We start from the raw sequence: 47,103 nt of genomic DNA on the forward strand, positions 1-47,103 counted from the left end.
TCTGAGCGGTCTTGCCATACCGGTGCGATTATAAGATTTTTAAATTCAAAAGGTCAAGACTTGACCCCCTTGAAAACTCTATTTTTCAGGGGGTTTAGAGCGCGGCGGGCGTTTCGTGTCTCTCTGCTTTTGCGCCCCGGCGATGACGGATTGAATCTCTATCACCGTCATATTCATCTTATACCAGCCCGGTTCGTAACTGCCCTCTTTGTTTTTCTCTATCTCTTCGGCGGAAATTCTCATCAGCACATGGACGTAGCCGCTTGCATCAACAAGCGGGTTTCCCGTGAGCAGGTTGGGGAACTCTTCAAGCCCGCACTCTTTCTGCCGCGGCCTCAAGTCAAAAATCTGAACACAGTCTTTGAAAGGAATTTGAAACATCCGTTTGTCTTCGGACGCCTCTTTGTCCTCAACTGAAAAGTAGAAAATATCAGCCATTTTTCAAATCTCCCTGCGCATTAGCTCCGGGTAGCGCGGCTCCCGATGTCTTTTCTATAAACAAGCACGCCGGAACCGGTTTCCCCGTCAATCCGTTTCACCGTCTCATAAGCGCGCGCTGTCGCATCTTTTATTGTATCTCCAAGTGCCGTAACTCCCAAAACTCTTCCGCCGCCGGTAACTGTTTTGCCGTCTTTTTCCGCCGTTCCGGCGTGAAAAACCACCGACTCCTCCGTGTCATTCGGAATCCCTTTCAATTCCGCGCCTTTTTCGTATTCTCCGGGGTAGCCGTTTGAAGCCATTACCACGCACACCGCCGCGCTTTTTTTCCATTCGGGCGGATTTTGGCTCGCCAGCGTTCCGTCCGCCGCCGCGGTAAGAAGCGGCACGATGTCAGACTTCATTCTCATCATAAGCGGCTGGGTTTCAGGGTCTCCGAAGCGGCAGTTGAATTCAAGCGTTTTTATGTCCGCGCCATCTATCATAAGCCCCGCATACAAAACACCTTTGTAGTGCCTGTTTTCCTCCGCCATTCCCTCAACGGCGGGTTTTATAACTTTGTTCATTATTTTTTCCCTGATTTCGTCGGTCGCGATTGGTGCGGGAGTATAAGCGCCCATGCCGCCGGTGTTAGGTCCGCCGTCGCCGTCAAAAAGCCGTTTGTGATCCTGGGACGGCTCAAGCGGAATAACGGTTTGCCCGTCCGATATGGCAAAAAATGAAAGCTCCGCGCCGGGCAGAAACTGTTCCATCACGATGCGGTTTCCGGACTCCCCGAACAGTTTGTCGCTCATGATTGAGCGTAGCGCGTTTTCAGCGTCCTCCCGTTTGGAGCATACAAAAACCCCTTTTCCCGCCGCGAGTCCGTCCGCTTTTATGACAACCGGGAAATCCGTTTTTCCAAGCGCGCGCGTCGCGTCATCAATGTTTTCAAAAACATCAAAATTAGCGGTTTGAATGGAGTGTCTTTGCATAAACTGTTTTGAGAAAACCTTGCTTCCTTCAATTTCCGCCGCCGCTTTTGAGGGGCCGAAAACCCTGATTTTTTTCGCTTCAAGCGCATCGGTAAGCCCGAGCGACAGAGGAACTTCCGGACCTATGACCACGAGACCCGGTTTCTCTTCAAGCGCGAGCGCGACCGTAGCTTCAATGTCCGACACCGAAACGGCCGCGCACCGGGCGCGTTTTGCCATTCCCGCGTTTCCCGGAGTGCAGACAATTTCCGAAACCAGCGGGCTGCGCGCGATTTTCCAGCACAGCGCGTCTTCCCTGCCTCCTGCGCCGACCACCATCACTTTCATTCAACAGTTACCACTTTGGCGAGATTTCGCGGCTGGTCAACATCCTTGCCGAGCGAGCGCGCCACATGATAGGCGAAAAGTTGTAGTGGAATGACGGAAACAAGCGGGTTCGCAATCAGCCCGCATTCGGGCACGCGTATTATTCTGTCTTCTTCGTCCAGATTCGGCGCTTCGCAATCCGGCATAACCGCTATCACTCTGCCGCGCCGCGCCTTCACTTCCGCCATATTGGAAAGGAGCCTCTCAAAAGACGGCTCCTCGCGGGATGGAAACACGAAAACCACGGGTGTTTTCCTGTCAATAAGCGCAATGGGCCCGTGCTTCATCTCTCCCGCCGCCGCGCCCTCGGCGTGAATGTAGGAGGTTTCCTTCAACTTCAAAGCGCCCTCAAGCGCGACCGGATAGCCGAGCCCCCGCCCCAGGAAAAGAAAGTTTGAGTACTCCGCAAACTCCACCGCGATTTTGGCGATTTCATCATCAAGAGCGAGGCATTCGGACTGAAGCGCCGAGATTGAGCGCAACTCTTTTTCAATTTCCACCGCGCGGTCTCGCGGGAGTGTTCCACGCACTCTGCCGATAAACATCGCGAGCGCCGCCAAAGCCGCGACCTGAGTGGTGAATGTTTTTGTTGATGCGACCGAAACCTCCCTTCCGGCTTTGGTCAAAATGACATTCTGCCACTCGTCAACCATTTTTCCGAACGGGTTGTTTGTTACGGCAACCGTTTTAGCCCCTCTTTCCGTTGCTTTGGACAAAGCAAGCAGGGTGTCCGCCGTTTCGCCCGATTGCGACACGGCTATCACAAGAGTTTCGGGGCCCACACCGGTGCGGCGGTAATAGAACTCCGAGGCGATTTCCGAGTCAGTCGGTATCTGTGCGAGGGATTCAATCAGATAGCGCCCCGCTATGGACGCGTAATGAGATGTGCCGCAACCCACAAAAACGACCCTTTCAACGGAGCGGACAAGTTCGGGGTTCAAGTCGTCAAAAACCGGCTCGCCGCCGGTGTGAATTCTGCCCCTGAGTGTGTCCGCGACCGCGCGCGGCTGCTCGTAAATCTCTTTGAGCATATAGTGAGGGAAGCCGTTTTTATCCGAGTCAATGGCGTAACCGTCGCCGTCAATTTTTTTAGAGGCGCGTTTTACCGTGTTACCGTCCGAATCCGTTATTGTGATGCCGCCGGGTTTTATGACGGCAAATTCGCCCTCTCCGAGCACCGTAACCTCGCCGCACCACTGTGCCAGAGCCGGCGCATCGGAAGAAACAAACTTTTCATCTCCCGCATCTCCAAGCACAATGGGCGAAAACCGTTTGGCGGCTACGATGGTGTCCGGCTCTTTTTCCGAAACTGCCGCAATTGCCGAGTAGCCGGTTATTTCGGCAAAGGTTTTCTTCACCGCTTCAAGCAGGGTGTCTCCCGCGCCGTGAAACTCGTCAATAAGGTGTGCGATGACTTCGGTGTCGGTGTCGGACCGGAAAACCCTTCCCGAGGATTCAAGACGCTCGCGCAGAGGTTTCCAGTTTTCAACAACGCCGTTGTGAACCACGCTTACCACGCCTGCGGTGTGCGGATGAGCATTTTCGCGGCTTTCGGGGTCGCCCTGAGTTGCCCAGCGCGTGTGTCCTATTCCAACTTTTCCTTTGGGAGGGTTTGAGCCGATTTTCTCCACAAGCCGGTTGATTTTGCCCGGAGTTTTGAAAACTGACGCGCCGTTTTCCCCGATAATGCAGATGCCGGCGGAGTCGTAGCCGCGGGTGTCAAGTTTTTCAAGCCCGCCGCACAGAACATCGCAGGTTCGTTCGGCAAAACCCACATAGCCCACTATTCCGCACATCAGTCTTTCGCCGCCTTGCCGCCGGGCTTGCGCCACCCGGGAACTTCCTTCTGTTTGCTTCTGCTAATCGCGAGCGAGTGCGGGGAAACGTCTTTTGTTATGACCGAGCCCGCCGCGGTCGTTGCGCCTTTGCCCACTTTCACGGGTGCGACAAACATCGTGTTGCTACCGATAAATACTTCATCGCTGATTGTTGTGCGGTGTTTTTTGTTGCCGTCGTAGTTGCAGGTGATTGTTCCCGCTCCCACATTCACGCGTGCGCCGATCTCGGAATCTCCCACATATGAAAGGTGAGGGATTTTTGAGTTTTTGCCGACCGATGATTTTTTAATTTCAACAAAAGAACCCGCCCGCGCGCCCTCCATCAGAACTGTTTCAGGGCGAATTCTCGCAAACGGACCCACAGTTGAGCCCGCGCGCATGTCGCATCCGTCAAGAATTGAGGAGAACTCCACTCTACAATCCGCGCCGAGTTTGCTGTTTGTGATTTGCGAACAGGGTTCTATTACGCAGTCCGCCCCGATGACACTGCGGTTGATAAAACAGCACGGCTGTATGAGTGCGCCTTTTCCGATTTTTGTTTCGGGGCAGATATACGCGGTTGACGGGTCGGTTATTATGACTCCCGCGCGCATGAGGCGGGCGTTTGTTCTTTCTCTCATATATTTTTGAGCGGCGGCGAGTTCCGAAGGCGTGTTCACGCCGGTGATTTCACCAAAATCCGCCGTTTTAACCGTTCCCGTTTTTTCGCCCGTCCGCAGGGCGATTTCAACAAGGTCGGTTATGTAGTATTCGCCTTTAACGTTTTTTTTGTTCAACAACGCGACCGCACGGCGCAGGAACGGAATTTTGAAACAGTAAACGCCCGCGTTTATCTCATGTATCCGTCTTTCCTCACGGGACGCATCCCGATGCTCCACTATTCTTTCCGGTTCCCCGTTGTTTTTTGAGCGAACCACGCGCCCGTATCCACTGGGATTGTCTGCAATCGCGGTTACAAACGACAGAGCCGCGCCGCTTTTTTTGCGGTTCGCGACAAGTTTTTTGATAAGCGCTCCGGTAACGCCGGGTATGTCGCCGTTTACAACAACAACCTCGCCGTGCCGCGCGGAAATCTCTTTCATCGCGCTTGACAGCGCATGTCCCGTGCCGCGCTGTCCGTGTTGGCGTGCGAACTCAAAGTTTCCGGCTCCGTTATTTGACAGGTATTGGACCACCGAGTCTGAGTCAAACCCGACTACGGCGAAAGTTTTTTTCGGCTTGACGGTGTCCGTTGCGAGAGCGATATGCCGGATAATAGGTGTTCCCAGAACCGGAAGAAGCGCCTTCTGGCGTTTGCCTCCCATTCTGGAGCTTTTTCCCGCGCAGAGAATTACGGCATACAAAGGCACAGTTTCAGGTCCGGTCAGGTAATGCTAAAACGGAATGTCGTCATCCATGTTGTTTTCGGGTATTTCAAGAGGGGCGCTGCTTTCGGGTTGCAATTGCTCGCCGCTCGCGCTCTCGCCGCCCGCGCTCGCGGCGCTGTCTCCTTTTGAGTCAAGAAACTGCATATCTCTGGCGCGTATTTCAGTTGTGTAACGGGTATTTCCTTCCTTGTCTTCCCATTTTCTTGTCTGTATTGAACCCTCGATGTAAACGGGTTTGCCTTTGGAGAGATATTGTCCGCAAATCTCCGCGAGCCGTCCCCACGCGACAATTTTATGCCATTCGGTTCTCTCCTGTTTTTCCCCTTCTTTCGTAGTCCATGATTCGTTTGTGGCGACCGAAAAATTCGCGACCGCCTGTCCGGAACCGGTGTATTTCATTTCGGGATCGCTTCCTACATTTCCGATTATGGTTGCCTTATTTACTCCTCTCATAATACCTCCGGTGTTTTCTTCCGCTCTCCAAAATTCTATACGCATAACAAGTCCTTTCCAAATGGCTCATCACGCTTGCGGCGGTATGCATTCCAACAGTTTGTCAACAATTCTTCCCGTCATTCCCCATATTCTTCGCTTGCGGTGAAAAAACTCCGGTTTTTCGGGGTTTTCACCGCGCCGCAACTCGCTCACGGGTATCCAGAAAATTTCCTCAACCTCATCGTCGCTTATCCACGTCTCAGGGTCCGGAACCTCAAGGTCTGAAAAGAGAGCGCACACGAAAACGCTCACCAGATACTCCCTCCGGTTTTTGTCCGCATCGCCGAGCGGGCGCGGGGTTTCGTCATCAAGACGCCCGAGAATTTTCCCGTAATTCTCAATGTCCATGCCGGTTTCTTCGCGCGTTTCCCTTATTGCGGTCGCAAGAATGTCCGGGTCATTCTTCTCTCTGGCTCCGCCCGGAAAAGCGATATGCCCTGAAAATCTGTCAAGTGGACGCCGGGATCTTTTTATGAAGCAGACCTCCGCGCCGCCGGTTGCGCGCCTGACAATCGCCATAACCGCCGCGCGCGCCATGCCGTTCGCAAGACTGAGTTTGCGCAAGGGACGCCGCGCCAGATTTTTCTCAAAAGTTTTTATGAAAAGTTCGTCAAACATTTTATTTCACAACCGCGATTATGTTTCCCCATTTGTCAATTTCGCAAGTGAACTCCGGCGTTATCATCACAACGGAACTGTCTTCCAGAACCAGCGCGGGCCCCTTGAATTTGAAGCCCGCGCCCATTTCCGCGCGATTATACAGTTTGAATTTTTTTGGCGCGCCGCCGAGCCATATCTTTTTTTCGTGCGCAACCGGTTTTTTCCCGCGCGGGATTTCCGGCAGACGGACGCCGCTTTTTTCGCCGCAAAGGCGGACTCTCACCGCCGTTGTTTCAACCGGCTTGCCCCGCATTACATATCCAAACCTCTTGAAATGCTCACGATGAAAGTCTGAAACAAATCGCCGCGAAAAAGAGACCGTGATTTCATGAGACTGCCCTTCGTATCTTGCGTCAACAAAGCGCTTAATGCCGTGGATGTTTTTTTCCTCTGCGCGAGCGCTTTCTTCAAGTTTCGCGAGCGCGTCCGAAACAACGCTTATCTGCGCGGGCGCGACCGCGAAACAGCTCTTTACATAGTCTTTGAAAACATCTGAAAGAAGCATTCCCAGAGCGGAAAGCGCGGCGGGATGGACGGGAAAAACAACCTTTTTCATTCCGACCGCGACCGCGAGTTCGCAACAGTGAATCCCCGCCGCGCCGCCAAATCCGAACAGCGCGAACTCTCTGGGGTCAACCCCTCTGTCCGCCGAAATGACCCGTATGAGGCGCTCCATCGATGAATTGACAACCTTGATAACCGACTCCGCTTTTTGGCGGGCGCTCTTTGACTCCATCTCCAGAGTCTCAATCGCCTCGCGCGCTTTTTTCGGAAAAATCTTTTTTCTTCCGCCGAGAAAACGCGCGGGTTCAATCCTGCCAAGCGTGAGGTTGGCGTCCGTAACGGTCGGGAGTTTTCCCTTGCCGTAGCAGGCGGGTCCGGGGTCGGCTCCGGCGCTTTGGGGACCGGTTTTCAAAATCCCTCCCGAATCTATGCGCGCTATGGAACCGCCGCCCGCGCCGATGGTTGAAATGTCCACACAGGGAACGCGCAGAGGGATTCCGCCCACGTTGTTCTGAGACGCGAATGCCACGGCGCCGTCGCAAAGCGAGACATCTGTTGAAGTGCCTCCCATATCAAGAGTTATGATTTTTTTCGCGCCCATGAGTTCGGAGATTTTGAAAGCGCCCACAACTCCGGCCGCGGGACCCGATGTTGCGATTCTTACGGGCTCCTCCGCGACTTTTCCGGGCGATGTAATACCGCCGCTTGACTGAACTACGGAAACCTTGCTCACGACAGCCGATGATGACAGCGCCTTTATGTAGTCTGCCACTTTGGGAATCAGGTAGGCGTTGGCGACCGTTGTGGAAGCCCTTTCAAACTCCCGGAATTCAGGCGACACCTTTGATGAAAGCGAGACGGGTATGCCGAGTTTTTTCAGTTTTTCCCCCACCGCTTCCTCGTGCGCGGGGTTTATGTATGAGTGAAGGAAACAGACCGCGGCGGTTTGTGCTCCGGTTTTGCGCGCGGCGGCGGCGAGTTTTTCCGCCTCTTTTTCTGAAAGCGCGACAAGCACCTCGCCGCCCGAGTCAATTCTCTCTTTCGCGCCTATCCTCATTTGGCGCGGCGCGAGCCCCTCGCTTTTTTCCCAGAAAAGGTCGTAAAGTTTTTCGCGGTTTTGCCTTCCTATTTCAATTACATCTTCAAACCCCCGAGTTGTGATTAAAACGGTTTTTGCGCCTTTTCTTTCAAGAAGCGCGTTTGTCGCCACCGTTGTTCCGTGAATGATTTCAACGGGGCCGCGGCGTTTTTTTGAAAAATACTCAACGCCCGCGATTACGGCGAGCACCGGAGAGAGGGGAGTGGAGGGAACTTTATGAATTTGCGCTTCATCGCCGTCAAACAGAACCAGGTCGGTGAATGTGCCTCCGACATCAACTCCTATTTTGAGCGCGGCGCTCATTGTCGGTTAGTTCCTGAAGTTTCAGCTTTTTCCGTCGTTGGGGCTGGAAAACTTAATTTTCCCGTCCGCTATCTCTCTGAGAGCGCTGATGACAGGTTTGTGCTCGTCCTGAACACGCGAACTCTTGTCCAGATTTCTTTCAACGACTTCGGGAGACGGAATTTCCTCATCGGGCGATGATGATGAGTCGGTCTCGGCTGCCATGAGTTTCTTTTCCTTTTCAATGGCCTCAACCTTTTTCATCACAATCTGCTTGGCTCTTTCCATTGCGACAACAGACAGAGTGAATCTGTTTTCCACGATTTTCATGCAGTCTTCTATGGTAACTCTTGCCATTTTTGCCTCCGGAGGGCGGTTTCAATTTCAATCCGCCGTTTGTGCGTGTAATATAGCACAAATCAGGTTATTGGAAAGGCGGCGATGGATACCGGGAAAATAAAATTCGGAAAGGACGGGCTTGTGCCCGTAATAATTCAGGACTGCGAAAACGGAAAAGTGCTTATGATGGCCTGGGCGAACGAGGAAGCGTTGCTCAAAACCGAGCAGACCGGGCAGACTCATTTCTGGAGCCGTTCACGCGGAAAATTGTGGAAAAAGGGCGAAGATTCCGGCAACTGGCAGAAGGTTCGCGAAATTTTTGTTGATTGCGACCGCGACTGCGTTCTTGTTCTTGTTGAGCCGCAGGGCCCCTCGTGCCACACCGGAGAGCAGACCTGTTTTCACACCGGCGCGGACGGGGAAAGGGCGTTTTCTCCCGCTTTTGGCTCTCCGGAGTCTGGAAGGGGCGCGATGGCGGCGATGGACAAGGTTTTTCAAACTGTAAAAGACAGAAAAGCCAACCCTAAAAAGGGCTCTTACACGAGCGCTCTTTTTGAGGGCGGAACGGACAGAATCGCGCGGAAAATAACGGAAGAAGCCGGCGAAACAGTTATTGCCGCCAAAAACGAAGATCCGGATGAGATTGTTTCTGAAATGGCGGACTTGTGGTTTCACTGCCTCATTATGCTTGCCGAGCGCGGACTCAGCCCCGCCGACATAGACAGGGAGATTGAAAACCGCATCGGCATTTCGGGCTTGGAGAAAAAAAGCAAAAAGCCGTAAGAGGCGATTATTCACAATGACTAATCACAATGACTGATTGGAAAAGAACAGACAGTTGCGGGGATTTGCGCGCGTCCGATGAGGGGCGCGAGATTACGGTTATGGGCTGGGTTCAGTCAAGCCGCGACCACGGCGGGGTTATTTTCATAGACATACGCGACCACAATGGCATTGTTCAGGTGGTTTTTGACCCCTCACGCGGAAGCCCTCACTCAACCGCGGACGCTTTCAGAAGCGAATGGGTTGTCGCCGTCAGAGGGAAGGTTGTCAAAAGGGACGCAGAGATGATTAACGAGTCAATGCCAACCGGAGAGATTGAGATTGTCGCTTCGCAAGCACAAACTCTTAACACCTGCCCCGAACTGCCGTTTCCCATTGAGGACGACATAAACGCGGATGAGCCGATAAGAATGAAATACCGGTTTCTTGACCTTCGCCGCCCCGTGATGCGGGACGCAATTCTTCTGCGCCACCGTGTTGTTTCCTCGGCGCGCTCGTATCTTGAGTCCGCAGGATTTGCCGAAATAGAAACTCCCATGCTGACAAAAGCCACGCCTGAGGGCGCGAGAGACTTTGTTGTCCCGTGTCGCCAGACAGACGGCGGGTTCTACGCCCTGCCGCAGTCCCCGCAGCTTCTCAAACAGATTTTGATGGCTTCGGGTTTTGACCGCTACTATCAGATAGCGCGCTGTTTCCGCGATGAAGATTTGAGGGCCGACAGGCAGCCGGAGTTTTCGCAGATAGACATTGAGATGGCTTTTGTTGACGAGAACGAAGTTATCGGGATTGTGGAGGGGCTCATAAAAGAGTGTTTCGCGGTTGCCGGAATAAAAGTGGAGCCGCCTTTCAAGCGGATTGATTATGCTCGCGCGCTCGCTCTTTACGGAACAGACCGCCCGGACACAAGATTCGGTCTTGAACTGTGCGAAGTGTCCGATGTTTTTCAAGGCACGGAGTTCAAGATTTTCTCGTCCGCGCTGTCAAAAGGCGGGATTTTGAAAGCGCTCGCGCTCTCGGGAGATGATGCCGGGCTTTCACGAAAAGACATAGACGAATTAACCGAAGAGGCGATTGCGATGGGTGCGGGCGGGCTTGCGTGGATAAGAATCACGGACGGGGAGTGGCAGTCTCCCATAGCGAAGTTTCTTTCCGAAGATGAAAAAACCGCGCTCCTGGAAAAAACCGGGCTTGCGGATTCAAAACGCGTGCTCATATTTTTCGGTGCGGGCGACCCCGTAACCGTTAACACCGTTCTCGCAGGCGTTCGGGGTTCAGTTGCGCGGCGGCTTGGGCTCATAAGGGAAGACAGGCACGAATTTGTTTGGGTTGAAAACTTTCCCATGTTTCAAAACGAGGGAGGGGCGCTAAAAGCGGTTCACCATCCCTTCACCGCTCCCGCGCAGGACAGCGTGGACAAGATTGAAACCGCTCCGGCCGAGGCGCTTTCAAGAGCGTATGACATTGTGCTCAACGGTGTGGAGATGGGCGGCGGCAGCATAAGGATTCACAATCGGGACATGCAGGAAGCGGTTTTGAGAACGATAGGGATTGACGGAAAAAAAGCCGAAGATCAGTTCGGGTTTTTCCTCAAAGCGCTTGAATTCGGAGCGCCTCCGCACGGCGGGGTTGCCCTCGGGCTTGACAGGATTGTGATGATGATTGCCGGGCGCGGAACCATACGGGAGGTTACCGCGTTTCCGAAAACCCAGAGGGGCGCGTGCCCGCTCACGGGCGCTCCGTCCGAGATAGATTCGGAGCAAATGGCGGAGTTGGGGCTCAGAAAAGTGGAAAGTTAAAACGGCGCGGCGGGGAATTTGTATGAATCTGTTTTTTATGGGAACCCCTGAATTTGCTTCGGTGTCTCTCGCCGCTCTCGCGCGCGAGCATGAAATTATGATGGCGATTTGCATGCCGGACAGCGCCGCCGGACGAGGCAAAAGGGTGTTGCCGCCCGATGTGAAAAAGGTCGCGCGCGAACTTTCAATTCCGGTTCTTCAGCCGGAAAATCTTGATGAAATCACGGCGGATTTTAAAAATTACACGCCCGAAGCGGTCTGTGTTGTGGCTTACGGAAAAATAATTCCGTCTCACATTCTCTCTCTCTCTCCGCGCGGGTTCATCAATCTGCACGCCTCTCTGCTCCCCGCTTACAGGGGCGCCGCGCCCATCAACCGCGCCATTATGGCGGGAGAGAAAAAAACCGGCGTTACGACCATGCTCGTGAACGAAAAACTTGATTCGGGCGACATTTTACTTCAAAGGGAGATCGCGATAAAAGACGATGAGGACTCAGAAATCCTCGCGCGCCGCCTGAGCGCCGAAGGGGCGGAACTTTTGCTCAAAACCCTTGCGGGCATTGAAGACGGTTCGGTCTCTCCCGCGCCTCAAGACAATTCAAAAGCGACCTACGCGCCGATGCTCGCCAAAGATGACGGAAAAATAGACTGGAAGCAATCCCCCGAAACGATACGCAATCTCATACGCGGAACCGCGCCGTGGCCCGGAGCGTTCACGAAACTCGGAGGAAAAACGCTGAAAATCATCAGAGCGGATTTTGCCGAAGGCACGGGAAAGCCGGGCGAGGTTTTGAATTCGCGTAAAAGATTTGTGGTTGCCGCGGGCGCGGGCGCGCTTGAAATTCGCGAGGTTCAGATTGAGGGCAGGAAAAAGATGTCAGGCGCGGATTTTCTCATCGGAGCGAAACTTCCCGCCGGAGCCGTTCTCGGCTGAAAACTATTGTTCCTTGTGCCGAGTCGCCCACATCAGTTTTGTTTTCAGAATAGTGAAGTAGTCCATAAAAGGCGATTTTACAAGGTTTATTGACGATTTGGATTTTGTTACGACAACCTCCATTGCGGGTCCGACCGGAAAATCAATCTGTCCGTCAAGGGTCGCGTTCAGTTCGCGAGCCCGCGCGTTCGGCGGACAGCGGAAGCGGATTTCGGTTTTGTTTGAAACCACAAGCGGGCGGTTTGCGAGCGTGTGCGGGCATATGGGCGTTATCACGGCGAGCGGAAGGGTCGGATGCACAACGGGACCTCCCGCCGACAGCGAATAGCCGGTTGAGCCGGTGGGGGTTGAGCAAATCATTCCGTCCGCCTTGAAGGTTGTTATGTGCGAGCCGTCTATGTGCAGTTCAAGGTCTATGATTTTTGTTGCTTTGCCGCCGTTTACGACAATTTCATTGAGCGCCTCGCCGGAGAAAATTTTTGCCCCTTTTTCCTCAACGCGCACGGCGAACATGCTTCGCCGCTCAACATTGTAATCGCCGGATGCGATTTTTTTAATCATCTTTCCCACTTCATCAACCTTGCATTCGGCGAGAAAACCCAGCCCGCCGAGGTTTATGCCGAGCATCGGCGTGTTGCTTCCACTGAGTAGGCGTGCCGCGCTCAGGAAAGTGCCGTCTCCACCAAGAGAAAAAACCATATCTGCGAGAGACGGAATTTTCTCCGCTTCGGCAAGCCCCGAAGAAATGCCGGACGCTTTTCCGAGTTCGGTTTCAACTATGTGCTTAATTCCGGATCTTTTGAATACTGAGCAGAGTTTGGCGGCCATATTTCTGACGTCTTTGTTTTTGCGCATTCCCACAATGCCGATTTTTTTCACTTTTTTCGCCATTTTATTTTTTTCGCCGTCTCTTAGGGCGTATCCGCCGAAGTTAGGTAGTTTCTCACAAAATCCTCCAATTTGCCGTCAAGCACCGCGTCCACATTGCTGCTCTCAAAATCCGTTCTGTGGTCTTTCACCATTCTGTATGGGTGCATAACATACGATCTTATCTGACTTCCCCAGCCGATTTCCTTTTTTGACGAGGAGAGTTTGCTCAATTTTTCCATTTTCTTTTCTCTTTCAATCTTATACAGGCGCGCTTTGAGAACCTTCATCGCGGACTCCTTGTTCTGGTGTTGAGATCTTTCATTCTGGCAACTCACAACCGTGCCGGTCGGGGTGTGCGTTATGCGCACGGCGGAATCCGTTTTGTTCACATGCTGTCCGCCTGCGCCGCCGGCTCTGAAAGTGTCCACGCGCAAATCCTTTTCGTCTATGATGACATCCACCGAATCGTCTATTTCGGGAGAGATAAAAACGGATGCGAAAGAAGTGTGCCGCCTTTTGTTCGCGTCAAATGGCGATATTCTCACAAGCCGGTGCACTCCGCTTTCCCCCTTGAGATAGCCGTAGGGGTGGTCGCCCGAAACTATCATTGTTGCGCTTTTTATGCCCGCCTCATCGCCGTCCTGGCAACCCAGAACGCTAACCGAAAAGCCGTTTCTGTCGCAATAACGCAGATACATTCTGTAAAGCATATCCGCCCAGTCCTGCGCTTCGGTTCCGCCCGCGCCCGAATTGATTTCAACAATCGCGCCCTTGGAATCGTCCACGCCGCCGAGCATTCGCCGGAACTCAAACCGCTCCGCTTTTTCCGTGAGCAGGGTGAGAACCGATGAAAGTTCCGCTTCCAGTTCGCCGTCCGATTCTTCGGCGCACAACTCTATGAGCGCCTCGGCGTCTTTAAGCGCGGCGTCCCATTCGTCCCAGTCGTCAAGTGTTTGTTTAAGCGCGGAGCGCTCGGACAGAAAATTTTGCGCTTTTTCGCGGTCGTCCCAGAAATCCGCGCCGTTTGCGATTTCGTCTATTTCTTCAACCCGTTTCCGTTTTTCAGGCAGGTCAAAGAAAACCTCTTATGGATTCAACGCGGTTTTTGATGCTTTGAATGTCGGATTTTTCGGTGTCTTTCATTGGTGAGTTTTCCTTTTATAGGGTTTCCTTCGCGGTTGTTCGGAAATTATACATAAACGGTTTTAATCGTTCTTGTTTTCCTCTTTCGGTGTTGTTGCCTGAACATAGCGCAATCTCAAACTGTAAAGCGCATCGTCCACCAGTTTCTGCTCTTCATCGCTGAGGTTGCCTTTGGTTTTGTCCTGAAGGATTTCAAGGATTTCCACCGTGTGCTGCGCGGCGGGCAGATTGACGTTGCGCTCCTTTGTGCTTGGGTCTGGAATGTCGCCCAGATGCATAACCGCCGAAGCGTTCAGCGAAAGAATAAAATTGGAAAAATCCATTTTTAATTCGCCCGTTTGCGGTTTTTCCGTTTCCGCTTTTTTCGCGTTTTCGGGGTTTTCCGCGCCTTTTTTTTCTTTCTCTTCTTTGCTCATAAAAACCTCCGCAGTTCAGTGTTTTTATTTTTCAACATGGTTCAAAACTTCATCGGCGAGCCGCATAAACGCAAGCGAAGCGATGCAATCGGGGGTTGATTCCACAATCGGCACTCCGCTGTCTCCGCCTTTTCTGATTTCCGGATCAATCGGAATCTCGCCGAGAAACGGAACTTTGAACTTGTCCGCCATCAGCTTTCCGCCGCCGCGCCCGAAAATGTCCATTTTTTCGCCGCCCGGCATATTCAGATAACTCATATTTTCAACAATTCCGATGACCGGAATGTTCAGTTTTTCAAACATCAGTATTCCGCGCCGCACATCTATAAGGGCAACCTCCTGAGGGGTCGTAACTATGACGCCGCCGCTCAAAGGCGCGGTTTGCGCGATTGAAAGTTGGGCGTCTCCCGTTCCCGGAGGCAGGTCTATGACGAGATAATCGGTGTTTCCCCACTCAACGTCTTCAACAAATTGCTTCACCGCGCCGTGAACCATCGGTCCGCGCCAGATAACGGTTTCCTCCTCCTTAATCAAATATCCGATTGAAACCATTTTCAGCCCGTATTTTTCTATGGGGAGAATCTTTTTTTCCGGTGTGGCAATCGGTCTTTCGCCCTGAGTTCCGGTCATCATCGGCGCGCTCGGTCCCCAGATGTCCGCGTCCATAAGCCCCACATTCCGTCTTTTCTTGCCAATGGCGACCGCGAGATTAACCGCGACCGTGGATTTGCCCACGCCGCCTTTTCCGCTCGCCACCGCCACATAGTGCTTGATGTTCGGCAGTTTTGACTGCGCCGCCGCCGGCTGTGCCGCCGCGCCCGTGGTTTGAGCGCCGGAGGGGGCGGCTCGCGTCTGCGTTTCTATTGAAACCCCTTCCACGCCGGGGGTTTCAAGAACCGTGGTTCTGACATCGTCCTCTATGCGTTTCTGTACTTCGGGGTCGGGTTTGGGCAGAACAAGTGAGATTTTCACCGCGGACTTTTCATCCACGCTTATATCTTTAACAATTCCGAATGAAACAATATCGCGCGTAAAGCCGGGATATTTAACCATTTTTAACCGTCTTGAAACGGTTTCGGGTGTAAGGCTCATATCGGTAAAAAAATTACTCCACGCCGAGTTTTTGCTTTGCCGCGGGCGACATCATGTCCGGATTCCACGGCGGCTCCCAAACCACTTGCACAAGAACATTTCTCGCGCCAATGGCTTTCAACGCCTCTTCCGCCTGTCCGGATATCATTCCGCCCATTGAACAGCCCGGAGTCGTGAGGGTCATTTTCAATCCCACATCGCTACCCGAAATCTGCACATCGTAAATCAGTCCGAGGTCAACAATGCTCACCGGAAGTTCGGGGTCGTTAACCTGTCCGAGCGCTTCAAAAACCGCCTCTTCGGTAAGAGGCGCGGAAGACGCGTCTTTTTTCTCAAATTTTTTGAACTGAACCTTTGAATCGGGGGACTTTTCGTCTCCCTGTGAGTCGGGCTGAATCGTTATGATTTTTTTCATCGCCATTTGTTTTGAGTGTAGCCACCGCGCCTTGTATTGTCAAAACAGCGCGAACCTTGAATAACAAACCTCTCAAATGGATAATAAAACTCAGCATCGCACTCACCAAAAAGGAGAATTTCAATGCACAGCCTAACGAAAAAACTTACCGTTGAATTTATCGGCGCTTTCTTTCTTGTTTTCACGATAGGAATTTCATCGGGAGATTTTGCCCCGTTTGCCGTTGCGGGCGTTTTGATGGCGATGATATTCGCGGGCGGGCACATATCGGGCGCTCATTACAATCCCGCCGTAACGGTTTCAATGTTTCTACGCGGAAGCGCGTCCGCGCGCGAGGTTGTTCCCTATGTGCTTGCCCAAATTGCCGCCGCCGGTTGCGCCGGACTGCTTTCAAGCATTTTCGCGCCCGCTCAAAACCCTCCCGTTTTTGACACACAGTCTCTTCTGATTGCGGAAACGGTTTTCACTTTCGCGCTCTGTTTTGTAATCCTCAATGTTGCCACCGCGAGCGGCACGGCGGGGAACTCTTTTTACGGGCTCGCGATAGGGTTTGTGATTTTGAGCGGCGCGATAGCGGTGGGTCCCGTTTCGGGCGCGGTTTTTAATCCGGCGGTTGCGGCGGGGCTTTTTGTCAGAGGCGCGGCGGACTTCCACATGCTTGGTCTCTACACGGTGGCGAGCCTTGCGGGCGGCGTTGCGGCGGCGTTTGTTTTTCTGTTCACAAACGGGAAAAAGTAAGTTTTCCACCCAAATGAAAATTGAACTCAAAAAACTTGGCGGCACGGGCGGGCAAATTCCGGAAATCGGTCTCGGAACATGGAACTACACGGCGGACACCGCTCCGCTTGAAGCCGGAATCAAACTCGGCGCGCGCTTCATAGACACCGCCGAAGGATACGGCACGGAAAAGGTTTCGGGAAAGGCGGCGCGGCGCGCGGGTGGCGATGTTTTTATGGCGACAAAGGTTTCGGGGCGCAATCTCGGCTATGACGATGTTCTCAGGGCGGCGGATGCGAGTTTGGAAAAACTCGGCGTGGATGTGATTGACCTTTATCAAATCCACTGGTCCAATCCGGCTTTTCCAATAAAAGAAACAATGCGGGCGATGAACAAACTTCTGGACAACGGGCTTGTGCGTTATATGGGGGTAAGCAATTTTTCGGTCGCCGAGTTTGAGGAGGCGCAGAGTTATATGCCGAACGCCAAAGTGGTTTCAAATCAAGTCCGTTACAGTTTGAATGACAGACAGATTGAGGACGATTTACTGCCGTTTTGCGAACGAAACGGCGTTACGCTTATTGCCTACACGCCGCTTGACAGCGGGCGTTTGTGCGGCGGTAAATACGGGCTTTTGAGTGAAATCGCGCGGGACACGGGCAAAACCGAAGCGCAGGTTGCGCTGAACTGGTGTTTGTGTTGGGACTGCGTGGTTGTTATTCCGAAATCAGACAGCGTTGAGCGAACGGTTGAAAACTGCGGCGGCTCCGGCTGGCGTCTTGATAGCGCGCAGTTTCGCGCCCTGTGCGAGGCGTTTTGATATGGCAACCTGTAAATGCGGAAACAAAATCGGCTCGCCGCTTGTGTCTCCCAAATCGTCTTACTCCGCGCTCGGGTGGTTTCTTGTAACACTCGGCATAAGCCACGCGCCCGTCAAAGTAACTTTTACCTGCGACAACTGCGGCGAAGCGTTAAAGGTCGTTACCGACAAGAAACATTTGCGGGAACACACTTACAGATAAAAAAAGAGTTCTTACCCGCAATGCGCGAATAAGATTAAAAGAAGTATGAAATTCCCGCGCCCACGCCGAAGCTCCAAATACTGTCAATATCGCTTGGAGTGGTGATGGCGTAATGAAACCTGCCGTCAAGCGAGACTTCTATTTTGTCCGTTACCGGAATGGCAACACCCAGTTTGCCGAGAACGGGCCAGGCCGCTCCGCCGTTCACTTCGTCTCCAAGGTCGTAGAACATAATTCCCGTTCCCACGCCTGCAAACGCGTTCAATTTTTCGGAATGGAAAATCGCCGTTGCGTAAATCGGAAGCGTCAGGTGGAAAAGTGTCGGACTGTCATCGTTGTCACTGTTGCCGAAAGATACGACTCCCTGCGGAGTAGTGGCAATAGCACCCTCATCGCCTCCAAAAAGGTCGGAGATGATATTAGCGTCTGATTTTGCGACATCATACCTTGCGGCCAGATTCAGCAGTTCATCAGAGGTGTCTTCGGATGCGCCTGTAAGTTCGGGTCGTCTGACAAGCGCTCTCACAAATGCCTGTGTTCTTGTGGCTATTTCGTCCGAGTTTTCGTGAAGAACTACTAAAATTTGTGTTCCCGCATTCCGTCCGGCGTTATTACCGACCAGGATAGTAATATCCGTTGAGGCGGTAGTGGTAAGACCATCTCGCAACGCATTGTGGGTTTCGGCAAGTGCAGTTCCAATAGGGGTGGCTGTGCCGGTAGTCGGAAATACTCCGGATTGCAGGGCGGCATTGGCGGCCTGCGCTCCGCTCAGGTCTGCCGCCTCAATAAGCGTGGCAATGTGTTCATCCAATACCTCTTTTGCGGTTTGGGTTTGGGCTTGGGCTTGATTGAGTTTTATACTCGTGCTCGCGCTTAACATAATGCCCGGCTCAAAAGAAAGCCCAACGGTTATTGATTCATTATACGGTTGGTAATAGCCCATTTCCGCGGAAATCTGCCATCCCTGGTCGGTAACTTCCCCCCCCCCCTATATTATTCAGGCTGCTAATGGAAGCTACATTCCCTAAATTTCCTGACACGGCATTCGCCCCGACAATTACATTTGTGTCTCCGCTCAACCCCGCTGTTATATCCGCCGACTGGTAGTAGTAGCCGGAAGACAAGCCGAACTTAAAGCCGGGAGACTGGGTTGAAAATGAGGATCCGGAGTCCTGAGCAATTGCCGGACTTGCCGCTAAAAACAAAATGGCGAGAAATGAGAGAACTTTTTTAAACATAATAAAACTCCCGTTTTCAAGAAACCCTCTTAAAAGAAGTATGACCTAAAAGAAGTATGAAATTCCCGCGCCCACGCCGAAACTCCAAAGACTGTCAATATCGCTTGGAGTGGTAATGGCGTAATGGAACCTGCCGTCAAGCGAGACTTCTATTTTGTCCGTTACCGGAATGGCAACACCCAGTTTACCGAGAACGGGCCAGACTGCTCCGCCGTTCACTTCGTCTCCAAGGTCGTAGAACATAATTCCCGTTCCCACGCCTACAAACGCGTTCAATTCTTCGGAATGGAAAATCGCCGTTGCGTAAATCGGAAGCGTCAAGTGAAAAAGTGTCGGACTGTCGTCAAGATTGTCGAAAGATACGACTCCCGCCGGACGAGTGGTGCGAGTAGCATCCACTCCAAAAAGGTCGTTTACGACATTAGCGCCTGCTTTTGCGGTATCAACCCTTCCAGCCAGATTCAGCAGTTCATCAGAATTGTTTGCGGCTGCGCCCATAGTAGTAAGTTCGGATCGTCTGACAAGCGCTCTCACAAATGCCGATGCGCTTGTCTGGGTGCCTGATTCCATGTCGTCGTGAACAAACGTGCCAATATTCGTGGCTACGCCCGCGGCTACGCCCGCACCGGCCAGAGCAACAATATTAGTTCCAACGGCGTTGGTGCCAATACGTGCTCTCTCCGCATTGAAGGCTTGGGCAATTGCATTTCCAAGAGCGGTGCCTGGGGGAGCAGTCAGAAATACTTCAGTGCTACCGGCAATAGTGGCGATTTGCGCTGAACTCAGGTTTGCTGTCTCAATAAGCGTGGCAATGCGTGAATCCACTGCCTGTTTTGCGGTTTGATTGAGTTTTATACTTGTGCTCGCGCTTACCATAATGCCCGGCTCAAAAGAAAGCCCCATGGTTATTGATTCATCATACGGTTGGTAATAGCCCACTTCCGCAGAAATCTGCCATCCCTGGTCGGTAACCTCTCCTCCCACATTGCGAATGGAAGTTGCATTTCCTGGATTCTCTGACGCGGCATTCGCCCCGACAACTATCCTTGAGTCTCCGGGCAACGCCGTTATATCCGCCGACTGGTAGTAGTAGCCGGAAGAAAGGCCGAACTTTAAGCCGGGAGACTGGGTTGAAAATGAGGATCCGGCGTCCTGGGCAATTGCCGGACTTGCCGCTAAAAACAAAATGGCGAGAAATGAGAGAACTTTTTTAAACATAAATCAAACTCCTGCTGATTAAAAACTTTGTCGCAATTCTATGCGATTTTTAGTGCGAAGCAAACCTTTTTTTGAAATTTTCCTCAGGCGCATTCGAGAGATGCGTGATTTTCTCATTTTCTCTTTTTCCATTTCTCATCAAGATATTTTTTCAACGCGGCTTCGCGTCCGCGTTCGGACGGTTTGTAGTAAATCCGGTTTTTCAATTTTTCGGGCAGATTGTCCTGTTCCGTAAAAGCGTCTTTTTCATCATGCGGGTATTTGTAGCCCTTGCCGTAGCCCATGCCTTTCATCAGGCGCGTGGGCGCGTTTCGTATATGCATCGGGATTTCAAGGTCGGGGTGTTTTTTCACATCCGCTTCGGCTGAGCGCAAACCTGAATACGCCGCGTTGCTTCGCGGGCAACTTGCCAGATACGCCGCCGTTTGCGCGAGAACAATCCGCGCTTCGGGCATTCCGATGTAATTGACCGCCGTGAAGCAGTCGGTTGCGAGCGTAAGCGCGTATGGCTCGGCGTTGCCTATGTCTTCGGACGCGAGCACAATCAGCCGCCGCGCGATAAAAAGCGGCTCCTCGCCGGCTTGGAGCATTCGTGCGAGATAGTAAAGCGCCGAGTCCGGGTCGCTCGCTCGCACGCTTTTTATGAAAGCCGAGATTGTGTTGTAATGCTCGTCGCCGTCTTTGTCATAACGCACCCCTTTCTGATAGACATTTCTGACGGTTTCGGAGTCCACTTCGCCGTTTGAAAGCGAAACGGCGATTTCAAGCGCGTTCAGAAGCGCCCGCGCGTCTCCGCCGCACAGCGCGATTAAATCGTTTCGCGCATCTTCTGATATTTTCGCGCTTTTGAGCGCGGGGTCTTTTTCAAGCGCGCGATTAATGATTAGCGACAAATCGTTTTCGCCGAGCGGTTCAAGGCGGTAAACGGCGCACCGCGAAAGCAGGGGCGAGATTACCTCAAAAGACGGGTTTTCCGTTGTCGCGCCGATGAGCGCGATTTCGCCTTCCTCAACGCTTTTGAGCAGGGTCGCCTGCTGGGATTTGTTGAATCTGTGTATTTCGTCTATGAAAAGCACCGCGCCGCCGTTCACTTTTGCCGCACGGGAAAGCGCGTCTCTTATTTCCTTCACGCCTGAAAAAACGGCGTCCATATGGATAAATTCGGCTTCGTTTTCCGCCGTTAGAACGCGCGCAAGAGTGGTTTTTCCGGTTCCGGGAGGCCCCCATAAAATCATTGAGCGCGCGCCGCCGCGCCCGTCCATTCCGCGCGCCATTCCGCGCAAAACGCCGTCCTGTCCAAGCAGATGATTCTGCCCCGCAATTTCGTCAAGGGATTTGGGCCGCATACGCTCGGCAAGCGGAGTGTTTTCCATTTTCAAAGTCTCCGGCGGTTATTATATCGGGACTTTGCGGGCGGGGCTTCGGAGCGCGAAAAAATTTCTAAACTTTTAACTTTGAACTTGACAAATTTCTCAATAACAAATAAAAAAAGGAAAGATTTTGAATTGGTTTTTAGCAAGTGAGCAAAGTTGTTTTGTCTAAATTCATACAGAATTCAGTTTCCACCCCCCCCCCCCCCAATGTATAGTGAGGGTAATGAGCGGGGTATTTCCATAATGAATGAGGTATTTCCCAAGATGAGAATCAGAATTTTCTATTTCACCTGCGCGCTTGCTTTGGCGCTTTGCCCCGTTTCAATGTTTGGCAATGGCGCAGATGTGGCGTTTGCCCATGGCACCGAAGAACCCAATGTCGTAGGACCCAGAGGTCCGGAAAGTGCGATACCGGGACCCACAGGCCCGGACGGTCCGCAAGGCCGTCAGGGTCCGCCGAATACGCAGGTGGGCCCGCGGGGAGCGGATGGAGCGCAGGGAGAGATTGGAGCGCAGGGAGCGCAGGGAGCGCGGGGAGCGCGGGGAGCGCGGGGAGCGGTTGGAGCGCAGGGAGAGGTTGGAGACCGGGGAGCGGATGGAACGCCGGGAGCGGCTGGAGCGGCTGGAGCGGCTGGAGCGGCTGGAGCGACTGGAGCACAGGGAGCGGCTGGAGCACAGGGAGCGGCTGGAGCACGGGGAGCGGTTGGAGCACAGGGAGCGGATGGAGCGCAGGGAGTGACTGGAGCGCGTGGTCTGGAGGGAGAGCCGAGTACGCTACAGAGGACGGAAATGCAACTCAGTGATCTCATGAAAGCCGGCGCGGCGGTTACTGCGATTAGTTCAATACCCACGGTTGCCGCTTCCGGGCGGAGAGTTTCCGTGGGTCTCGGAGTAAAATATTTTGAAGGCGAAGGCGCCGCGGCCGCGGGATTGGCTATTGCGGTGCAGGATAGGTTGCATATCAATGTGGCAAGTTCCTTTGCGGATGAAAAGCCGAGAACACGTTTCGGAGCAATTCTGGAGTTTTAGAGAGTTATCTGACCTAATGAAAAATTACATCTTCATTCTAATATGCGCGTCCGCTCTGGCATTTTGTCCTGTTCCGGCATTTGTGGGAGTTACCGGTATGGCATTTGCTCATAATCTTCCGGGACCCCAGGGACCGGTGGGACCGGATGGAGGTTTTGGTAGAGGTGGAGGTAGGGGAAGTGTCGGTCCGCCGGGACTCCCGGGAGCTCAGGGACCTCAGGGAACTCGGGGAGTTCAGGGACCTCAGGGATCGGTGGGAAATCAGGGAACTACGGGATTTCGGGGAGAAGATGGATTGCCGGGAGCGCAGGGAGCGCAGGGAGCGACTGGAACGCCGGGAACGCCGGGAACGCCGGGAACGCCGGGAACGGCCGGAGCGACTGGAGCGACTGGAGCGGCCGGAGCGCGGGGAACGACTGGAGCGACCGGAGCGCGGGGATTGCAGGGAGCGCGGGGATTGCAGGGAACGGCCGGAGCGCGGGGAGCGCAGGGAGCGGCCGGAGTGAATATAGACCAAAGCGACAGCATCACAAAAATCGACGCACTGGCGACTGCGGTCAGTTCAGCGCCGACTACAGTTTCTTCCGGGCGGAGAATTTCCGTGGGTCTCGGAGGAAGCTACTATAAAGGCGAACTTGCCGCGGGCGCGGGAGTGGCTTACTCAATGCGGGATATGCTCCATCTCAGTGCGGCGGGCGGCTATGTGGACGGCAAGGAAGCGGGGCGTTTGGGGGTAATTTTAGAGTTTTGAACTTACTACGGAAAATTAACACAGGGAAGAATGTATTTTTGAAAACTGCATTTTTCAGTTTCACGGTCTTCGCACTCGCTCTGGCGTTTCACTCTGTTCCGGCGTTTGCTCAAACTCCGGGTACTCCGTGTACCGGTGCGTGCGTTGGTCCGCCGGGATTTGAGGGCCCTGACGGGCGTACCGGACAACCGGGTCCGGAAGGAGAGCGGGGAACGCAGGGACCCACGGGACCTCAGGGATTTCCGGGATCTCCGGGATTTACGGGAGATCCGGGACTCCGGGGTCCTCTGGGACAACGGGGTCCGCGGGGAGACACGGGGAGCGCCGGGCAACGGGGAGCGCAGGGAGCCGCGGGAGCGCCGGGAGCCGCGGGAGCCGCGGGAGCCGCGGGAGCCGCGGGAGCCGCGGGACTTCGGGGAGCGACTGGAACGCAGGGAACGACTGGAGCGACTGGAACGACTGGAGCGCAGGGAGCGACTGGAGCGGCAGGAGCGGTTGGAGCGCGGGGATTGTCGGGAGAAGCGGGAGGATTGTCAGACAAAAAAGTTTCAAGAGTTGGCGCAGTGGCGATTGCCATCAGTGCAACGCCGACCGTTGTTTCTCCGGGCAAATGGGTGGCGATGGGAATCGGAACGGGTTACCTTGAAGAGCAATTTGCCGTATCTTTGGGAATGGCCGTTGCCGTGAAAGACCTCTTCCATCTCAATCTGTCGGGCGGTTTTGCCAGTGAAATATCAACCGTAAGTCTTGGCGGAACTGTGAGATTCTAATCCGCGCCCTTATTTTTTCCGTAAGACCTTTTCCATAAGATAATAATCACCATAAGATAATCAGATGTCGCGAAAGCGGATGTCGCGAAAGCGGAAAAACCGCCTCTTTTCGGCTATACTGCGATTCAAATTATGAACACAAAACTGCTGAAACAACTGTGCGATATTCCCGGCATACCCGGAGACGAGGGCGCGGTGAGGGATTTCGCGGTTTCCGAACTGCGCAAATACACAAAAGACATCTCCATTGACACAATGGGCAACGTCATAGCCCGGGTCGGCGGCAAAGGAAAAAAACTTGTTATTGACGCCCACATGGACGAGGTGGGCTTTATGGTGAGCCATATTGACGACAGGGGTTTTGTTCGGGTTTGCATGCTCGGCGGGATTGACGCGAGGGTGTTTTACGGACAGCGCGTTGTGGTTCACGGCTCAAAGCCCTTGCGGGCGATGGTGGCGGCGGTTCCCCCGCACATAAGCAAAACCAGCGGCGACAGGGGTGTTCCCGAAGTTGAGGACTGCGTTCTTGACCTCGGACTTTCGGCGGCGAAGGTGAAAAAATATGTCAAAATCGGCGACCCCGTTACTTTTGACACCGAACTGCAGGAAACCGAAGATGCCGTGATTTCCCGCTCCATTGATGACCGGGTTGGCATTTTCATCATTCTTTCCGCGCTTGCGGCAAAGCCGAAACCGGCTTGCAATCTGTTTGTTACGTTCACGGTTCAGGAGGAGCCGGGCTTGAGAGGCGCGCGCATAATCACGCCCGCGTTGGAGCCGGATTTTGTTATCGCGCTTGAGGGAACGGTTGCGATGGATTTGCCCGGAGTCGCGCCGCATAAGAGTCTTGCGAACATCGGCAAAGGTCCCGAAGTGCGTCTTTCAGACCGCTACCTTGTTGCCGACAGGGGTTTGAGTTTCTTCATAAAATCAGTCGCGGACAAAAAGAAAATCCCGTGTCAAATCACGGTCAAAAAAGCGGGCGGAACAAACGCGACCGCGATGCAGGTAACCGGAAAGGGAACCAAAGCGGCGGTTGTTTCCGTGCCGACACGGTATCTGCACAGCCCCGGCTCGGTCGCCTACAAAAGCGACATTGAAGCCACAATCAAACTGATAAAAGGCGTGATTGAGGGGATTGGGAGTTTGAATGGGAAAAGGTAAAAATCTGGGCAAGTTGAAAAAAGTTGACCTGAGACAAATATGGAAAAAAGAGGCTGGAGACTTTACGCCTTGGTTGTCCCAGGAGGATGGGCTGTCCTTACTTGGAGAAACTATCGGCATTGAATTGGAACTTGAATCTACCGAAAAAGGTGTTGGCGGTTTTAGTGCTGACATTGTTGCTCGCGATACTGAAAGCGGTAGTTATGTGCTGATTGAAAACCAACTGGAACGCACAGACCACACACATCTTGGACAATTGATTACTTACGCCGCAGGATTAAATACCGTTACCATTGTCTGGGTTTCCAAGAGATTTGCCGAAGAACACAGGGCGGCTATGGACTGGCTAAACGAAATTACTGACAGCAAATTCGGATTCTTTGGAATTGAGGTGGAGTTATTAAAGATAGGAAACAGTCCGCCAGCTCCAAAGTTGAATATTGTTTCCAAACCGAATGACTGGAGCAAAACCGCGCGCAAAAAAAGAAGTGAAGGATTGAGCGATGGCGACAAATTCAAGCTTCTTTACTGGGAGAAGTTTCGTGAGTATTTGCAGGATAAAAATATCAACCTAAAAGGAACCAAAGCCCGTCCTCAAAATTGGATGAATTTTCCCGTAGGCAAAAGCCGTTGCAAGATGGTGGCAGTTATTAGAATGAACCCCCCGCGAATTTGGTGTGCCTTTGAAGCCTGGTACGAAAATTCCAATCCGATTTTTGACTTTCTTCACGACCAGAAAAACAAAATTGAGAAAGATTTTGGAGAATCTTTGTATTGGGATAGAGCAGTAGGAAAAAAACACATCGGCATTTCCGTCTTCAATGAGAGCAATCCTCTGGATGAAAAAAACAGAGAAAAACAATTCAAATGGTTTGCCGAAAAACTGACAAAATTTGATGAAGTTTTCCGTCCGCGAGTGAAAGGATTTGACCCGTCAGATTGGGAAACGGAAGAAGAAGAAAACTAAGGCGGATAAAAAGTTCAAAATGTGCGCCTCAAATCTCACCGAAATTTTCAAATCGTGTCTCGCGGGGCTCGCGGGCGAAACGCCAGATTTGGTTTTTTCCGATTTTGAAACCGCGATAAAGAATAAAAAATACGATGTTCAGGACACAACAATTATTGAAGTCGTTCTGAAAGAGGAAACGGATTCGCTTAAACAATCATTTCTTAAAAGTTTCGCGAATTACGAAAAATCCGCGAGCGCTGATTGGGATGCGGAAAAATCCGCGAAATCGGTTGAGATTTTTTGCGGTTGCCTTGAAACGCTGATTAATTACTACTACAACAACACGATTGCGGGGCAGTTTTCATGAAATATCTGCACACAATGATAAGGGTTGGCGACTTGGACAGGTCAATTCGTTTCTACACGGAAGTTCTGGGGCTTGTCCACCACCGCACAACGGACTATCCGGACGGCGAATTTTCGCTCGCTTTTCTCGGATACGGCAACGGCTCGGAGCCGTTTCTTGAACTCACATACAACTACGGAGTGAGCGAATACAAACACGGCGGCGCATACGGGCACATGGCTTTCGCCGTGGAAGACATAAAAGCCGCGTGCGACAAAATCACCGAACTCGGCGGCAGGGTTACGCGCCCTCCGGGTCCGATGAAACACGGGAAAACCGTTCTCGCCTTCATTGAAGACCCTGACGGCTACAAGGTTGAACTCATAGAGAGAAGCAATCCTTAAATGCGCAGACCCGCGCGCATTACCGGAAAAACTTTTTGCCCCGCAGGGTTTTGTGGTAGCCGAGCGCGAAGCGGTGCGCTTCGTCCCTGATCCTCATCAGAAGAAAGAGCCCTTCGCGGTTTTTTACGGGCGTCCACGGGGTTTTTCTCCCCGGAGTGTAAATTGCGTCCGCTTGCTCTTTTTCCCGTCCTTTCGCAATCGCCGCAATGTCCGCCGCGCCGGAAAAACCCAGTTCATTAATCGCTTCAACGGCGGCGGAAAGTTGCCCCTTGCCGCCGTCTATGAGGATTAAATCAGGAAGTTCCCAGCCCGCTTGTTCCGCTCTTTTGAGCCGCCGGGAAAGCATTTCCTTTATGCCCGCGAAATCGTCCTGCCCCGCAACGGTTTTTATTTTGTAGCGTTTGTAGCGTTTTTTATCCGGCGCACCGCCGCTGAACCGCACCGCCGAACCCGTTGTTTCCCGCCCTTGAGTGTTGGATATGTCAAAGCACTCTATTTCACGCGGAACCTTTGAGAGTTTCAGCGCCTTTTTGAGTCCGAACAGAATGTCGCGGTTTTTCTCTTCGCCCGCGCGTTTTTTTCTGAGCGCCTCCCTTGCGTTGTCCGCCGCGAGGCGCAGAAGTTTTGTTTTTACGCCTCTTTTCGGCGCGACTATTTTCACCGCGCCGCCGCGTTTTTCCGAAAGCCATTTTTCGTATGTCCGCTTGTGTTCCGGCTCGGACGGCACAATGATTTCGGGCGGAACCTGCCTGCCTTCGTCGTAGAATCTTCCCAGAAACTCAGCAAAAGCCGCGCGTGCGTCCGCGCCCGTGTTTTTCGCGGAAATCTCCGCCTTGTCCACAACTCCGCCGCCCCTGTGAAAAAGAACGACAAATTCAAAACTCTTTTCGTCCGCCGCCATTTCTATGATGTCTCTGTTGGTGAAACTTGACGACACAACCTTTTCAAGCCCGCCGGTTCCCAGTGCGGACAAGAGGTCTCTGTGGCGCGAGGCGTCTTCATACCTTGTTTCATCAGATGCCTTTTTCATCTTTTTTTTCAAGTGAGCCGCCACGCCTTTTCTGTCGCCCCTGAGGAACGCTTCGGCTTTGAGGCACAGAGTGCGGTATTCGGATTTCCCCGTCATTCCCGCGCACGGCCCCGAACACAGCCCCATGTCATAGTTCAGACACGGGCGGCTTGAATGCCGTTTGAATTTGTTGTTTGAGCAATCGCGCACCGCGAAGAGCCGATGGACGAGTTTCGCGCTCTGTTTCAAAGCGCCGCCGCGCGAGAAGGGGCCGAAATAAGACGCGCCGTCCGCCCGCACTCTGCGCGTTACCGAGAGGCGCGGAAATTCCTCGTTCATTGACAGGCGCAAAGACGCGTAGGTTTTGTCGTCTTTGAGCTGAATGTTGAATTTCGGTTTGTGTTTTTTGATGAGTGAGTTTTCAAGAATGAGCGCTTCATGCTCGTCAACTGACACAATGTAGTCAACATCCGCCGCCTCGCGCATAAGGTATGACACTTGCGGTCTTGAATCGTTTTTCGCGCTGAAATATGACCGCACGCGGCTTTTCAGGTTCGCCGCTTTGCCTATGTAAATAATCCGCCCGTTCGGATTTTTCATCATATAGACGCCGCAGGAGGAGGGCAGGGAAGAAGGGGAAAAATCTGATTCCTGAGAGACGAGTTTCAAGACCGGACTACGAATTTCCGTTTGGAGGAAACAATCAAAATTGTGGCGGCGGAATTAAACGCGAGAAGCAGCAAATCCGTGCGTATTTCCCACACGATTTTAGGCGTTACGCCAAACAGGGAGAGCAGAAAGAAAACCAGACTCGCGGCGGTGATAAGCGGAATGACGGGGTGCAACTTTCTTCCCTTGATAAGCGTGGACGCCAAAACCATCGGAGCCATAAGCGCGGTTCCCATAAAGCCCGATATGGCGAGAGAGATGATGCCCTGAGAGCTTTTCATGGCCACAACAAAAGCCACCGCGCAGAAAATCAGAATTATGAACTTTACAAACACAACCGCCGAGATTTTCAGTTTTTCACTGATTCTTCCGAGCGCGTTGTTTATTTCCGAGCCGAGCGCGAAAAATTGCGAATCCGAAGTTGACATTGCCGCGGCGAGAATTCCGATGAGCGCTATCGCGCCAATTACCGCGTTTTGTTCAAGTATGAGTTTTCCTATGAATTCGGGACCGGTGTCCGCCGTGATTGCCACTGCGCCGTAGAGACCGATTATCAACCCGGCGATTAAAAGCAGAAAAGTGAAAGAGGCGTGCAAAACGGGCACTTTGCGCCTTTCGTTTATCCCTTTGAGAATGGACAGGCGCGAAGTGAGTTGCGGTTGCGACACGGGCAGAAGAACTATTGAGATAAATCCCGCGAGCAGCCACTGAGTCGACAGCAATCCCTTTGGTCCCGGAACGGAAAGTAATCGCTCATCGGTTTCGACAACCGCTTGAAAAAGAGCGCTTATTCCCCCGAATTTTGACAACACAATCGCCGCCATTATCCATATGACGCTGAAAAGCATAATTCCCTGCAATGCGTCGCAATACATAATTCCGCGCAAGCCCCCGATTGACGAGTAGGAAAACATCAGCGCGAGAATTATCAACGCCCAGACCCACTGCGGAATGGAATACGGCACAACCGCCGACAGAAGGCCGGACGCGCCCTTGATTTGAACGGCGATATACGGAATCAGAAAAATCACGAGCCCCATAACATAGACCGCCACGCCGTAGCCGCCGAATGAATCCCTTATCAAATCCGACATACTGCGGAAATCCTTTGACGCGATCCTGTCTTTAAGTTTGAAGCACAGCCAGAGGGTGAAAACGGCCAGCGCCATGTCCGTTACGCCGAGAAATATCCATGTTCCAACCCCGTGAACCCTGAAAAAGTTTGGCATTCCTATCAGAATGAATGTGCTGTAAAGAGTGGCGAAAAATGTCAGAAAGCCGATTATTGTTCCGAGGTTTCCGCCCGCAAGGAAAAACTCTTTCTCTTCGCCCTTGTTTTTTCTGTTGCCCACAAACGCGAGGGTTATCAGAACCGCCAGATACACAAGCGCGACCGCTATAAATATTGTTCCGTTGCTCAAAAAATCATTTTTCCTTTGAGAAAATCATCGCGATGATGAGCACGAGATAGATTGAAAGGGAGATCGCCATGCTTACCCACAGGGTTCTCGGAATCCCGAACAGAAACGGCTCGGCGACCCCGCCCGGAATAATTAACGGTATAAACGCGAGCGCCGCGAGCGCGGCGGCGAGGGGAAGCGTGATTTTCCAGAGGTTTCGGCTTTTCAATTGCTCAAAGTCCGCACGGCTTTATAATAGGACGTATATTATGTAATAATATCGCCCGGTTTTACAAATGAGGGAAAAAAATCCGCAAAAAAATCCGCCGCTGCTCTACATTGAAACCTACGGGTGCCAGATGAATGAGTATGACTCGGACAGAATTGTAACCGCCCTCGGAGCGGAAAAGACGCCTGAGCCGTCTCTCGCGGACTACATAGTCGTCAATACCTGCGCGATAAGGGAAAAAGCAGACCACAAGGCGTTCAGTAGCGTTGGAAAGTTCAAGCGGCTGAAAGCCGTAAAACCCGAAGTGGTGATTGGAATGGCGGGTTGCGTCGCCCAGTTATACGGGGACGCGATACTTAAAAAAAATCCGCATCTTGATTTTGTCATCGGGCCCCGCGCGATACCGAAACTTCCCGCGCTAATTGCCGACATTGAGCAGAGCAGAGAGCACGAGCGCGTAAGAAAATCCAAAACCTCTTTTGACATTGAGGAAACCTTCGCGATTTCCCCCGCTCATGACAAATCCAGGGTCAGCGCATTTGTTTCCGTTCAGCAGGGATGCAACAAGCGATGCGCCTACTGCATCGTGCCGACCGTGAGGGGCGATGAAGTGAACAGACCTCTCGCAGACATACTCTCCGAGGCGCGAATGCTCGTATCCAAAGGGGTGAAAGAGATAACTTTTGTGGGGCAAACGGTCAATTCATGGAAAGGCGGAGGCGAAAAATTCTCCGATCTTCTGCGCGCGGTGGCGGAGATTGAGGGGCTTGAGAGAATCCGTTTCACAACGCCGTATCCGCGCGACATAACAAAGAAAATGATTGAGGCGATGCGGGACACCCCGAAGGTGTGCCGCCACATACATCTGCCCGTTCAGTCCGGCTCGGACAGGGTTTTAAAACTCATGAACCGCACATACACATCCAAGTGGTATCTTGAAGCGGTTGACCGCCTCAAAGATGCCATTCCCGGCATCGCGGTCTCAACCGATGTCATAATCGGTTTTCCGGGAGAGAGCGGGGACGATTTCGCGCAAACGATGAATTTGCTCGAAAAAGTGCGTTTTGACAGCTCTTTTTCGTTTAAGTTCTCGCCGCGTCCGGGAACTCCCGCCGCAGAGGCGGACGAACAGATAAGTGTGAAAACCGCCGACGAGAGGCTCGCGGTTTTTCAGGAACGCCAGCGCGAAATCACGCTTGAGAGCAACCGTGCGCGCGAGGGCAAAGACGAATATGTTCTCGTGTCCGGCGAAGGCAGGCACGGAAACGGCTGGATGACGGGGCGAACCACGCACAACAGAATAGTGAATTTCATCGGAGACGGTTCTCTTACGGGAAGTTTCGTAAAAGTGCGCGTGACGGACGGGCTCGCGAACTCCCTTCGCGGCGAAATTGTGAGCGGGGAGATTGTTGCGTGAGCGGTTCCGTGCCGGCGAAAACCGTTTCACTCATCAGTCCGCGCGGTTTTTGCGCCGGAGTGGAAAGGGCCATAGCGATTGTTGAAAAGGTTTTGAAAAAACACGGCGCGCCGGTCTATGTGAAGCACGAAATTGTTCACAACAAAACCGTTGTTGAGGATTTCAAAAAGCGCGGTGTTGTTTTTATTGAAGACCCGAAAGATGTTCCTTCCGGCTTGCCGATTGTGTATTCCGCGCACGGCGTTTCGCGCCGCGTCCGCAGAGCCGCCGAAGACAGGGGGCTCAAAATCTATGACGCCACATGCCCCCTTGTTTCAAGGATTCATTCCGAGGTTTCGCGCCTGCGCTCAAGCGGCTACGAAATTGTGATGATAGGGCACAAGGGGCATCCCGAAGTTGAGGGGACGCTCGGTCAGTCTGAAAGCGGGGTTTATCTTGTTGAGAACGAGAAAGACATTGCCGCGCTGGAAGTGAAAGACCCGTCAAAACTCACCTATGTTACGCAGACCACTCTTTCGGTGGATGACACACGCGCGCTTGTAAATCTGTTGCGCGGGAAATTTCCGCAAATTCGCCTGCCGAAGAAAGATGACATTTGCTACGCGACTCAAAACCGTCAGGATGCCGTGAAAAAAATGGCGGCGGACTGCGATGTGGTTTTTGTGGTTGGATCAGAGACAAGTTCCAATTCAAACCGCCTGAAAGAGGTTGCCGAGCTGCTCGGCGCGCGCGCCTATCTGGTTGACGGACCGGACGACATAGACCGCGAGTGGCTTCGCGGTGCGAAGAAAATCGGACTTACCGCCGGCGCTTCGGCTCCCGAAGATATAGTGAAAAAAGTTGCTTCCCGCCTGCGCGAATGGACGGGATGGGAAGTCGTACAAGATCCGGATGCGGTTACTGAAGACGTGCATTTCAGCGTGCCGAAGAATTTTTTCCGCGATTTTTGACAAATTGTTTTTCATCGTTATACTACAAACGCGGAGGCGGAGAATTCATGAAAAAAATTGAAGCGATAGTAAAACCTTTCATTCTTGAAGATCTTAAAGACGCTCTGAAAGATATTGGCATTCAGGGCATGACCGTGAGTGAAGTTAAGGGATTTGGCAGGCAGAAGGGGCATGCCGAAATTTACAGAGGCTCCGAATACGTAATAGATTTTCTTCCCAAAGTTAAGGTTGAGATAATAGCGACAGATGAAATGGTCTCTTCAATTATTGATGTTATCAACCAAAGCGCAAAAACCGGAAAAACCGGAGACGGAAAGATTTTCATCATACCGATTGAGGAAGTAATAAGAATCAGAACCGGCGAAAGAGGCGAAGACGCAATATAAATTGACAAATCAACAGGAGGTGGAGTTCTTTGCTTTATGAAAAGTTCCGCAATCGCGCGGATAGGGATTTTGGGATTTGGAGAACATTTCTGTTCTTCGCGGGCGCTTTACTGTTGTCAACGGCTTCCGCCTACGCCGACAAGGTGAGCCCTGAAATGTTCACGGTCAACAACCTGTGGCTTCTTCTGGCGGCAATTCTTGTTTTTATAATGCATCTGGGGTTCGCATGTCTTGAAAGCGGACTTACAAGATCAAAAAACACCGTCAACATACTTTTCAAAAATGTTTCAATCATTGCGATAGGAATTCTCACTTACGCGCTTTGCGGGTTCAACCTTATGTATCCGGGATTTGCCGAGGCCGCTTCGGGCTACTTCGGGTTTGCCGGATTTGGAATTTCTTCTCCCGAAGGGGCCGCGGGTCTTCTTGGATACGCGGACGGCAGTTACACATATTTTTCCGACTTTATTTTTCAGGCGATGTTCGCCGCCACCGCCGCCACAATAGTTTCGGGAGCGGTTGCGGAGAGGATTAAACTCGGAAGTTTTCTTATTTTTGCCACCATTTATGTGGCGTTTGTCTATCCGGTCGCCGGTTCATGGAAGTGGGGCGGCGGGTGGCTTGACGCGCTTGGTTTTTACGATTTCGCCGGATCAACAATCGTTCACAGCGTTGGCGGCTGGGGCGCGCTCGCGGGCGCAGTTCTTCTCGGCGCGCGCAAAGGCAGGTATTCGACTGACGGAAAAGCCAGGGTGTTTCCGGGGCACAGTTTGCCGCTTGCCACAATAGGAGTTTTTCTGCTCTGGTTCGGATGGTATGGATTTAACGGCGGCTCGGTTCTTTCCGCCGACCCGGGTCTGGTTTCGCTTGTGTTTGTAACCACTTCACTTGCCGCTGCGGCGGGAATTTGCGGCGCGATGGCAACGGCTTGGATTATCAACAAAAAGCCCGACCTTTCAATGATTCTCAACGGCTCTCTCGCGGGACTTGTCGGGATAACCGCGGGGGCGGATGTCATAAGCCCGGGGAATTCCGTGCTTGTGGGTTTGGCTGCCGGCGTTCTGGTTGTTCTCTCGGTCCTCTTTATGGACAAATTGACCATAGATGACCCGGTCGGAGCGATTTCAGTTCACTTGACTTGTGGAATATGGGGAACTCTCGCGGTGGGGATTTTCAGTTCAAATCCCGAGCACACGGTCGTGAAACAGCTCACGGGCATCGGTGCATACGCGATTTTCTGCGCGACTGCCGCGTTTGCGCTTTTCTATCTTATAAAAACAGTAGTCGGGCTCCGTGTTTCCGAAGAAGAGGAATACATCGGGCTTGATGTCAGCGAGCACGGAATGGAAGCGTATAACATCACAAAATATGGTTCACGTTAATACAATTTTCAGCCTTAAGGGGGGCGTTATGAGAGTTTTTAATTTTTTAAGTTTTCTCGCGGTTGCGGTTGTTCTGCAGTTTTCTGCGGCGACGGCGGCAAGAGCGGATATTCCAATGTCAACTTTTGTTGGCTTGGTGAATGTGGGCGCGTCTTTGGACACGACATACCAGTATGTTTTTAACTGTGACAATGAGACGGTGCCGGAGTGCCCCGGAGAAAGAGGGCTTTATTCCGAACACAACGACTTTTCAATAGACGCCTTCACGCTGTCTTTTGAGAAAGAGGCGAATGCGACTGGCGCGTCTCCGTTGGACAAGGTTGGTTTCAGGGCGGACATACTTTTCGGAGAGCAGGCGGAGCGTCTTGGGTTCGGGTTCAATTCGGACGGAGACGGTTCGGTAAGCCCTTATCAGGCATACATAAGCGTTGCCCCCGTAGAGAATTTAAGCATAATTGCGGGGCAGTTCACAACGCTTGCGGGCTGGGAACTCATAGAGGCGAAAGACAACACAAACATCAGCCGTTCGCTTCTGTTTTACAGAATTCCGTTCGCTCATTCGGGCGCCAGAGTGTCTTACAGCACGTCGGGTGTTGATTTGACCCTTGGCATAAGCAACGACTGGGACGCGGTTGACGATGCTGATGACGGCAAAACTTTTGAGTTTCAGACGGCGTATTCGTACGGGTCCGAAACAGGATTTCTAAACGACCTCTGGCTCGGCGCGACCGTTTATGTGGGAAAAAGCGATTTTCGTCAAAATCAAGTAGCTGATGTTACAGAAAATGCTGATGGCGACATAACAAGTTTTGACGTCTTTAACCCGGCTGACGCTTCCGCTAATATGGTTTCTGCCGACCTCTACCCATCTGACAACAAAACGCGCACGCTCGTAACGCTCGTTGGAAGCGTAACATCCGGCAAATTCACATTTGTTGGAGATGCGGAATTCACATGGGTGGACGATGGTGTTGTTAAACCTGTTTTAGGGACTGTTACCGGAGACAACCCGGCTACACCGATTACAGACGATGATCCTGCGGAAACTTCCTTCGTAGGACCCACGGGAGTTGCTTACGACACTTTCTTCCGCTGGGGCGTTGGCGGTTATCTAATTTATGCGGCGAATGCGGACACAACGCTTTCATTGAGAGCGGAATATGTTGATGACTCTGAGACCGAAGCAGCCGGTGGCAAGGGTGTGAAACTTTTTGAAGTAACGCCGACAGTGGGCTGGAAGCCGTTTGGCAGCGGAGACACGGGAACCCTTGAGACCCGTTTTGAATACCGTTGGGACAGAGCGGATGTGGAATACTTTCCGAGCGGCAGTGGCAACAACAAGAAAGACCAGCACGCGTTGCTTTTTCAGTTGCTCTATTCAATATAGAAACTGTCTCCCGGTTATCTAACTTTTGAAAAAAGCCGGCTGCATTTGCAGCCGGCTTTTTCTATTGTAAAATAGCGTTTTCCGCCCGGATAGCTCAGTCGGTAGAGCAGAGGACTGAAAATCCTCGTGTCGGCGGTTCGATTCCGTCTCCGGGCAACTTTTCCGCTTGCGGAACAGATTTTTTATTCCATGTTGACAAAATCGGTATATTTGAGGTATCTTGGACAAGTTAGGTAGTTCTACTTAACAAAGCAAAGGCGTGGGTTTGTAAAATGACGTTTGGCGACTATTTAAAAGCAAAGCGCAAGCAGAGGGGAATAACTCAAGGTGTGCTCGCGCACTATCTTGACGTTTCAAAGGTGTATATACACCAGCTTGAAACCGGAAAAACGGACTCTCCGTCGCAGGAGAGGTGCCACCAGATTGCTCAGTGCCTGCGTGTGAGCGTGGAAGAGATATGGAACCTTTCCCGGCGCGAAAAACTGCGTAAATTCCTTGAAAAAGAGTTGATTGGCGAAAAAGAATGTGAAATTCTGACTGACGAGGAGAGGTATCTGGTGAAGTTGTACAGGGTTCTTGATGATGATATAAAAAAGGACTTCAACGGTATGATATTTATGCTGTTCAAGCATTATCAGAACACTGAAGCCAAAAAGATACTTGAAGAATTTCTTAAATGCGCTTGATTGGAAGTCTCGGGCTTTTTTACAAAGTCCTTTTTATAGAAGTCGCAATTTTGTTTCTTGTTGGCGCGGTTTTCTACGGCCAGTTCAGTAAAGAGAAATCCAGTGTTATTGCAAAAACTGTTGCCGCGTCCGAATTAATCGGCAACGAGGCGGCGGAGTTTGCCGTTCACAACACCAACCCGACAAGCGCGGAGTTTTATTCCTTTCTTAGAACCAAGCACGGGTCTGCCGGAGTTTTTCAAACCTTCAATGTCATTCCGTCTTCGTTCGGGGTTACTTTCACAAAAGAGAGTTTTCAGAGTCGCCGGCCACAACAGTTGTATTCTGAGGAAAGGGGCTACGGCGTTCGTGATAAAGGCGGTGTGTTTTCTGTTTCCGCGCCGTTTCTGGTGGGTGCGGACGGTAATCCCTACGGAGTTGTTACCATAAACTCCTCAAAAACGCTGATTATGAAACAAGTTCTGAAAGACAACCTTCTTCTGTATATTGCGCTTCTTATTGTGCTGAACAATCAGGTTTTCATTCTGCATTACTTCGCTTCAAAAAGACAAAAAGAGATTATAGACAAGCACTATGCAAGACCCTACATGAAACAGCACTCGCTCGGTGCGTTGAGGGTTATGCGCAAAATCCTTGAAGAAATTATTGAGGATTGTCCCGAAGAGCCGAAAAGAGTTGAGACAGCGGCGGAAGATTCCAAAGACGCCGACAAAACCGGCTCAAAGAAAATCATTTCCTTTTCCAGGTTTATTTCAAGAAACAGTCAATAAATGAAGATTCTTTCTTGGAATGGGATATGGGGTGGCTCCATAGAGGGTTTTTTCGCCAAATTTTTTCGGGACGAGAATGCGGTTGGCATTGATATAGGGTCTTATTCCACCAAGGTTGTGGTTCTCAAAAACAGTTCCGGGAGCGAAACGGGCACTCCCTTGCACGTACGCGAGTCTTTTCAGGATTCGGGTGTTTTCAAAGACAAGGAAATAGAAGATTTTGATTCCGTCTGTTCGGGGTTGCTTTCTTTGCGTGATGATTTCGGGCTCAAAGGCGCGCGTGCGGCGGTTGGTGTTTCAGGTTGCGCGGTTTTTACAAGCAAACTGAAGATTTCACCCTCGGCGGACGCCAAAGCTGCCGAAGATGCGGTTTTGCTACATTTAAGCAAGTTTTTTTCCGAAGGATTGGACGGCTGCCGCCACAGTTTTTACCGCGATCCGCAAAGCCCCGAAGATGTTCTTGTTACGGTTGCCAGAGAAGACGCCGCCCGCGATTATGTTTCCGCTCTGCGCTCTTCGGGATTTGTTCCCACCGTTGTGGACTATGACGGCTTTGCGCTCATCAACTCATACAACCGCCGCGCACCCTCGTCTGATGGGCTCACAGTTCTGCTCAACATCGGGCACAGCGTAACAAACCTCGCCGTTTTGAAAGACGGAAAAACAGTTTTTACCAGAGATCTTTCCACCGCTTCGGGTGAACTCACGCTTGAAATCGCGCGCGCGGGAAATCTGGCGGTTGATGATGCGGAGGCGGAAAAAATATCTCTTGGTGCGGGGTCAAGACGCGAGTTCCTCTCCGCCGCCGCCGATTTTTCCTCGGCAATCCTCCGCGAAGTGAAGTCCAACCTTGAGATGTTCTGCGATTGCGGAAATGAAAAACCCGGAAAAGTGATTCTTTCAGGCGGAGGTTCCCTGCTCCACGGTTTGCGCGAAACGGTTGCCGAAACGCTTGGAGTGGATGCTGAATATGCGGACCCTCTGCGGGCGGGACGGAATGGAAATGAGTTTCCGGACGGGTTGTCCGCGAAATCCGCGGTCGCGTTCGGGCTCGCTCTCAGAATGACGGAGAGAGCCGCATGATAAAGGTCAATCTCATAAAAACCGGTGAGTCCCGCAAACCGCGCCGCGCCGCCATTGTTGCGGCACTTTGCATATGTTTGGTGGCGGTTTCTTTTCCGTATCTGAAAAGCGGGTTCGGTGAAGCGGACCACGAACGCCCGGTGGTAACAGCCGCGCTCAAAACTCCTTCCGCTCCGCATAAAAAGCAGAGAGAGGTAAAACACACCTCAACAAGAAAGCTCCCGCTCAAAGTGGCGGGCTTTGTCAAGTTTGCCGACCGGAACTTTGCCATGCTGGTTTCCGGTAGTCGCGTGCTCTGGGTTGAGCCGGGGCAGACCGCATTCGGTTTCAATATCGCCAAAGTAAAAGAGGAAGGAATTTCCGCCGAGAAGGGTTCTAAAACGGTGTTTGTCCCGTTCGGGAAATGAGTGGCGTGAAGGTATTTATCAGTTTCTGCGCCGTGTGTGCGGTTTTTGTTTTTGGCACGTCCGTGATGTCCGCCGCGCAAAACGCTTCGGACGATGGCACGGCGTGGGCGTTTGATTTCCGCTATTCCCATTCCTCTTTCGGCGTGAGCAAACCGGTTTACAAGGGGGAGAAAGGCACTTTCATCTACAAAGGGGCGAACATGCGTGAGGTGATAAGGCAGATAGCACAAATCGGCGGCTTCAACATTATCATCACGGGAGATGTTGGTGGAACCGTTTATATGGAACTGCGTGATGTTCCGTGGGATCAGGCGCTTTCCATTGTGCTTGCTGAGAATGGTCTGGGAGCGTTTGTTGAGGGCAATGTCGTCAAGATTTCATCGCTTACAAACATAAGCAAAAGGCGCAGAGAGGCGTCTGACACGGCTCAACTTGTTGAGAAAACGGAAAAACTCGTGTCCGAGCAGTTTTTTATGAACTACGCAAGCGCGCGCGACATAGCGGCGGGCGTGAAACCGCTTCTAACAAAACGGGGCAGGATTTCGGTTGATGAAAGAACCAACTGCCTTACCATTCTTGAAACGCGGCTCAACATTGCGCGGGTGGGTAAAATTATAAAGTCACTGGACAAGCCCACGCCGAAAATACTTATTGAGTCAAGAATCGTGCAGGCGGGTACAGATTTTTCAAGGGAGCTCGGAATTCAATGGGGCGCGCATTATACAAGCAGGAACACCGGCGCGCGGTTTCCGTCAAGCATACGGGTCGGCGGAACGCGGATAGACACCGCTTTCGGCAACGTCGGGGATGGGTTTATTGTTGATATGCCCGCCGCTATCGGCACGGGCAGCGGAGGGGCGCTCGGGGTTGTTCTCGGAAATCTCGCGGGCACTTTTGACCTTGATGTGCGCCTCTCCGCGCTTGAAGACAGAGGCAAGGTGAAAATTCTTTCCTCTCCCAAAATCATTACCGTTGACAATTCGGTGGCGAGAATAGAGCAGGGAATCTCAATTCCGTTTTCAACCGTGTCGGACCAGGGCACTAAAACCGAATTCACGGACGCCACTTTAAGCCTTGAGGTTAAGCCGAAAATCACAAACGACGGCAATATATTTATGGATATTTACATTACAGACAACTCTCCGGACGCGACTTTCGCGGTTGGCTCGCAACCCTCAATCAGGCGAAACGAGGCGAAAACCAGAGTTCTTGCCGCAGACGGCGAAACGGTGGTGCTTGGCGGAATAGTCACCACAACCACAAGCAACAGCAATTCCAGAGTGCCTATTTTGTCCTCAATTCCGTTTCTCGGCGCTGTGTTCAGGAGCTCAAAAAAGCAAACGGTGGAAAGAGAACTCATTCTCTTTATCACTCCGCGGATAGTGAATTAGGGGTTAGAGTCAGTCTTTTTCCGAAGATGGAAGAAATCGTGTTATGAGCGCCACGGCAAGCGCGATGAAGCCGACTGCGGCGAGGATTTTGAAGTAAAGCCCCCAGTTTATTGAGGTGTTCAGAGAGATGCCAAATCCCACCACGAGCAGAATAAAGGCAACTACGGCGATTCCCCCCGGAATGTTTGTTTTAAGCATCAAAACCCCTGTAGCGCAAGACAGCGCTTGTTCGCCCGATTGTATACAAACAGGTGTTTTTTTCAAGAGGTGGAAAACCCGTTTATTCCATATACAATGTTCTCCGATGCGCATCTTTTCAAATTCAGGGGCGCTTGCAACTTTCCTGAATTCCATACCTTTTCCGCGCCGGATAAGAAATTGCTGATGAAACACTCCACACGCCGTAACAAGCGTGGCAGTGGGCGCCCGCCCGCGCGCAAAGCGAAAACCGCAGCGAAAAAAACCACGCAGATTCCGGAAACATTTCTTGCCAAAGCAGTCGCGGGACCCGAAGGCGATATGGTTCTTGTTCCCAGAGGCGAGGACTTTCAACACGCCCTTGTCTCCGGGAAATCGCACGGCGCGCCGAAACTCAGAAACGGCTATCTCGCGATAGTCAAGTATGAGGGCACCCGCTCAAACGGCAGCAAAAATGCGGTTCCCGTGGCAAGCGTGGAAAAAATAATTGGACGGGCGGGCGAGTATGAGACCGAGAAAAAGGCGATTGAATACAAATATTCCCTTCCCGGCAAGTTTCCCGAAATGGTTTTGAATGACGCCCGGGACTTGAGCGGACGGCATCCGTCTGATTCGGCGGACGGCAGGGTTGACCTCAGAAAGAAAACAATTTTCACGATAGACGGGGATGACGCCAAAGACTACGATGACGCGGTTGGCGTCGAGAAAAGGGGGTTGGGATTCACTTTGTGGGTTTGCATCGCGGATGTTTCGCACTATGTCAAAGAGGGAAGCGCTCTTGACAAAGAGGCGCTCAAACGCGGCACAAGCGTCTATCTTGACAACCGCGTCATACCGATGCTTCCCGAAGCCCTTTCAAACGATCTGTGCAGTCTTGTTCCGAACAAAGACCGGCTTACAAAAACTGTTGAAATGGAGTTTTCGCGCGACGGCGCTCTTGAGAACTTCCACATTTACAACAGCATCATACAAAGCGCGGCGCGCCTTACCTATTCCCAAGTGACTGCTTTTCTTGAAGACGGCAAGAGTGAGAAACTGTCCCCGGAAATCAAAGAAAGTTTGAAGATGATGGAAGATCTTTACGGCAAAATGAAAAAACGCAGCCTTGAGGGCGGCGAGCTTGATTTTGACCTGCCCGAGCCCGAACTCATAAGGAATTCGCTCGGTGTGGTTGAGGACGTGCGAAACGCCCAGCGCGGGGTGGCCAACATGATTATTGAGCAGTTTATGATATCTGCGAACAGGGCTGTTGGCTCGCGGCTTTGCGATGGCGAAGGGTGCGGGGTTTACAGAATCCATGAGCCGCCGACGCCTGATTCGCTTTTGGACCTTTCCACGGAACTTGGAAAACTGGGCTACAAAACAAACATTGAGCGGCGCTCGGCGGGCAAAGCAATTCAGAAATTGCTCAACGATTTCAAGGGCAAAAAACAGGAAGGCGCGGTGAAAATGATGGTGCTTAAATCGCTTCAAAGGGCGGTCTATTCAACGCGCGAAGTGGGGCATTTCGGGCTCGGAATTGAAAGGTATTCGCATTTCACCTCGCCCATCAGGCGCTATCCCGACATCATCGCGCACAGAATGGTTGATCGTCTCAGCAACGGGCGTAGCGGATATGTGCGCGACTCACTTGACGGTTTGTGCGAGAGGGCTTCGGTGTTAGAGAGGAAAGCCGAAAAGGCCGAGCGGGAAACCATCGGACTTGAAACCGCAAACTTTATGAAAACCCTCACGGGCAGAAAATTCACCGGCAAAGTAATCAGCATTCTGCCGTTTGGAATGTTTGTTGAACTGAAAGAGATTTGCTCCGAGGGTTTTGTCCCGCGCGAAAGAATGAAACGCGGCGGACGCAGAAAGTGGTTCAACCTCGGAGATGAACTGAACTTGCGCGTGGTCGGCGCGGATTTGGAAAAAAGAAGAACAATTATGGAGACTGTTTAAGATACGGAGGGAAGGGGATTCGAACCCCTGAGAGCCGTAAAACCCTACTGGTTTTCGAGACCAGCGCCTTCGTCCGCTCGGCCATCCCTCCGGCGGTTAAGTTACACACGGCGGACGCAGCGGGCAAATTGCCGTTAGTCTGCTGTTTGTAGAATGGACGAAAGCGAAAAAAACAAATCAATCGCCATGCCGGAACCGGATGAGGTTTTTCCCGAAGCCGTTATCGCCGGAGAAAAAACCTTTATGAGCCCCGATGCCGTAGCGTCATATTTTCTGCCCGGCGGAATGGTGGAAAAGACTTTCGGCGAGGGGTATGAATTTAGAAAACAACAGCAGTCACTTGTGCGTGAGATCACATCGGCTTTCAACGGCGACTCTTTTTCACTTCTTGAAGCGCCAACGGGCATCGGCAAAACGCTTTCATACCTTTTGCCCGCCGCGAAATGGGCTCTTTTGAACGGTGAGAAAGTTATTATTTCCACAAACACAATCAACCTTCAAGACCAGATTATCAGCAAAGACATTCCGCTTTTGAGCAAGGTTCTGGGGAAAAAAGTGGAGTTTGCTTTGGCAAAGGGAATGAGAAACTATCTGTGCCTTCTACGCTCGGACGAGGTGAAAGGCGAGTTGCCGCTTCCGGACCCCGATGCGGGCGATGGCACAGATGAGGCGCGCGCCATTCTTGATTGGGCGGACAAAACCGAAGACGGTTCCGTTTTTGACATGGGCTTTGCGCCGTCTGAGCAACAGTGGGACAGGTTCGCAGCCGAAAGCGAAAGTTGTGTGAGAAGGGATTGTCCGTATTACAACGAATGTTTCTTTTTCAAGGCGCGTAGAAAAATCGCGAAGGCGGATTTGATAGTTGTCAACCACCATCTTCTTTTTTCGGACATCTCAATAAAACACTCCGCCGGCAGGGACGACGCGGGCGTTCTTCCGGCAGTCGGCAGGGTTGTGATAGACGAGGCGCACAACGTTGCCGCTTCGGCGACCGTGCATTTCACATTAAAAACCTCAAACTTCGGGGTTACAAAAACCCTGAACCGCCTGAAGCGCGTGGTGGCGCGAGCGGGGCGTTTGGCGAAAAAGAACATTCGTGTGGCGGACACGCGGAGCCGGGTTATGGAAATTCTTTCTGCGGCGGAAAAGGTTTTTCCGCCGAGAATCAAGAAAACCGAAACCGCTTCCAAACGCTTTTTTGAATCGCTTCACGATTCCTTTGAAAAAAGTCCGGTGGACGGCTCATACGGTTTCAGTGTCCGTGTTATGGACGATGACATTGAAAGCGGCGGGCGATGGGGCAAATCCGCTTCGCTGTGTCCGCAAATAAGTGAAAGCATGGCGGAGTTGTCGGGCGAGGTGAGAAAAGCGCTTGTGGTTCTTGACGAATCGGGCGGCGATGAAACGGTCGGCATCACCGCGGAACTCAAAGCCATTTTCGCGGGGCTTACCCGCCACTCGGATGTGATAAACAGTTTTGCCTCCGGCGACCGTGCACAAACGGGTTTTGTGAAAAGTGTTGAGGCGGGCGGAAGAAACCGCCGGAAGTTCGCTTCGGTTTCCATATCGCCGATTGACATTGCCCCGTATCTGAAAGAGCGGCTTTACGACAGGTGCAAAACCCTGATTTTGACATCGGCGACACTACGGGAGAAAGACAGTTTTGAGTTTCAAAAAAACTCTCTGGGGCTTTGGGGAAATGAAAAATTAACTGAGCTTGCCGTTCCTTCGCCTTTTGACCACAAGAGGCAAGCACTTCTCGCGCTGCCCAATGATTTGCCCGCCCCCGAAGCGACGGGCGCTTATTATAAGAGTCTTGCCCGGGCGGTTTGCGACTGCGTCAGGGCTTCGCGCGGCGGAGCGCTTGTTCTTTTCACTTCATACCGGCTTCTCAAAGAGGTGAGCATGGCTCTTACTCCCGAACTGGAAGGGAACGGCATCAGGGTTTTGACGCAGGGAGATATGCCGCGGGAGAAGCTGCTTGCAGAGTTCAAAGCGGACGGAAATGCCGCACTTTTCGGCACGGACAGTTTTCGGGAAGGCATTGACATCGCCGGAGACGCTTTGCGGCTTGTGGTAATCACGGGGTTGCCGTTCAATGTGCCCACCGAACCGGTTTTTCAAGCACGAATGGAGGCGATAAAACAGTCCGGAAAAGACGCTTTCAGGCATTACGCCGTCCCGGTGGCGGTGATTAACTTCCGTCAGGCGTTCGGGCGGCTCATACGCACAGCGACCGACAGGGGCGCGGTTGCCGTTCTTGACAGCCACATAACGAGAAAACCTTACGGCCGCCGTTTTATTGATTCAATCCCCCGATGCGGGACGCTGGAAGGGCCTTTTGAAACGGTCGCGAGCGAGCTCAAAAAGTTTTTTGATTCCATCCGTGTCTAATTCCCGCGTATTTCTTGACAACCCCCTTGTTCCCTGATAAAAATAGCGGTCTGCTTTATTGAAGGCGGATGCGGAAAAATAATGCCGAGTGTAAATCAGCTTGTAAGAAAGGGGCGGAAACGTGCTGTCGCGAAAACCAGTTCGCCCGCTTTGCAGAACAACCCGCAGAAAAGGGGCGTATGTGTGAGGGTTTACACCACCACGCCGAAGAAGCCGAATTCCGCGATGAGAAAGGTCTCGAGAGTACGTCTCACAAACGGGATTGAGGTAACCGCCTACATTCCGGGAGAGGGGCATTCCTTGCAGGAGCACTCGGTTGTTCTCGTCAGAGGCGGCAGAGTGAAAGACCTTCCGGGCGTGAGATACCATATAGTAAGGGGTTCTCTCGACACAACGGGTGTTGAAAACAGACGCAGAGGGCGTTCAAAATACGGTAGCAAAAAACCGAAATAGGGAAAGGGGAATGGTCAGAAAGAGTTCATCAGCAAAAATCAGAATTGAGCCCGACCCGCGCTTCGGAGATGTTTTTGTCGCGAAGTTTATCAATTCACTTATGCTGGACGGCAAAAAAAGCAGGGCGGAGCAGATTTTTTACGGTGCTCTTGATTTGCTTTCCGAAAAAGCGAACACAAAAGAGCCGATAAAGGTTTTCTTCTCGGCCATGGAAAACATCAAGCCGTCTCTTGAGGTCAGGTCAAGACGGGTCGGCGGAGCCACCTATCAGGTTCCGATTGAAGTCAAACCCGTTCGCAGAAACTATTTGGCAATCCGCTGGCTGCTTGACGCTACGCGCAAGAGAACCGAGCACGGCGTGAGCGAAAAACTTGCTTTGGAAATTCTGGACGCCTCGCAAAATCGGGGAACCGCGATTAAAAAAAGGGAAGACACCCACAAAATGGCGGAAGCCAACAGAGCTTTTGCCCATTACAGATGGTAATTACGGGGGCGAAGAATGGCGGAAGAAATCAAAGTCCCCACGGACAAGGTGCGCAATATAGGGATTATCGCCCATATTGACGCCGGCAAAACCACAACCACCGAACGCATTCTTTTCTATACGGGATTGACGTACAAAATTGGCGAGGTTCACGAAGGAACCGCCACTATGGACTGGATGGAGCAGGAGAAGGAGCGCGGAATAACAATCACTTCGGCGACCACCACCTGTTTCTGGGACGACAACAGAATCAACATCGTTGACACCCCCGGGCACGTTGACTTCACCATTGAGGTTGAGCGCTCGCTCAAAGTGCTTGACGGCGCGGTTGTTGTGTTTGACTGCGTTGGCGGCGTTGAGCCGCAGACTGAAACAGTCTGGAGGCAGGCGGACCGTTACGGGGTTCCGAGAATCTGTTTCGTAAACAAAATGGATAGAATTGGCGCGGATTTCTTCAAGGTTGTTAAACAGGTTGAAGAGCGTCTCAATGCGCGCCCCGTCTATATGCATCTCCCGTGGTTTGAAGGCGAGGAGTTCAAGGGCATCGTAGACCTTGTCTCCTGCAAACTCGCGGTTTGGGACGGCGAATCTCTGGGTGCCGAGTTTGAGTTGCAAGATATTCCCGAAGACTACCGGGAGCAGTTCACAACCGGACGCAAGCAGTTGCTTGAAGCGCTGGCCGATTTTGACGACTCAATAATGGAGGCGTATCTCAGCGATGAAGAAGTGGACATGGCTGTGGTTAAAAAGGTTATAAGAGAACAAACCATCGCGCTTACAATCATTCCGGTTTTTTGCGGTTCCGCTTTCAAAAACAAAGGGGTTCAGCTTCTGCTTGACGCCGTTGTTGACTATCTTCCGTCTCCGGTTGACCTTCCCCCGATTGCCGGCACAAAAGAAGATGGCTCCGAAGACTCAAGGGTTGCCGATCCGGACGCGCCTTTTTCAGGGCTCGCTTTCAAGATTATGAACGACCCGTTTGTCGGGCAGCTTACATATATAAGGGTCTATTCCGGAAAACTTCTTTCCGGCAGCACCGTGTTGAATTCCACAAAGGATAAGAAAGAAAAAATCGGGCGTCTGGTGAGAATGCACGCCAACAAAAGAGAGGAAATTAAAGAGATAGAAGCGGGGGGGATTGTTGCCGCCGTGGGGTTGAAAACCTCGTTAACAGGCGACACTCTTTGCGACCCGGGCAAACCCATTGTTCTTGAAAGTTTGAACATATCCGACCCGGTTATATCAATTGCGATTGAGCCCAAGTCCAAGCCTGATCAGGAGAAACTCGGAATTTCCCTCTCCCGTCTTGCGCTTGAAGACCCGTCTTTCAGAGTTAAAAGCGATGAGGAAACGGGACAGACCGTTATATCGGGAATGGGGGAGCTTCACCTTGAGGTCATTGTTGACCGGCTTTACAGGGAGTTCAACGTGGATGCGAGCGTGGGCAAACCTCAGGTCGCTTACAGGGAAACCATTCTGGGATCATCGGATGTTGAAGCTAAGTTCATAAGGCAGACGGGCGGCCGCGGGCAATACGGACATGTAAAAATCAAAGTGGACCCGCTTGAAAGGGGCGAGGGCTTTGAGTTTATTGACCAAGTCAGGGGCGGGAATATACCCAAAGAGTATATTCCCGCCGTGGAGAAGGGTATCAAGGAAGTCATGGAAACCGGCG

At 52.1% G+C, this 47,103-nt stretch carries 51 protein-coding genes and 2 tRNA genes; 31 read left to right on the forward strand and 22 right to left on the reverse strand.

The genetic code is table 11. The features are described 5' to 3' along the window. Nucleotides 1-78 precede the first annotated feature (78 nt). The 8 genes from ACY430_RS03910 to rpoZ form a co-directional block, all read right to left on the reverse strand. Nucleotides 79-438 carry a hypothetical protein gene (locus ACY430_RS03910; RefSeq protein ID WP_462137589.1) on the reverse strand — a complete coding sequence of 120 codons (360 nt, stop codon included), beginning with the start codon at nucleotides 436-438 and terminating at the stop codon, nucleotides 79-81. Between the two features lie 20 nt (nucleotides 439-458). Next, nucleotides 459-1,739 carry a phosphoribosylamine--glycine ligase gene (purD, locus tag ACY430_RS03915; RefSeq protein WP_462137590.1) on the reverse strand — a complete coding sequence of 427 codons (1,281 nt, stop codon included), beginning with the start codon at nucleotides 1,737-1,739 and terminating at the stop codon, nucleotides 459-461. Then, the gene (glmS, locus tag ACY430_RS03920; protein WP_462137591.1) at nucleotides 1,736-3,610 is read right to left on the reverse strand and encodes a glutamine--fructose-6-phosphate transaminase (isomerizing); all 1,875 of its coding nucleotides are present in this window, start codon (nucleotides 3,608-3,610) and stop codon (nucleotides 1,736-1,738) included. Before glmS ends, purD begins: the two co-directional genes overlap by 4 nt. Continuing rightward, complete coding sequence (gene glmU / locus ACY430_RS03925) at nucleotides 3,574-4,965, reverse strand: bifunctional UDP-N-acetylglucosamine diphosphorylase/glucosamine-1-phosphate N-acetyltransferase GlmU (RefSeq protein ID WP_462137592.1); 1,392 nt, start codon at nucleotides 4,963-4,965, stop codon at nucleotides 3,574-3,576. The genes glmS and glmU overlap by 37 nt, the downstream gene beginning before the upstream one ends. A gap of 24 nt (nucleotides 4,966-4,989) precedes the next feature. After that, on the reverse strand, nucleotides 4,990-5,436 hold the full coding sequence (locus tag ACY430_RS03930) for a single-stranded DNA-binding protein (protein WP_462137593.1): 447 nt from the start codon (nucleotides 5,434-5,436) through the stop codon (nucleotides 4,990-4,992). Nucleotides 5,437-5,505: 69 nt separating this feature from the next. Further along, a complete protein-coding gene (locus tag ACY430_RS03935) occupies nucleotides 5,506-6,096 on the reverse strand; it encodes an NUDIX hydrolase (protein ID WP_462137594.1) in 591 nt (196 codons plus the stop codon). A gap of 1 nt (nucleotide 6,097) precedes the next feature. Continuing rightward, nucleotides 6,098-8,044, reverse strand: coding sequence for a hydantoinase/oxoprolinase family protein (locus tag ACY430_RS03940; RefSeq protein ID WP_462137595.1), 1,947 nt, complete (start codon nucleotides 8,042-8,044; stop codon nucleotides 6,098-6,100). A 21-nt stretch (nucleotides 8,045-8,065) separates the two neighbouring features. Beyond that, entirely contained in the window at nucleotides 8,066-8,380 is a 315-nt protein-coding gene (gene rpoZ, locus ACY430_RS03945) for a DNA-directed RNA polymerase subunit omega (protein ID WP_462137596.1), read from the reverse strand. An 84-nt stretch (nucleotides 8,381-8,464) separates the two neighbouring features. Between rpoZ and hisIE the strand changes: the two genes are divergently transcribed. The 3 genes from hisIE to fmt are packed head-to-tail and all read left to right on the forward strand — an operon-like array spanning nucleotide 8,465 to nucleotide 11,875. Further along, a complete protein-coding gene (gene hisIE / locus ACY430_RS03950; RefSeq protein ID WP_462137597.1) occupies nucleotides 8,465-9,145 on the forward strand; it encodes a bifunctional phosphoribosyl-AMP cyclohydrolase/phosphoribosyl-ATP diphosphatase HisIE in 681 nt (226 codons plus the stop codon). A 29-nt stretch (nucleotides 9,146-9,174) separates the two neighbouring features. Continuing rightward, the gene (aspS, locus tag ACY430_RS03955; RefSeq protein WP_462137598.1) at nucleotides 9,175-10,941 is read left to right on the forward strand and encodes an aspartate--tRNA ligase; all 1,767 of its coding nucleotides are present in this window, start codon (nucleotides 9,175-9,177) and stop codon (nucleotides 10,939-10,941) included. 22 nt (nucleotides 10,942-10,963) lie between these two features. Continuing rightward, nucleotides 10,964-11,875, forward strand: coding sequence for a methionyl-tRNA formyltransferase (gene fmt / locus ACY430_RS03960; RefSeq protein WP_462137599.1), 912 nt, complete (start codon nucleotides 10,964-10,966; stop codon nucleotides 11,873-11,875). Nucleotides 11,876-11,878: 3 nt separating this feature from the next. On the opposite strand, the gene ACY430_RS03965 is transcribed toward fmt, so the two are convergent. The 5 genes from ACY430_RS03965 to ACY430_RS03985 form a co-directional block, all read right to left on the reverse strand. After that, a complete protein-coding gene (locus ACY430_RS03965; RefSeq protein ID WP_462137600.1) occupies nucleotides 11,879-12,766 on the reverse strand; it encodes an NAD(+)/NADH kinase in 888 nt (295 codons plus the stop codon). A gap of 20 nt (nucleotides 12,767-12,786) precedes the next feature. Next, nucleotides 12,787-13,888, reverse strand: a protein-coding gene (prfB, locus tag ACY430_RS03970) for a peptide chain release factor 2 (protein ID WP_462137601.1) whose coding sequence is annotated in 2 segments (ribosomal slippage) — nucleotides 12,787-13,818 and nucleotides 13,820-13,888 — 1,101 coding nt in all. Because the reading frame shifts where the segments join, the coding sequence is not laid out codon by codon here. A gap of 62 nt (nucleotides 13,889-13,950) precedes the next feature. After that, nucleotides 13,951-14,304 (reverse strand): DUF1844 domain-containing protein, encoded by a 354-nt coding sequence (locus ACY430_RS03975; protein ID WP_462137602.1) that lies wholly within the window; start codon nucleotides 14,302-14,304, stop codon nucleotides 13,951-13,953. A 24-nt stretch (nucleotides 14,305-14,328) separates the two neighbouring features. Further along, nucleotides 14,329-15,396 carry an Mrp/NBP35 family ATP-binding protein gene (locus ACY430_RS03980; protein WP_462137603.1) on the reverse strand — a complete coding sequence of 356 codons (1,068 nt, stop codon included), beginning with the start codon at nucleotides 15,394-15,396 and terminating at the stop codon, nucleotides 14,329-14,331. A 13-nt stretch (nucleotides 15,397-15,409) separates the two neighbouring features. Continuing rightward, nucleotides 15,410-15,817, reverse strand: coding sequence for a metal-sulfur cluster assembly factor (locus ACY430_RS03985; RefSeq protein ID WP_462137604.1), 408 nt, complete (start codon nucleotides 15,815-15,817; stop codon nucleotides 15,410-15,412). Nucleotides 15,818-15,934: 117 nt separating this feature from the next. On the opposite strand from ACY430_RS03985, the gene ACY430_RS03990 reads away from it, so the two are divergent. The 3 genes from ACY430_RS03990 to ACY430_RS04000 are packed head-to-tail and all read left to right on the forward strand — an operon-like array spanning nucleotide 15,935 to nucleotide 17,550. Beyond that, nucleotides 15,935-16,549, forward strand: coding sequence for an aquaporin (locus tag ACY430_RS03990; RefSeq protein WP_462137605.1), 615 nt, complete (start codon nucleotides 15,935-15,937; stop codon nucleotides 16,547-16,549). A 13-nt stretch (nucleotides 16,550-16,562) separates the two neighbouring features. Next, entirely contained in the window at nucleotides 16,563-17,348 is a 786-nt protein-coding gene (locus ACY430_RS03995; protein ID WP_462137606.1) for an aldo/keto reductase, read from the forward strand. Between the two features lies 1 nt (nucleotide 17,349). After that, nucleotides 17,350-17,550, forward strand: a complete 201-nt coding sequence (locus tag ACY430_RS04000) for a hypothetical protein (RefSeq protein ID WP_462137607.1) — start codon at nucleotides 17,350-17,352, stop codon at nucleotides 17,548-17,550. Between the two features lie 34 nt (nucleotides 17,551-17,584). Here the strand turns inward: ACY430_RS04000 and ACY430_RS04005 are convergent, their stop codons facing one another. The 4 genes from ACY430_RS04005 to ACY430_RS04020 all read right to left on the reverse strand — a co-directional run bounded on the left by ACY430_RS04005 (nucleotide 17,585) and on the right by ACY430_RS04020 (nucleotide 21,379). Next, on the reverse strand, nucleotides 17,585-18,493 hold the full coding sequence (locus ACY430_RS04005; protein WP_462137608.1) for a hypothetical protein: 909 nt from the start codon (nucleotides 18,491-18,493) through the stop codon (nucleotides 17,585-17,587). Beyond that, the gene (locus ACY430_RS04010; RefSeq protein ID WP_462137609.1) at nucleotides 18,471-18,788 is read right to left on the reverse strand and encodes a hypothetical protein; all 318 of its coding nucleotides are present in this window, start codon (nucleotides 18,786-18,788) and stop codon (nucleotides 18,471-18,473) included. The genes ACY430_RS04005 and ACY430_RS04010 overlap by 23 nt, the downstream gene beginning before the upstream one ends. 45 nt (nucleotides 18,789-18,833) lie before the next feature. Next, nucleotides 18,834-20,006 (reverse strand): hypothetical protein, encoded by a 1,173-nt coding sequence (locus tag ACY430_RS04015; protein WP_462137610.1) that lies wholly within the window; start codon nucleotides 20,004-20,006, stop codon nucleotides 18,834-18,836. Nucleotides 20,007-20,119: 113 nt separating this feature from the next. Further along, nucleotides 20,120-21,379, reverse strand: a complete 1,260-nt coding sequence (locus tag ACY430_RS04020) for a replication-associated recombination protein A (RefSeq protein WP_462137611.1) — start codon at nucleotides 21,377-21,379, stop codon at nucleotides 20,120-20,122. Between the two features lie 487 nt (nucleotides 21,380-21,866). Between ACY430_RS04020 and ACY430_RS04025 the strand changes: the two genes are divergently transcribed. From ACY430_RS04025 to gloA, 9 genes are all read left to right on the forward strand, one after another. Beyond that, nucleotides 21,867-22,118: a hypothetical protein gene (locus ACY430_RS04025; protein WP_462137612.1), complete on the forward strand. Its 252-nt coding sequence runs from the start codon at nucleotides 21,867-21,869 to the stop codon at nucleotides 22,116-22,118. A 50-nt stretch (nucleotides 22,119-22,168) separates the two neighbouring features. Next, nucleotides 22,169-22,408 carry a YadA-like family protein gene (locus tag ACY430_RS04030; RefSeq protein ID WP_462137613.1) on the forward strand — a complete coding sequence of 80 codons (240 nt, stop codon included), beginning with the start codon at nucleotides 22,169-22,171 and terminating at the stop codon, nucleotides 22,406-22,408. Between the two features lie 104 nt (nucleotides 22,409-22,512). Further along, entirely contained in the window at nucleotides 22,513-22,914 is a 402-nt protein-coding gene (locus ACY430_RS04035) for a hypothetical protein (protein ID WP_462137614.1), read from the forward strand. Continuing rightward, nucleotides 22,911-23,159, forward strand: a complete 249-nt coding sequence (locus tag ACY430_RS04040; protein WP_462137615.1) for a YadA-like family protein — start codon at nucleotides 22,911-22,913, stop codon at nucleotides 23,157-23,159. Before ACY430_RS04035 ends, ACY430_RS04040 begins: the two co-directional genes overlap by 4 nt. A gap of 530 nt (nucleotides 23,160-23,689) precedes the next feature. Beyond that, nucleotides 23,690-23,929, forward strand: coding sequence for a YadA-like family protein (locus ACY430_RS04045; RefSeq protein ID WP_462137616.1), 240 nt, complete (start codon nucleotides 23,690-23,692; stop codon nucleotides 23,927-23,929). Between the two features lie 132 nt (nucleotides 23,930-24,061). Further along, nucleotides 24,062-25,093, forward strand: a complete 1,032-nt coding sequence (locus ACY430_RS04050; protein ID WP_462137617.1) for a M42 family metallopeptidase — start codon at nucleotides 24,062-24,064, stop codon at nucleotides 25,091-25,093. Beyond that, a complete protein-coding gene (locus ACY430_RS04055) occupies nucleotides 25,080-26,060 on the forward strand; it encodes a DUF4268 domain-containing protein (protein ID WP_462137618.1) in 981 nt (326 codons plus the stop codon). The genes ACY430_RS04050 and ACY430_RS04055 overlap by 14 nt, the downstream gene beginning before the upstream one ends. A 19-nt stretch (nucleotides 26,061-26,079) precedes the next feature. Continuing rightward, a complete protein-coding gene (locus tag ACY430_RS04060) occupies nucleotides 26,080-26,409 on the forward strand; it encodes a hypothetical protein (RefSeq protein ID WP_462137619.1) in 330 nt (109 codons plus the stop codon). After that, nucleotides 26,406-26,792, forward strand: coding sequence for a lactoylglutathione lyase (gene gloA, locus ACY430_RS04065; RefSeq protein WP_462137620.1), 387 nt, complete (start codon nucleotides 26,406-26,408; stop codon nucleotides 26,790-26,792). The genes ACY430_RS04060 and gloA overlap by 4 nt, the downstream gene beginning before the upstream one ends. A 19-nt stretch (nucleotides 26,793-26,811) precedes the next feature. On the opposite strand, the gene uvrC is transcribed toward gloA, so the two are convergent. Genes uvrC through ACY430_RS04080 form a run of 3 tightly spaced genes read right to left on the reverse strand, consistent with a single transcriptional unit; the run spans nucleotide 26,812 to nucleotide 30,099 of the window. Continuing rightward, on the reverse strand, nucleotides 26,812-28,470 hold the full coding sequence (gene uvrC, locus ACY430_RS04070) for an excinuclease ABC subunit UvrC (protein ID WP_462137621.1): 1,659 nt from the start codon (nucleotides 28,468-28,470) through the stop codon (nucleotides 26,812-26,814). Beyond that, nucleotides 28,467-29,891 (reverse strand): sodium:solute symporter family protein, encoded by a 1,425-nt coding sequence (locus tag ACY430_RS04075; RefSeq protein WP_462137622.1) that lies wholly within the window; start codon nucleotides 29,889-29,891, stop codon nucleotides 28,467-28,469. Before ACY430_RS04075 ends, uvrC begins: the two co-directional genes overlap by 4 nt. A gap of 4 nt (nucleotides 29,892-29,895) precedes the next feature. Beyond that, a complete protein-coding gene (locus tag ACY430_RS04080) occupies nucleotides 29,896-30,099 on the reverse strand; it encodes a hypothetical protein (RefSeq protein WP_462137623.1) in 204 nt (67 codons plus the stop codon). A gap of 67 nt (nucleotides 30,100-30,166) precedes the next feature. Between ACY430_RS04080 and miaB the strand changes: the two genes are divergently transcribed. The 11 genes from miaB (at nucleotide 30,167) to ACY430_RS04135 (ending at nucleotide 39,958) form a co-directional block, all read left to right on the forward strand. Then, the gene (gene miaB / locus ACY430_RS04085) at nucleotides 30,167-31,516 is read left to right on the forward strand and encodes a tRNA (N6-isopentenyl adenosine(37)-C2)-methylthiotransferase MiaB (RefSeq protein WP_462137624.1); all 1,350 of its coding nucleotides are present in this window, start codon (nucleotides 30,167-30,169) and stop codon (nucleotides 31,514-31,516) included. Next, the gene (gene ispH, locus ACY430_RS04090) at nucleotides 31,513-32,466 is read left to right on the forward strand and encodes a 4-hydroxy-3-methylbut-2-enyl diphosphate reductase (RefSeq protein ID WP_462137625.1); all 954 of its coding nucleotides are present in this window, start codon (nucleotides 31,513-31,515) and stop codon (nucleotides 32,464-32,466) included. The genes miaB and ispH overlap by 4 nt, the downstream gene beginning before the upstream one ends. Before the next feature lie 47 nt (nucleotides 32,467-32,513). After that, nucleotides 32,514-32,852 (forward strand): P-II family nitrogen regulator, encoded by a 339-nt coding sequence (locus ACY430_RS04095; protein ID WP_462137626.1) that lies wholly within the window; start codon nucleotides 32,514-32,516, stop codon nucleotides 32,850-32,852. A 155-nt stretch (nucleotides 32,853-33,007) separates the two neighbouring features. Further along, nucleotides 33,008-34,234 (forward strand): ammonium transporter, encoded by a 1,227-nt coding sequence (locus ACY430_RS04100; RefSeq protein WP_462137639.1) that lies wholly within the window; start codon nucleotides 33,008-33,010, stop codon nucleotides 34,232-34,234. A gap of 28 nt (nucleotides 34,235-34,262) precedes the next feature. Next, a complete protein-coding gene (locus ACY430_RS04105) occupies nucleotides 34,263-35,621 on the forward strand; it encodes an outer membrane beta-barrel protein (protein ID WP_462137627.1) in 1,359 nt (452 codons plus the stop codon). 83 nt (nucleotides 35,622-35,704) lie between these two features. Then, nucleotides 35,705-35,777: transfer RNA gene (locus tag ACY430_RS04110), tRNA-Phe, on the forward strand. Between the two features lie 116 nt (nucleotides 35,778-35,893). Beyond that, the gene (locus ACY430_RS04115; RefSeq protein ID WP_462137628.1) at nucleotides 35,894-36,307 is read left to right on the forward strand and encodes a helix-turn-helix domain-containing protein; all 414 of its coding nucleotides are present in this window, start codon (nucleotides 35,894-35,896) and stop codon (nucleotides 36,305-36,307) included. Further along, nucleotides 36,298-37,077 (forward strand): hypothetical protein, encoded by a 780-nt coding sequence (locus tag ACY430_RS04120; RefSeq protein WP_462137629.1) that lies wholly within the window; start codon nucleotides 36,298-36,300, stop codon nucleotides 37,075-37,077. The genes ACY430_RS04115 and ACY430_RS04120 overlap by 10 nt, the downstream gene beginning before the upstream one ends. Beyond that, a complete protein-coding gene (gene pilM, locus ACY430_RS04125; RefSeq protein WP_462137630.1) occupies nucleotides 37,078-38,160 on the forward strand; it encodes a pilus assembly protein PilM in 1,083 nt (360 codons plus the stop codon). After that, the gene (locus ACY430_RS04130) at nucleotides 38,157-38,567 is read left to right on the forward strand and encodes a hypothetical protein (protein WP_462137631.1); all 411 of its coding nucleotides are present in this window, start codon (nucleotides 38,157-38,159) and stop codon (nucleotides 38,565-38,567) included. Before pilM ends, ACY430_RS04130 begins: the two co-directional genes overlap by 4 nt. Before the next feature lie 5 nt (nucleotides 38,568-38,572). Then, the gene (locus ACY430_RS04135; protein ID WP_462137632.1) at nucleotides 38,573-39,958 is read left to right on the forward strand and encodes a type IV pilus secretin PilQ; all 1,386 of its coding nucleotides are present in this window, start codon (nucleotides 38,573-38,575) and stop codon (nucleotides 39,956-39,958) included. Between the two features lie 9 nt (nucleotides 39,959-39,967). Here ACY430_RS04135 and ACY430_RS04140 read toward each other — a convergent pair whose 3' ends face one another. Continuing rightward, a complete protein-coding gene (locus ACY430_RS04140; RefSeq protein ID WP_462137633.1) occupies nucleotides 39,968-40,156 on the reverse strand; it encodes a hypothetical protein in 189 nt (62 codons plus the stop codon). 186 nt (nucleotides 40,157-40,342) lie between these two features. Between ACY430_RS04140 and ACY430_RS04145 the strand changes: the two genes are divergently transcribed. Further along, complete coding sequence (locus tag ACY430_RS04145) at nucleotides 40,343-42,097, forward strand: VacB/RNase II family 3'-5' exoribonuclease (protein ID WP_462137634.1); 1,755 nt, start codon at nucleotides 40,343-40,345, stop codon at nucleotides 42,095-42,097. Between the two features lie 4 nt (nucleotides 42,098-42,101). On the opposite strand, the gene ACY430_RS04150 is transcribed toward ACY430_RS04145, so the two are convergent. Beyond that, nucleotides 42,102-42,188 (reverse strand) — tRNA-Ser (locus ACY430_RS04150). 62 nt (nucleotides 42,189-42,250) lie between these two features. Here ACY430_RS04150 and ACY430_RS04155 point away from each other — a divergent pair. The 4 genes from ACY430_RS04155 to fusA all read left to right on the forward strand — a co-directional run. Further along, entirely contained in the window at nucleotides 42,251-44,491 is a 2,241-nt protein-coding gene (locus ACY430_RS04155) for an ATP-dependent DNA helicase (RefSeq protein ID WP_462137635.1), read from the forward strand. Between the two features lie 81 nt (nucleotides 44,492-44,572). Then, the gene (rpsL, locus tag ACY430_RS04160; protein ID WP_462137636.1) at nucleotides 44,573-44,944 is read left to right on the forward strand and encodes a 30S ribosomal protein S12; all 372 of its coding nucleotides are present in this window, start codon (nucleotides 44,573-44,575) and stop codon (nucleotides 44,942-44,944) included. Between the two features lie 10 nt (nucleotides 44,945-44,954). Continuing rightward, nucleotides 44,955-45,428 (forward strand): 30S ribosomal protein S7, encoded by a 474-nt coding sequence (rpsG, locus tag ACY430_RS04165; RefSeq protein WP_462137637.1) that lies wholly within the window; start codon nucleotides 44,955-44,957, stop codon nucleotides 45,426-45,428. Between the two features lie 15 nt (nucleotides 45,429-45,443). Continuing rightward, the coding region (gene fusA / locus ACY430_RS04170; RefSeq protein ID WP_462137638.1) for an elongation factor G at nucleotides 45,444-47,103 on the forward strand (1,660 nt) is incomplete at its 3' end.

This window comes from Candidatus Mycalebacterium sp. (assembly GCF_977828045.1).

Bases quoted from the DNA above. Each gene is read 5' to 3' on its own strand.
- hisIE (WP_462137597.1), top strand. From the start codon at position 8,465: ATGGATACCGGGAAAATAAAATTCGGAAAGGACGGGCTTGTGCCCGTA.
- pilM (WP_462137630.1), top strand. From the start codon at position 37,078: ATGAAGATTCTTTCTTGGAATGGGATATGGGGTGGCTCCATAGAGGGT.
- aspS (WP_462137598.1), top strand. From the start codon at position 9,175: ATGACTGATTGGAAAAGAACAGACAGTTGCGGGGATTTGCGCGCGTCC.
- ACY430_RS03965 (WP_462137600.1), bottom strand. From the start codon at position 12,766: ATGGCGAAAAAAGTGAAAAAAATCGGCATTGTGGGAATGCGCAAAAAC.
- ACY430_RS04010 (WP_462137609.1), bottom strand. From the start codon at position 18,788: ATGTTTAAAAAAGTTCTCTCATTTCTCGCCATTTTGTTTTTAGCGGCA.
- fmt (WP_462137599.1), top strand. From the start codon at position 10,964: ATGAATCTGTTTTTTATGGGAACCCCTGAATTTGCTTCGGTGTCTCTC.
- gloA (WP_462137620.1), top strand. From the start codon at position 26,406: ATGAAATATCTGCACACAATGATAAGGGTTGGCGACTTGGACAGGTCA.
- ACY430_RS03995 (WP_462137606.1), top strand. From the start codon at position 16,563: ATGAAAATTGAACTCAAAAAACTTGGCGGCACGGGCGGGCAAATTCCG.
- rpsL (WP_462137636.1), top strand. From the start codon at position 44,573: ATGCCGAGTGTAAATCAGCTTGTAAGAAAGGGGCGGAAACGTGCTGTC.
- rpoZ (WP_462137596.1), bottom strand. From the start codon at position 8,380: ATGGCAAGAGTTACCATAGAAGACTGCATGAAAATCGTGGAAAACAGA.
- ACY430_RS04120 (WP_462137629.1), top strand. From the start codon at position 36,298: ATGCGCTTGATTGGAAGTCTCGGGCTTTTTTACAAAGTCCTTTTTATA.
- ACY430_RS04130 (WP_462137631.1), top strand. From the start codon at position 38,157: ATGATAAAGGTCAATCTCATAAAAACCGGTGAGTCCCGCAAACCGCGC.
- ACY430_RS03910 (WP_462137589.1), bottom strand. From the start codon at position 438: ATGGCTGATATTTTCTACTTTTCAGTTGAGGACAAAGAGGCGTCCGAA.
- ACY430_RS04005 (WP_462137608.1), bottom strand. From the start codon at position 18,493: ATGGGCTATTACCAACCGTATAATGAATCAATAACCGTTGGGCTTTCT.
- ACY430_RS03980 (WP_462137603.1), bottom strand. From the start codon at position 15,396: ATGAGCCTTACACCCGAAACCGTTTCAAGACGGTTAAAAATGGTTAAA.
- ACY430_RS04000 (WP_462137607.1), top strand. From the start codon at position 17,350: ATGGCAACCTGTAAATGCGGAAACAAAATCGGCTCGCCGCTTGTGTCT.
- ACY430_RS04155 (WP_462137635.1), top strand. From the start codon at position 42,251: ATGGACGAAAGCGAAAAAAACAAATCAATCGCCATGCCGGAACCGGAT.
- ACY430_RS04020 (WP_462137611.1), bottom strand. From the start codon at position 21,379: ATGGAAAACACTCCGCTTGCCGAGCGTATGCGGCCCAAATCCCTTGAC.
- ACY430_RS04060 (WP_462137619.1), top strand. From the start codon at position 26,080: ATGTGCGCCTCAAATCTCACCGAAATTTTCAAATCGTGTCTCGCGGGG.
- ACY430_RS03985 (WP_462137604.1), bottom strand. From the start codon at position 15,817: ATGGCGATGAAAAAAATCATAACGATTCAGCCCGACTCACAGGGAGAC.
- miaB (WP_462137624.1), top strand. From the start codon at position 30,167: ATGAGGGAAAAAAATCCGCAAAAAAATCCGCCGCTGCTCTACATTGAA.
- rpsG (WP_462137637.1), top strand. From the start codon at position 44,955: ATGGTCAGAAAGAGTTCATCAGCAAAAATCAGAATTGAGCCCGACCCG.
- ACY430_RS03940 (WP_462137595.1), bottom strand. From the start codon at position 8,044: ATGAGCGCCGCGCTCAAAATAGGAGTTGATGTCGGAGGCACATTCACC.
- ACY430_RS03930 (WP_462137593.1), bottom strand. From the start codon at position 5,436: ATGAGAGGAGTAAATAAGGCAACCATAATCGGAAATGTAGGAAGCGAT.
- ACY430_RS04030 (WP_462137613.1), top strand. From the start codon at position 22,169: ATGCAACTCAGTGATCTCATGAAAGCCGGCGCGGCGGTTACTGCGATT.
- ACY430_RS04105 (WP_462137627.1), top strand. From the start codon at position 34,263: ATGAGAGTTTTTAATTTTTTAAGTTTTCTCGCGGTTGCGGTTGTTCTG.
- ACY430_RS04025 (WP_462137612.1), top strand. From the start codon at position 21,867: ATGGAGCGCAGGGAGAGATTGGAGCGCAGGGAGCGCAGGGAGCGCGGG.
- ACY430_RS04100 (WP_462137639.1), top strand. From the start codon at position 33,008: ATGTTCACGGTCAACAACCTGTGGCTTCTTCTGGCGGCAATTCTTGTT.
- ACY430_RS04145 (WP_462137634.1), top strand. From the start codon at position 40,343: ATGAAACACTCCACACGCCGTAACAAGCGTGGCAGTGGGCGCCCGCCC.
- ACY430_RS04050 (WP_462137617.1), top strand. From the start codon at position 24,062: ATGAACACAAAACTGCTGAAACAACTGTGCGATATTCCCGGCATACCC.
- purD (WP_462137590.1), bottom strand. From the start codon at position 1,739: ATGAAAGTGATGGTGGTCGGCGCAGGAGGCAGGGAAGACGCGCTGTGC.
- ACY430_RS04140 (WP_462137633.1), bottom strand. From the start codon at position 40,156: ATGCTTAAAACAAACATTCCGGGGGGAATCGCCGTAGTTGCCTTTATT.
- ACY430_RS04115 (WP_462137628.1), top strand. From the start codon at position 35,894: ATGACGTTTGGCGACTATTTAAAAGCAAAGCGCAAGCAGAGGGGAATA.
- ACY430_RS03975 (WP_462137602.1), bottom strand. From the start codon at position 14,304: ATGAGCAAAGAAGAGAAAGAAAAAAAAGGCGCGGAAAACCCCGAAAAC.
- ACY430_RS04095 (WP_462137626.1), top strand. From the start codon at position 32,514: ATGAAAAAAATTGAAGCGATAGTAAAACCTTTCATTCTTGAAGATCTT.
- ACY430_RS03935 (WP_462137594.1), bottom strand. From the start codon at position 6,096: ATGTTTGACGAACTTTTCATAAAAACTTTTGAGAAAAATCTGGCGCGG.
- ACY430_RS04015 (WP_462137610.1), bottom strand. From the start codon at position 20,006: ATGTTTAAAAAAGTTCTCTCATTTCTCGCCATTTTGTTTTTAGCGGCA.
- ACY430_RS03990 (WP_462137605.1), top strand. From the start codon at position 15,935: ATGCACAGCCTAACGAAAAAACTTACCGTTGAATTTATCGGCGCTTTC.
- ACY430_RS04055 (WP_462137618.1), top strand. From the start codon at position 25,080: ATGGGAAAAGGTAAAAATCTGGGCAAGTTGAAAAAAGTTGACCTGAGA.